This is a genomic window from Streptosporangium sp. NPDC002721, assembly GCF_042888905.1.
Lineage (GTDB): Bacteria > Actinomycetota > Actinomycetes > Streptosporangiales > Streptosporangiaceae > Streptosporangium.
In genome coordinates, this window is sequence record NZ_JBIAQI010000048.1 from 1 (window position 1) to 48,400 (window position 48,400).

Annotated in this window: 36 protein-coding genes, 2 pseudogenes and 1 riboswitch; of the genes and pseudogenes, 17 read left to right on the plus strand and 21 right to left on the minus strand. The window is 70.6% G+C overall.

Going from position 1 to position 48,400, the window contains the following annotated elements:
* The first annotated feature begins 353 nt into the window (after window positions 1-353).
* The 3 genes from ACFYWM_RS41760 to bla all read left to right on the plus strand — a co-directional run bounded on the left by ACFYWM_RS41760 (window position 354) and on the right by bla (window position 3,324).
* Entirely contained in the window at window positions 354-1,262 is a 909-nt protein-coding gene (locus tag ACFYWM_RS41760) for a LysR family transcriptional regulator (protein ID WP_389926475.1), read from the plus strand.
* Window positions 1,244-2,146, plus strand: a complete 903-nt coding sequence (locus ACFYWM_RS41765; RefSeq protein WP_389926567.1) for a serine hydrolase — start codon at window positions 1,244-1,246, stop codon at window positions 2,144-2,146. The genes ACFYWM_RS41760 and ACFYWM_RS41765 overlap by 19 nt, the downstream gene beginning before the upstream one ends.
* A gap of 206 nt (window positions 2,147-2,352) precedes the next feature.
* Entirely contained in the window at window positions 2,353-3,324 is a 972-nt protein-coding gene (bla, locus tag ACFYWM_RS41770) for a class A beta-lactamase (protein WP_389926478.1), read from the plus strand.
* Window positions 3,325-3,404: 80 nt separating this feature from the next.
* On the opposite strand, the gene ACFYWM_RS41775 is transcribed toward bla, so the two are convergent.
* Window positions 3,405-4,562: an LLM class flavin-dependent oxidoreductase gene (locus tag ACFYWM_RS41775; RefSeq protein WP_389926480.1), complete on the minus strand. Its 1,158-nt coding sequence runs from the start codon at window positions 4,560-4,562 to the stop codon at window positions 3,405-3,407.
* Between the two features lie 251 nt (window positions 4,563-4,813).
* On the opposite strand from ACFYWM_RS41775, the pseudogene ACFYWM_RS41780 reads away from it, so the two are divergent.
* The 3 genes and pseudogenes from ACFYWM_RS41780 to ACFYWM_RS41790 form a co-directional block, all read left to right on the plus strand.
* Window positions 4,814-6,379, plus strand: a pseudogene (locus ACFYWM_RS41780) (beta-L-arabinofuranosidase domain-containing protein); the annotation flags it as partial.
* Between the two features lie 547 nt (window positions 6,380-6,926).
* A complete protein-coding gene (locus ACFYWM_RS41785) occupies window positions 6,927-7,004 on the plus strand; it encodes an RICIN domain-containing protein (protein ID WP_389926570.1) in 78 nt (25 codons plus the stop codon).
* Between the two features lie 137 nt (window positions 7,005-7,141).
* Complete coding sequence (locus ACFYWM_RS41790; protein WP_389926483.1) at window positions 7,142-9,781, plus strand: ricin-type beta-trefoil lectin domain protein; 2,640 nt, start codon at window positions 7,142-7,144, stop codon at window positions 9,779-9,781.
* Between the two features lie 193 nt (window positions 9,782-9,974).
* Here the strand turns inward: ACFYWM_RS41790 and ACFYWM_RS41795 are convergent, their stop codons facing one another.
* Complete coding sequence (locus ACFYWM_RS41795; RefSeq protein WP_389926486.1) at window positions 9,975-10,304, minus strand: (2Fe-2S) ferredoxin domain-containing protein; 330 nt, start codon at window positions 10,302-10,304, stop codon at window positions 9,975-9,977.
* A gap of 116 nt (window positions 10,305-10,420) precedes the next feature.
* A riboswitch (cobalamin riboswitch) is annotated at window positions 10,421-10,549 on the minus strand.
* Window positions 10,550-11,072: 523 nt separating this feature from the next.
* On the opposite strand from ACFYWM_RS41795, the gene ACFYWM_RS41800 reads away from it, so the two are divergent.
* Together ACFYWM_RS41800 and ACFYWM_RS41805 are read left to right on the plus strand one after the other, a co-directional pair.
* Window positions 11,073-11,945: a bile acid:sodium symporter family protein gene (locus ACFYWM_RS41800; protein WP_389926489.1), complete on the plus strand. Its 873-nt coding sequence runs from the start codon at window positions 11,073-11,075 to the stop codon at window positions 11,943-11,945.
* Window positions 11,946-12,125: 180 nt separating this feature from the next.
* Complete coding sequence (locus ACFYWM_RS41805) at window positions 12,126-14,183, plus strand: beta-galactosidase (protein ID WP_389926491.1); 2,058 nt, start codon at window positions 12,126-12,128, stop codon at window positions 14,181-14,183.
* Window positions 14,184-14,249: 66 nt separating this feature from the next.
* Here ACFYWM_RS41805 and ACFYWM_RS41810 read toward each other — a convergent pair whose 3' ends face one another.
* The 3 genes from ACFYWM_RS41810 to ACFYWM_RS41820 are packed head-to-tail and all read right to left on the minus strand — an operon-like array spanning window position 14,250 to window position 17,501.
* Complete coding sequence (locus ACFYWM_RS41810; protein WP_389926494.1) at window positions 14,250-15,596, minus strand: ABC transporter substrate-binding protein; 1,347 nt, start codon at window positions 15,594-15,596, stop codon at window positions 14,250-14,252.
* A 49-nt stretch (window positions 15,597-15,645) separates the two neighbouring features.
* The gene (locus ACFYWM_RS41815) at window positions 15,646-16,581 is read right to left on the minus strand and encodes a carbohydrate ABC transporter permease (protein ID WP_389926497.1); all 936 of its coding nucleotides are present in this window, start codon (window positions 16,579-16,581) and stop codon (window positions 15,646-15,648) included.
* Window positions 16,578-17,501 (minus strand): carbohydrate ABC transporter permease, encoded by a 924-nt coding sequence (locus ACFYWM_RS41820; protein WP_389926500.1) that lies wholly within the window; start codon window positions 17,499-17,501, stop codon window positions 16,578-16,580. Before ACFYWM_RS41820 ends, ACFYWM_RS41815 begins: the two co-directional genes overlap by 4 nt.
* A gap of 221 nt (window positions 17,502-17,722) precedes the next feature.
* Here ACFYWM_RS41820 and ACFYWM_RS41825 point away from each other — a divergent pair, with 221 nt between their 5' ends.
* Window positions 17,723-18,817 (plus strand): LacI family DNA-binding transcriptional regulator, encoded by a 1,095-nt coding sequence (locus ACFYWM_RS41825; protein WP_389926503.1) that lies wholly within the window; start codon window positions 17,723-17,725, stop codon window positions 18,815-18,817.
* Between the two features lie 76 nt (window positions 18,818-18,893).
* Here the strand turns inward: ACFYWM_RS41825 and ACFYWM_RS41830 are convergent, their stop codons facing one another.
* On the minus strand, window positions 18,894-20,345 hold the full coding sequence (locus ACFYWM_RS41830) for a glycoside hydrolase family 43 protein (RefSeq protein ID WP_389926506.1): 1,452 nt from the start codon (window positions 20,343-20,345) through the stop codon (window positions 18,894-18,896).
* 725 nt (window positions 20,346-21,070) lie between these two features.
* Here ACFYWM_RS41830 and ACFYWM_RS41835 point away from each other — a divergent pair.
* A complete protein-coding gene (locus tag ACFYWM_RS41835; protein WP_389926509.1) occupies window positions 21,071-22,510 on the plus strand; it encodes an AbfB domain-containing protein in 1,440 nt (479 codons plus the stop codon).
* 232 nt (window positions 22,511-22,742) lie between these two features.
* Here ACFYWM_RS41835 and ACFYWM_RS41840 read toward each other — a convergent pair whose 3' ends face one another.
* The 4 genes from ACFYWM_RS41840 to ACFYWM_RS41855 all read right to left on the minus strand — a co-directional run bounded on the left by ACFYWM_RS41840 (window position 22,743) and on the right by ACFYWM_RS41855 (window position 26,747).
* Window positions 22,743-23,774: a LacI family DNA-binding transcriptional regulator gene (locus tag ACFYWM_RS41840; RefSeq protein ID WP_389926512.1), complete on the minus strand. Its 1,032-nt coding sequence runs from the start codon at window positions 23,772-23,774 to the stop codon at window positions 22,743-22,745.
* A 178-nt stretch (window positions 23,775-23,952) separates the two neighbouring features.
* Window positions 23,953-24,573 carry an L-threonylcarbamoyladenylate synthase gene (locus ACFYWM_RS41845; protein ID WP_389926516.1) on the minus strand — a complete coding sequence of 207 codons (621 nt, stop codon included), beginning with the start codon at window positions 24,571-24,573 and terminating at the stop codon, window positions 23,953-23,955.
* A gap of 247 nt (window positions 24,574-24,820) precedes the next feature.
* Complete coding sequence (locus ACFYWM_RS41850; protein WP_389926573.1) at window positions 24,821-25,777, minus strand: sporulation protein; 957 nt, start codon at window positions 25,775-25,777, stop codon at window positions 24,821-24,823.
* A gap of 139 nt (window positions 25,778-25,916) precedes the next feature.
* Window positions 25,917-26,747: an ion transporter gene (locus ACFYWM_RS41855; protein ID WP_389926519.1), complete on the minus strand. Its 831-nt coding sequence runs from the start codon at window positions 26,745-26,747 to the stop codon at window positions 25,917-25,919.
* Window positions 26,748-27,075: 328 nt separating this feature from the next.
* Here ACFYWM_RS41855 and ACFYWM_RS41860 point away from each other — a divergent pair, with 328 nt between their 5' ends.
* From ACFYWM_RS41860 to ACFYWM_RS41875, 4 genes are all read left to right on the plus strand, one after another.
* The gene (locus ACFYWM_RS41860; protein WP_389926522.1) at window positions 27,076-28,557 is read left to right on the plus strand and encodes a hemolysin family protein; all 1,482 of its coding nucleotides are present in this window, start codon (window positions 27,076-27,078) and stop codon (window positions 28,555-28,557) included.
* Window positions 28,554-29,570: a CNNM domain-containing protein gene (locus ACFYWM_RS41865; protein WP_389926524.1), complete on the plus strand. Its 1,017-nt coding sequence runs from the start codon at window positions 28,554-28,556 to the stop codon at window positions 29,568-29,570. Before ACFYWM_RS41860 ends, ACFYWM_RS41865 begins: the two co-directional genes overlap by 4 nt.
* Before the next feature lie 415 nt (window positions 29,571-29,985).
* Complete coding sequence (locus ACFYWM_RS41870; protein WP_389926527.1) at window positions 29,986-30,120, plus strand: hypothetical protein; 135 nt, start codon at window positions 29,986-29,988, stop codon at window positions 30,118-30,120.
* A gap of 264 nt (window positions 30,121-30,384) precedes the next feature.
* The gene (locus tag ACFYWM_RS41875; protein WP_389926530.1) at window positions 30,385-30,867 is read left to right on the plus strand and encodes a GNAT family N-acetyltransferase; all 483 of its coding nucleotides are present in this window, start codon (window positions 30,385-30,387) and stop codon (window positions 30,865-30,867) included.
* Between the two features lie 214 nt (window positions 30,868-31,081).
* Here ACFYWM_RS41875 and ACFYWM_RS41880 read toward each other — a convergent pair whose 3' ends face one another.
* The 3 genes from ACFYWM_RS41880 to ACFYWM_RS41890 all read right to left on the minus strand — a co-directional run bounded on the left by ACFYWM_RS41880 (window position 31,082) and on the right by ACFYWM_RS41890 (window position 33,619).
* A complete protein-coding gene (locus ACFYWM_RS41880) occupies window positions 31,082-31,846 on the minus strand; it encodes an SAM-dependent methyltransferase (protein ID WP_389926533.1) in 765 nt (254 codons plus the stop codon).
* 214 nt (window positions 31,847-32,060) lie between these two features.
* Complete coding sequence (locus tag ACFYWM_RS41885) at window positions 32,061-33,110, minus strand: CU044_5270 family protein (protein ID WP_389926536.1); 1,050 nt, start codon at window positions 33,108-33,110, stop codon at window positions 32,061-32,063.
* Entirely contained in the window at window positions 33,107-33,619 is a 513-nt protein-coding gene (locus tag ACFYWM_RS41890) for an RNA polymerase sigma factor (RefSeq protein ID WP_389926539.1), read from the minus strand. Before ACFYWM_RS41890 ends, ACFYWM_RS41885 begins: the two co-directional genes overlap by 4 nt.
* 274 nt (window positions 33,620-33,893) lie before the next feature.
* Between ACFYWM_RS41890 and ACFYWM_RS41895 the strand changes: the two genes are divergently transcribed.
* Window positions 33,894-34,358, plus strand: coding sequence for a nuclear transport factor 2 family protein (locus tag ACFYWM_RS41895; protein ID WP_389926541.1), 465 nt, complete (start codon window positions 33,894-33,896; stop codon window positions 34,356-34,358).
* Between the two features lie 94 nt (window positions 34,359-34,452).
* Here the strand turns inward: ACFYWM_RS41895 and ACFYWM_RS41900 are convergent, their stop codons facing one another.
* From ACFYWM_RS41900 to ACFYWM_RS41925, 6 genes and pseudogenes are all read right to left on the minus strand, one after another.
* Entirely contained in the window at window positions 34,453-35,355 is a 903-nt protein-coding gene (locus ACFYWM_RS41900) for a carbohydrate ABC transporter permease (RefSeq protein ID WP_389926544.1), read from the minus strand.
* Entirely contained in the window at window positions 35,352-36,254 is a 903-nt protein-coding gene (locus tag ACFYWM_RS41905; RefSeq protein ID WP_389926547.1) for a carbohydrate ABC transporter permease, read from the minus strand. The genes ACFYWM_RS41900 and ACFYWM_RS41905 overlap by 4 nt, the downstream gene beginning before the upstream one ends.
* Before the next feature lie 119 nt (window positions 36,255-36,373).
* Window positions 36,374-37,741 (minus strand): ABC transporter substrate-binding protein, encoded by a 1,368-nt coding sequence (locus tag ACFYWM_RS41910; RefSeq protein WP_389926550.1) that lies wholly within the window; start codon window positions 37,739-37,741, stop codon window positions 36,374-36,376.
* Between the two features lie 13 nt (window positions 37,742-37,754).
* On the minus strand, window positions 37,755-38,129 hold the full coding sequence (locus ACFYWM_RS41915) for a hypothetical protein (protein WP_389926576.1): 375 nt from the start codon (window positions 38,127-38,129) through the stop codon (window positions 37,755-37,757).
* Between the two features lie 6 nt (window positions 38,130-38,135).
* Window positions 38,136-38,291 (minus strand): annotated as a pseudogene (locus tag ACFYWM_RS41920) (hypothetical protein); the annotation flags it as partial.
* 15 nt (window positions 38,292-38,306) lie between these two features.
* Entirely contained in the window at window positions 38,307-39,650 is a 1,344-nt protein-coding gene (locus tag ACFYWM_RS41925) for a glycoside hydrolase family 127 protein (protein WP_389926553.1), read from the minus strand.
* 179 nt (window positions 39,651-39,829) lie between these two features.
* Between ACFYWM_RS41925 and ACFYWM_RS41930 the strand changes: the two genes are divergently transcribed.
* Window positions 39,830-40,861 carry a LacI family DNA-binding transcriptional regulator gene (locus ACFYWM_RS41930; protein ID WP_389926555.1) on the plus strand — a complete coding sequence of 344 codons (1,032 nt, stop codon included), beginning with the start codon at window positions 39,830-39,832 and terminating at the stop codon, window positions 40,859-40,861.
* Window positions 40,862-41,132: 271 nt separating this feature from the next.
* On the opposite strand, the gene ACFYWM_RS41935 is transcribed toward ACFYWM_RS41930, so the two are convergent.
* The gene (locus ACFYWM_RS41935; protein WP_389926558.1) at window positions 41,133-43,358 is read right to left on the minus strand and encodes a DUF6055 domain-containing protein; all 2,226 of its coding nucleotides are present in this window, start codon (window positions 43,356-43,358) and stop codon (window positions 41,133-41,135) included.
* A gap of 534 nt (window positions 43,359-43,892) precedes the next feature.
* On the opposite strand from ACFYWM_RS41935, the gene ACFYWM_RS41940 reads away from it, so the two are divergent.
* Window positions 43,893-47,930 (plus strand): Ig-like domain-containing protein, encoded by a 4,038-nt coding sequence (locus tag ACFYWM_RS41940; RefSeq protein ID WP_389926561.1) that lies wholly within the window; start codon window positions 43,893-43,895, stop codon window positions 47,928-47,930.
* Between the two features lie 65 nt (window positions 47,931-47,995).
* On the opposite strand, the gene ACFYWM_RS41945 is transcribed toward ACFYWM_RS41940, so the two are convergent.
* Window positions 47,996-48,400, minus strand: a 405-nt coding sequence (locus ACFYWM_RS41945) for a discoidin domain-containing protein (protein ID WP_389926564.1), incomplete at its 5' end; no start/stop codon positions are given.

Below are 48,400 nucleotides of genomic sequence, written 5' to 3' on the forward strand. Positions count from 1 at the left end.
GGCTCGACGAGGTCGGTGGGCTTGAGATTCAGCTCGTTGGTCGCCGACACGAAGCCAAGACCCGCACCCCCCACGGCCGGCAACGCGATCCCCGCCGCGAGCACGCCCGCCGCCACGCCCGCGACGGCGAGCCGTACGATCCCTGTCCCCCGACGTGACATCAGAGCCCGCCGAGCCCGCGGGCCAGGACAGGGGTGACCGGCGCCGGGGACGTGGCGCGCCGGAGAAGTCGTGTGGGCATGATCGGGCCTTCCCGTCGTGAACTGGGTACGACGGGAAGTCTCATGGCGGCCTTCGATGCTGTCAAAGACAGAAATGGCGGTCTTTATGCTGAAATAGCATATGCTCGCATCGTGGACGTCCTCGGAGCGTGGAGAGCGTTCCTCAACGTGAGCGAGCGAGGGAGCTTCACGGAGGGCGCGGCGGCCACGCGAGTGCCGCAGTCGGTCGCGAGCCGCCGGATCGCCGCCCTGGAGAGGCACCTCGGGGAGCGGTTGTTCGACCGGTCGTCACGCGGGGCGACGCTCACGCAGTTCGGCCGCGACCTGCTGCCCTCGGCGAAGCGGCTCGTGCGCCTGGCGGACGACATCGAGCACGAGGCGGAACGGGCCAAGCTCAATCCCCTCCGCCTCGCCGTTCCCGACATCTGCACCGCGTACGATCTGGCACGGCTCGACGCGGAGGCACGCAGGAACGGCATCTACCTCGACCTCCAAGCCGCCCCACCCGCCGAGAGGACGGAACTCGTCCGATCTCGCGAGGCCCGCGCCGCCCTCGCGGCGGTACCGCCGAGCGACGCGACCTGGTCCGTGCGGCTCGGGCTCGCCGGCGCCACGGACCTTCCCGCGGAGACCGTCTACGTCGAGACCCTCCGGGCCGGTCGGGCCGCGCGGGCGTCGCGAAGAAGCCGCGTCTGGATCCAGCCCGAGGACGACGTCCCCCACATCCGTGACCGGATGTTCCGGATTCGGGACGCCGTCGGCCTCCAGCCCGCGCAGGTCACCGTCTCGACCGCGCTCACCGCCGCCACCGCGGAGGTCCTCGGCTCGGCGGATCTCCTCCTGTGCTCGCCCAAGCAGTCCGAGGAGCTGGGGCTGCACTGGCGCCCCGTCGGCGAGATCGAACTCGTACGCGGCTTCGACGTATCCGCCGCCGTCAGGGACGACGCGGAGCGCATCCGGACCCGGCTGTGGCAGGCGATCGCCCGCTGCCTGGGCGCGCGCGACCGGCAAGGAGGGGCACCATCACGGTCGAGAAGCTGATCCGTGAACTCCGGCGAACGCTCGACGACGCCGGACTGAGCGGATCGTTCCTGGTCAGGGACCTGCGTTCCGGCGACGAGGTCGGTATCGAGCCGGACCTGGAGTTCCCGATCGCCTCGCTCGTCAAGGTCCCGCTCGCCGTCGCGACGCTGGAACGCATCCGCAGGGGCGAGCTCGACGGCTCCACGCAGATCCTCGTGCGACCGGGCCGGATCACCACTCCGGGACCGACCGGGCTGAGCAGGTTCCGGCACCCCGCCCGGATCGCCGTCGACGACCTGCTCTACCTCAGCACCGCCGTGAGCGACGGTACGGCGTCGGACGCGCTGTTCGCCCTCACCCCGCCCGCCGAGGTCTCGGAGATACTGCACGGGCTGGGAATCCACGGCATCGCGGTGCGCCACACCATCCAGGAGCTGGTCGAGACCCCGGCGGAACGCCTCTCCCCGGACGACGTCCATCTGGCCTACTTCCTCGCCAGCGAGGCGGGGACGGCCGGGCGGGGGCACCGCATCCCGCAACTCGACGTGACCCGCGCGAACTCGGGTTCCGCGCGAGCGCTCATGGAGCTCCTGCAGGCACTGTGGACACCGTCCCCGATCGACCCGGGTGTCAGCGAGCGCGTGCGGACCCTCATGGCCGACAACGTCCTGCGGCACCGGCTGGCGCCCGACTTCAGCTCCGACGCGTCGAAGTGGTCCTCGAAGACCGGGACGCTCCTCAACCTCCGCCACGAGATCGGCGTCGTCGAGCACGCCGACGGCCAGGTCTTCGGGGTCGCCGTCCTCACCGAGTCTCGCGTGCCGGCCATCAGCCAGCCGGGGGCCGAGGCGCTCATGGCGCAGGTCGCGCGCGCACTCCGCGATCGGCTGCGGCACCCGTGAACCCCCGCGCCGCCCGCGTCATCGCGAGGGGCGGCCGGGATCCCGTGTGACGGACCCGGCGGCCACCCGCCGGGAAGCCCGCAGGCCGGGCGTATGCCGGATCGGCATGGGGTCAGCCGTTCCTGTCTTTGACGGCATCGAACGCCGGCACGAGACTTCTCCTCGCACCTCATCCCCTAATTCACACGACAGGAAGGCGTCCACCCATGCCCACCCTGCCTCTCCGGCGCGCCGCGCTCTGGGCGCTGGCCTCCCTCGCGTTCGTCCCGCTGACGGGTGGCGTCGCGACCGGTCACGCGTCCACCGCCCCGCCCACCCCCTTGACCGCCACCCTGGCCACGCCGGAGACGGCGTCGGCACCGGCGCCGGGCCAGGTCCGGGCCGCGCGGGAACTGCGCGCGCTGGAGGCGTCCTTCAGGGGCCGGATCGGCGCGTACGCCGTCGACACCGCCACCGGGAAGACGATCGCCTACCGGTCGGGCGAGCGTTTCCCGATGCTGTCCACCTTCAAGGCGGTGGCGGCAGCGGCCGTGCTGCACAAAGCGCGCACCTCCAGTCCCGGGCTGATGGGCAAGGTCGTCCGCTGGAGCGCCGCCGACCTGAAGGGACACTCCCCGGTCACCGAGAAGCACGTGAGGGACGGGCTGAGCGTCGCGCGGCTGTGCGAGGCGGCCGTCACCCAGAGCGACAACACCGCGGCCAACCTGCTGCTGAAGCAGCTCGGCGGGCCCGCCGGCCTGACCGGATACTTCCGGACGCTGAAGGACCCGGTCTCCCGGCTGGACCGGTGGGAGACCGAGCTCAACGACTGGAACCCCAAGGAGCGGCGCGACACCACGACGCCCGCGTCCATGGGGCGCGTCCTGCGCGCGCTCACGGTGGGCGACGCCCTCGACGCCAGGGACAGGAAGCGGCTGAACGCCTGGCTGATCGCGAACACCACCGGGGACGCCCGTATCCGCGCGGGCCTGCCCAGAACCTGGACGATCGGCGACAAGACCGGCACGAACTCGAAGTACGGCAGCGGCAACGACATCGCGGTCATCTGGCCCGGCAAGGCCGCCGCCCCCATCGTCATGGCGATCTACACCAACCGCACGGCCGCGAACGGGACCGTCGACGACAAGGTGGTCGCCACCACCGCCACCGTCCTCGCCCGCGGCCTCGGCAGGCTCTGACGAGCCGGTGGCGCCGGGGGGACCGAAAACCGGGATCACGGCGCGTCACGCGGAGATCCCGAGGGAGCGGGTCTCCCCGATCACTTCGAAGGCAGGTCCCTGTCCCTGAGCCTGGGAAGCACCTCGGCACCCAGGCGGCGGATGTTCTCCAGGGTGCGGGCCTGCTCGCCCGCGCCCTCGACCATGAGGATCAGGTGTTCGAGCCCGGTCGCCTCCCAGGTGCGCCTGATCGTCTCCACGCAGCGGTCGGCGTCCCCCACCGGATGGACACCGGTCAGGAACTCGACGTACTCCCCCACGTCCCGTACGGGCCGCCGCCGCCCGTCCACCGGCACGTAACCGGCCAGTCCGGGCTCCAGCCACCGTGGCATCGCCGCCCTCAGCTCCCGCACCGCTCCCGCCGTGGAGTCGGCCACGTGCCCGACGACGGCCGCCATGTGCCCGCCCGCGCCCGGCACGGCCGGTGAGACCGTTCCCGGAACGGGCGGGCCCGGCGCCGCAACCGTCCCCGGAACCGGCGGGCGCGGCGGTGAGGCCGTTTCCTGAGCAGGCGGGCGCGGCGAGGTTCTTTCCCGGGCGGGCGAGCCCGGCGGCGCGACGCTTTCCGGAACGGGCGAGGCCGCCCGGTAGTCGGCGAGCATCGCGGCCTTGCCCTCGTCGTCGATGTGCATGCCGAGCAGCATCGGCAGCCCCCGAGCGGCCGCCAGCCGTACCGTCCCCGGCGAGGTGCACGCCACGACGGGCCGCATCGGCGCCGCCGGTACCATCGCGACCTCGCGGAAGGCGAAGAACTCCCCCTCGGCCGACACCGTGCGCTCCCCCAGGGCCCGGCACAGCAGGTCTAGCGACTCGGCGAAGCCGCGTTCGAAGCGCGCCAGGCCGGTGCCGAACACCTCCAGGTCCACCCAGGGCCCGCCCCTGCCGACCCCCAGCGTGAAACGCCCGCCGGACAGGTGGTGCAACATCGCCGCCTGCTCGGCCAGCGCCACCGGGTGCGCCGTGGACAGCACGCTCACCGCCGTCCCCACCCCGATCGCCCGTGTACGCCCCAGCGCCACCGCCGCCAGCGTCGCCGCCGAGGGGCACACCCCGTACGACATGAAGTGGTGCTCGGCGATCCACGCGTCGTCGAACCCCGACTCCTCCGCGACGACGATCGCCTCCACGCAGTCACGCAGCACCTGACCCGGTGGCCTGCCGGGGAAACCCGCCGCGACCAGGAAGATTCCGATCCGCATCCCGCTCATGATTCCCTACCCGCCGGGCGCGTGACAGGGGCCGTCCCGCGAGCACCGCCCGCCCTCCCGGCGGGTGGCCCGCCACCGGCGGACGTCCATGATTCCGAGATTGGGCTGATCGTATTCGATCAATTATTGACACGTAGATGTTTCAAAGTATTCACTTTTGATCACCCCCCCTGTGGGCGCACGCCACCCCGCCCCGTGGCGAGGCGCCCGCCGAACCACGTAGTAGGGAGACCGCCGTGGTCATGGAACGTCGAGATTTCCTGCGGAACACCATCGGAGCGGCGGGAGGGGCGGTCGTCCTCGGCTCCGTCGCGGCCCCGGTACCGGCCGGGGCCGGTGTCCTCGCCGACTCGGTGCGGGTGGTCAGGACCGTCACGACGTCCCAGGCGGGCGGCCTCTACACCCCCAACCGCTCCCCTCTGCAGGCCACGCCGTTCCTGAGGTTGCCCCCCGGGAGCATCACGCCCGCGGGGTGGATCAGGCACCAGCTCGACCTGCAGCTCAACGGGCTGAACGGCCGGATGCCCGAGGTGTCCGACTACCTCCGCTACGAGACCTGCGGCTGGGTCGACCCGGCGCGGGGCGCCTGGGAGGAGCTGCCGTACTGGCTGCGCGGCTTCGGTGACCTCGGCTACGTCACCGGCGACCAGCGCGTGCCGAACCTGACCCGCAGGTGGATCGACGGGATCATCGCGACCCAGCAGCCGGACGGCTGGTTCGGCCCCCGGGCGCTGCGCACCTCGCTGGAGGGCGGGCCGGACTTCTGGCCGCACATGCCGCTGCTCAACGTGCTGCGCTCGTTCCAGGAGCACACCGGCGACAGCCGCGTGATCCCCTTCATGACCAGGTACTTCCGGTTCCAGAACGGGCAGCCGCCCGTCGTCTTCAGCCGCAGCTGGGCCGCGCTGCGCTGGGGCGACAACATCGACAGCGTCTTCTGGCTGTACAACCGGACCGGCGAGGCGTGGCTGCTCGACCTGGTCAGGAAGATCCACTCGGGCTCGGCCGACTACACGGGGGGCATCCCCAACTGGCACAACGTCAATCTGGCGCAGGGGTTCCGCGAACCTGCGGAGTTCGGGCTGCTGGCCGGGGAGGCGAGGTTCCGCGCCGCGACCTACCGCAACCACGACACGATCATGGGAGCCTACGGGCAGTTCTCCGGCGGGGGCTTCGCCGGGGACGAGAACGTCCGCGCCGGTCACGACGACCCCCGCCAGGGCTTCGAGACCTGCGGGATCGTCGAGTTCATGCACAGCCACCAGATGCTGACGCACATCACCGGGGACCCGGTGTGGGCCGACCGGTGCGAGGAGCTGGCGTTCAACTCCCTGCCCGCCGCCCTGGACCCCGCCCACAAGGGCGTCCTCTACATCGTCACCGCCAACGGGGTCCAGCTCGACCGGCACGCCAAGACGCGGGGCCAGTTCCAGAACGACTGGGGCATGCAGGCCTACACGCCGGGCGTGCACAACTACCGGTGCTGCCCGCACAACTACGGCATGGGCTGGCCGTACTACGCCGAGGAGCTGTGGCTCGCCACCTTCGACAACGGGCTGTGCGCCTCGATGTACGGCCCGTCCTCGGTGCGGGCCAGGGTCGGGAACGGCACGAGCGTGACGATCGAGCAGAGCACCGGCTACCCCTTCGACGAGACGATCTCCCTGCGGGTCACCACACCGGCCCCCGCCGCCTTCCCGCTGTACCTGCGCGTCCCCGGCTGGTCGGGCGCGGTCGGCCTGCGGGTCAACGGCGCGGTGGTGCCGGTCCAGGCGGCCCCGCCCTGCTACGTCGTCCTCGACCGTACCTGGAACACCGGCGGACACCGTCACCCTCACCCTCCCGATGCGCGCGGCGGTGCGGGTCTGGACCGCCAACCACGGCTCGGTGTCCCTGAACCACGGCCCGCTGGCCTTCTCCCCGGACATCCGGGAGGACTGGCGGCGCTTCGCCGGCGCCGCCGACTGGCCGGAGTACGAGGTCTTCCCCCAGTCCCCCTGGAACTACGGGCTCGTCCTGCCCGCGAGCGACCCGGCCTCGGCCGTCACCGTGCGGAAGGCTCCCGTCCCGGCGGGCAATCCCTTCACCCGCGAGAACGCGCCGATCCGGCTCACGGTGCGGGCGCGGAGGATCCCGAACTGGAAGACCGACGGCGAGGGGGTGGTGACGCCCCTGCAGGACAGCCCCGTGCGCTCCGCCGAGCCGCTGGAGAGCGTCGCCCTGATCCCGATGGGAGCGGCCCGGCTGCGCGTCACCTCCTTCCCCAGGATCGGCGACGGACACGACCGGCATCCCGAGGGCGCGTGGTTCCGGATCCAGAACCGCAACAGCGGCAAGGTCCTCGGGGTGGACGGCATGTCCACCGCCGACAGCGCCCGCGTCGTCCAGTACACCGACAACGGCACCCCCGACCACCTGTGGCGATTCACCTGAGCCCGAGCCCGGCCCGAACCCGAGCCCAAGTCTGAGTCCAGGCCCGAGTCCAGGTCTGAGTCCAGGCCCGAGTCCAGGTCTGAGCCTCCGCCACCAGGTCCCGCGTCTCCGAACCCCCACCCCCCTGAGGAGATCCCATGCAACGAGTACGCCATCGGCGACGGCTGCTGCACGCCGTCGTCGCCTGTGTCGTCGGCCTCGCCATGCTCGTCGTCGGCGCGCCGCAGGCCGTCGCGGCCCCGGCCCAGCCGTCGCCGCTGACGACGCCGTGGACGGGCCAGGCGTTGAACGGCACGCCGCTGCCCGAGTACCCCCGCCCGCAGATGACCCGGCCGGACTGGCTGAACCTCAACGGGGAGTGGCAGCTGCGGCAGTCGGCCACGAACGACGCCCCCGCGTTCGGGCAGACGCTGCCGGAGCGCGTCAACGTGCCGTTCCCGGTGGAGTCTGCCCTGTCGGGCATCAAGCGGCCGGCGAACGACAACCGCTACTACCTGTTCTACCGCCGGACGTTCACCGTTCCGGCCGGCTGGAGCGGCCGCCGGGTGCAGCTGCACTTCGGCGCCGTGGACTGGCAGACGACCGTGTGGGTGAACGGCGTGCAGGTCGGCGGGCACACCGGCGGCTACGACCGGTTCGAGTTCGACATCACCCCGCAGCTCAACGGCGGGACGAACGAGCTGATCGTGCGGGTCTTCGACCCGTCGGACTCCGGGGTGAACGGGACCAACCCCGCCCGCGGCAAGCAGGTCCGCAACCCCGGCGGCATCATGTACACGCCGTCGTCGGGCATCTGGCAGACGGTGTGGCTGGAGCCGACCCCGACCTCGTCGATCTACAGCGTCGACTTCTACCCCAACCTCGCCAACAACACCCTGCGGGTGCGCGTGTTCACCCGCGGCGACGTGTCGGGGCACTCGGTGTACGCCGAGGCGCTGAACGGCTCGGCCGTCGTGGGCACCGCGACCGGCGGGTTCACCGACTTCAGCGTCCCCGTCCCCAACGCGCGGCGCTGGTCGCCCGACGACCCGTTCCTGTACAACCTGCGGATCTCCCTCCGTAACAACGCGAACGCGACCGTCGACCAGACGACGCACTACTTCGGCATGCGCGAGGTCGGCAAGGCCGTGGTCAACGGGCGGCTCGCGCTGACGCTCAACGGCCAGTTCGTCATGCAGAACGGCGTGCTGGACCAGGGCTTCTGGCCGGACGGCCTGTACACGGCGCCGACCGACGCCGCGCTCGCGAGCGACCTGCAGAAGACCAAGGACCTCGGCTTCAACATGGTCCGCAAGCACATCAAGGTGGAGCCGCAGCGGTGGTTCTACCACGCCGACCGCATCGGCCTGCTGGTCTGGCAGGACATGCCGAGCATGGGCGGGGGCAACGCCACCCACCACGCGCAGTGGGAGAGCGAGCTGAGGGAGATCGTCGACGAGCACCGCTCGTCGCCCTCGACCGTCGCCTACGTCCCGTTCAACGAGGGCTGGGGCGAGTGGAACCTGGCCGACACCACCCGGATCATCCAGAACGTCAAGAACCAGGACCCGACCAGGCTCGTCAACGGGCACAGCGGCTACAACTGCTGCGCCTCCAAGGGCGACCCGGGCAACGGCGACATCATGGACTGGCACATCTACGTCGGCCCCGACGCGCCGACACCGACGAGCACCCGGACCTCCGTGCTCGGCGAGTACGGCGGCCTGGGCGTGCGCGTCCCCGGCCACGAGTACAGCCCCAACGGCCAGTTCGGCGCGTACGAGATGCACCCGAACACGCAGTCGATCACCGACCGGTACGTGAGCCTCGTCACCCAGTCGGCGAACCTCATGCACGTCCGCGGGCTCAGCGCGCTCGTCTACACGCAGCCGTTCGACGTCGAGGGCGAGGTCAACGGTTTCTGGACCTATGACCGGCAGGTGGTGAAGTTCGACGCCGCCCGGGTCAGGGCGGCGAACCTCGGCATCATCGCGGCGTCGAAGCGGCTGAACACCGCCCCGCCCCCGCCCGGCCGGCCGATCGGCACCCCCGGGAACAAGTGCGTGGACGTGGCCGCCGACGACACCGGCGGCAACGGCTCGGCCGTGCAGGTGTGGGACTGCCAGATCCACGCCGCCGACCAGCACTGGACCCGGGACGGCAACGCGCTGCGCACGCTGAACCGGTGCCTGGACGCGACCGGCACGGCGAACGGGTCGCCGGTCCAGCTGTGGGACTGCAACGGCGGCGGCGCCCAGCAGTGGGTCGCCCAGCCCAACGGCTCCCTGCTCAACCCCCAGTCCGGCCGCTGCCTCAACTCCCCCAACGGCTCCTCGGCCAACGGGACCAGGCTCCAGCTGTGGGACTGCAACGGATCCGTGGCCCAGAACCTCCGGCTGGGCGGGGGCTCCGCCGGGGCCACGTTCGTCAACGGCCCCGGCGGCAAGTGCGTGGACGTGGCCGCCGACGACACCGGCGGCAACGGCGCCGCGGTGCAGCTGTGGGACTGCCAGCCCCACGCCGTCGACCAGCACTGGGCGTGGGACGGCAACGCCCTGCGCACGCTGAACCGGTGCATGGACGTGACCGGCAACGCGACGGCGAACGGGTCGCCGGTCCAGCTGTGGGACTGCAACGGCGGCGGCGCCCAGCAGTGGGTGCCCCAGTCCAACGGCTCCCTGCTCAACCCGCAGTCCGGCCGCTGCCTCGACTCGCCGAACGGCTCCACGGCCAACGCCTCGAGACTGCGGCTGTGGGACTGCAACGGCAGCGTGGCACAGACGTTCCGGAAGCAGTGACGTACTCCTCCTGAGGCACTCCCCCTGAGGTGCTTCCCCTGAGGCGTTCCCCTTGAGGGAGGGCTCCTTGAGGGACAACCCCTTGAGGGCTCCCCGCCCCGACGTGTTCCCCACACCGACGGGCGGGGATTCCCTTTCGTGCCGCGAAGCCCCACCGAGGGCGACGACCCTACGAACGGCCCTATGAACGGCCCTACGAACGGCTCTTCGTGAAGACGTGGAGGGCGAGGATGTCGGGGATCGGGGCGAGGCCGGGGCCCCCGGCCCGGATCCAGGCGGCGATGTCCTCGACGGCGTCGGGCTGGTTCACCAGGCCGAGCCACACCGGCCGCCCGCCCGCGGCGCGTCCGGCCGGTGAGGGCCGCACGACGACCACGTTGGCCTGCTCGCACACGTCCAGGCAGTCGCTGACGCGAACCTCGGCGATCTCCGACGGGCGGCGGAGCTGCTCGTCGTGGTCGAGGGCGGGAACCTTGCGGGTGCTGCCGCAGCAGCAGTCCCGGCAGACGGTGAGCCTGCTCATGCGCGTGTGAGTCCCTTTCCGAGGCGATCCAGGGGGTCGGGTCCCAGCCCGAACCGCATGACGACCGCCGTCCTCTCATGGGGAGATCCGCCCCGTTTGCCGAGGGGCGACAGCGTGAGTCTCCTGGCTCTCGGGTCGATGCTCCTCCCGGCCTTCCCGCCCGTCATCCGGGCAGTGGCTTGTTCGGGATTCGCTCGCCGATCACAGTGGCGGGACCGCGCCGGATTCACACCGGCTTCCTCGTTCCGCCGTCGCCTTCGCCGCCCATGGTCGCACAGCCACCGCCGACGACAGGACCCGGCCCCGCGCTGCCGACGCTGCCCTACCCGACGCTGCCCGACGCTGCCCGGCCCGGTCCTGCGCTCCCCGGCCCGGCGCGACGTGACGGCACAACATGACGGCACAACGTGACGGCGCGGGCCGATCGCGGACCGGCCGGGCCGATCGTGTCCCGCACACCGCGACGCCCCGGACGGACCAGGGGCCGCGACGATCCCGGTGACCGGAAAGGTCCGGCTCCCTACCTGGCGTGATCGCGAAATGTACGTGATCATTGGACCCACCATGCAGCGCCGTGCTCTCGTCCGTACCACCGCCGCGGGATCGGGTGCCGTCGCCTTCCCCGCCTCCCGGCGGCGTCGCGGACGCCGCGCCGGCGCCGTCCGCGACGACCGGGCACCGCCACCCTGACCCCGCCCCGCCCATCGGGACGAGCACCCCCACATCCCCGCACCCGCCCCCCATCCGAGGAAAGAGGACACACCCCCCATGGCCCTCGCCGGTGTCTTCCTGCCCATCGCTCTCGCGATCATCATGTTCGGCCTCGGCCTGAGCCTGACGATCGCCGACTTCCGCCGCGTCGTCGCCTATCCCAAGGCCACCCTGGTCGCGCTCGTCTGCCAGGTCCTGCTGCTGCCCGCGATCTGCTTCGGCCTGGTGCTCGCCTTCGGGCTGCCGCCCGCGCTCGCCGTGGGCATGATGCTGCTGGCCGCCTCCCCGGGCGGGACCACCGCCAACCTCTACAGCCACCTGTTCGGCGGCGACGTCGCGCTCAACGTGACGCTCACCGCGATCAACTCCGTGCTGGCCGTCGTCACGCTGCCGCTGGTCACCAACCTGTCGTTGGGCTACTTCGCCGCCGACTCGGCCGCGCTGGGCCTGCAGTTCGACAAGACCGTCCAGGTGGTCGCGATCGTGCTCGTCCCCGTCGCGATCGGCATGGCGGTCCGGGCGTGGCTGCCGCGCTTCGCCGACCGGATGAACACGCCCGTGAAGATCGCCTCCGCCGTCATCCTGGTCCTGGTGATCCTCGGCGCCCTGCTGCAGGAGCTGGACAACCTGAGCGGCTACATCCGCTCGGTCGGCGCGATCACCCTGGTGTTCAGCGTGATCAGCCTGGCCATCGGCTACTGGGTACCGCGCCTGGCCGGGATCGAGCGCGGCCAGGCCGTCGCCTCGTGCATGGAGATCGGCATCCACAACGCCACGCTGTCCATCGCGGTCGCGCTCACGCTGCTGAACAACACCCAGATGGCCGTGCCCGCCGCCACCTACGGTGTGCTGATGTTCTTCACCGCCGCGGCGGCCGGGTTCCTCCTCAGGTCCCGTGCGGCGAAGCTCACCCCCGACGCGGCCCGGTGAGACCTGTACTCCCCGGCTGAACTCCGCTTCTTCGAACGGGCGGCCGGGCCCTGGTGGTGACCGCCACGGGACACGGCCGCCCGGTTCACGACGACCTCCGTGGCGGGACGGCCCGGGCTACCTTATGTTTACGTAAACATAAACCTGACGATCTCCCTGTGACGACAGGCAGGAGTGGTAGTGACAGTTGATCACGGACCCCGCTGGCTCCGCTGGCCCTCGGAGACCTCGCGGCGCCGCCTGGCCTTCGGCGCGGACTACAACCCCGAACAGTGGCCCCGGGAGGTGTGGCAGGACGACGTCCGGGCGATGCGCCGGGCCGGGGTGAACATCGTCTCGCTGGCGATCTTCTCCTGGGCACGGCTCCAGCCGGGCGCCGGCCGGTGGACCTTCGAGTGGCTGGACGAGGTGATGGACCTCCTGCACGAGCACGGCGTCGCCGTGGACCTGGCGACCGCCACCGCCTCCCCGCCGCCGTGGCTGACCGCCGCGCACCCGGAGATCCTTCCCGTCGACCACGAGGGCCGCACGCTGTGGCCGGGCGCGCGCCAGCACTGGCGCCCGACGTCGCCGGTCTTCCGCGAGCACGCCCTGCGCCTGGTGGAGGCCATGGCGACGCGGTACGGCAGCCATCCGGCCCTCGCGGCGTGGCACGTCTCCAACGAGCTCGGCTGCCACAACGTCTACGACTTCTCCGAGGACGCCGCCACGGCGTTCCGCGCCTGGCTGCGTGACCGGTACGGCACCCTGGAGGAGCTGAACCGGGCGTGGGCGACGGCGTTCTGGTCCCAGAACTACGGCGACTGGGCGGAGATCCTGCCGCCGCGCCTCGCCGCCTCCTACCCCAACCCCACCCAGCAGCTCGACTTCAAGCGGTTCTCCTCCGACGCCCTGAAGGACCACCTGCGGGCGGAACGCGCCGTGCTGGCCGGGCTGACGCCCGAGATCCCGGTCACCACCAACTTCATGGTCATGGGCGAGACCAAGGGCATGGACTACGCCGGCTGGGCGGGCGAGGTCGACTTCGTCTCCAACGACCACTACCTGCTCACCGGCCCGCAGGCCCGGGACGAGCTGTCGTTCTCGGCCAACCTGACCGGCCGGATCGCCAGGGGCGAGCCCTGGTTCCTGATGGAGCACTCCACGAGCGCGGTGAACTGGCAGCCGGTCAACCTGGCCAAGAAGCCCGGCGGCATGGCCCGCGACTCGCTGACCCACGTGGCGTACGGGGCGGACGCCGTGTGCTTCTTCCAGTGGCGGCAGTCGGCGGGAGGGGCCGAGAAGTACCACTCGGCGATGGTCCCGCACGCCGGGACGGACAGCGAGACCTTCCGCTCGGTCGCGGACCTCGGCGCGACCCTGGAGCGGCTCGCGCCGGTCGCCGGGACGCGCCGCCGCCGCGCCGCCGCCGCGATCGTGTTCGACTGGGACTCCTGGTGGGCGAGCGAGCTGGACTCCCACCCCACCTCACGGCTGCGCTACCGGCAGGAGGCGCTGGACTGGTACTCGGCGTTCGCGGCGGCCGGGGTGCGGGTCGACGTCGTCACCGCCGCCGACGCGTTCTCGCACTACGACCTGCTCGTCGCGCCGATCCTGCACGTCGTCCCGCGAGGGCTCGCCGACCGCCTGAGTGAGTACGTCACCGGCGGCGGCCATCTCGTCGCCACCTACTTCTCCGGCATCGTGGACGAGCACGACCACGTGTGGCTCGGCGGCTACCCCGGCGCGCTGCGCGAACTGCTCGGCATCCGGATCGAGGAGTTCGGGCCGCTGCTGGACGGCGACCGGGTAGACCTCGACCTCGGCGTCTCCGGCACGCTGTGGAGCGACCGGATCGACGTCGTCGCGCCGGACGTCGAGGTCGTCGCCCGCTACACCTCCGGCGATCACGCGGGCCGGCCCGCCGTCACCACCCGCCCGGCCGGGACCGGTTCGGCGTCCTACGTCTCGACCAGGCTCGGACCCGAGGGCCTGGGCCCGGTGCTCTCGCGGTTCCTGGCGACCGCCGGGGTGCGCGGCGAGCTCCCGGACGCCGTCGCCGGGGCGGTGGAGCTGACGATCCGCACCGGCGACGACGCCGACTACTGGTTCCTCATCAACCGCACCGACGAGGAGGTCACCGTGGAAGGCGTCGCGGGCGAGGTCCTCCGGGCGCCATGCCTGGCCGCGGGCCTCACCCTCGCCCCCCGCCAGGTGTGCGTCCTGCGCCGCCCGCACGAGGAGCCGCCCGCCCCCTGACGGCCGGACCCCCGCACGGAGTCCTGCCGCCGACCGGCTCGGCGGCAGGACAGGGGGACGGCGAGGTCACTGGACGGTGAAGCCCTGTTCCCTGCCGTAGGTGACGGAGGCGTCCTGCCAGGCCTTCAGGCCCTCCTGCAGGGTGACGCCGCTGATGTAGGCCTTGCCCGCGGTGTCGTTGAAGATCCTGTTGGCGTAGACCTGGTAGGGCAGGTAGGACCAGCCGTCGACGACCTGGCCCGCCGACTCGGCGAGGATCTGGTTGACCGGCTGGTCGCCGAAGTAGGGGAACTTCTTGTCCTGGAAGGTCTTGGAGGCGAGCTCGGCGGTGGTCGCGGGGAACGCGCCCCCGTCCAGCCGGGTCTGCACGCCCTCGTCGACTCCGGCGTACTTCAGGAAGGCGTAGGCGAGCGCCTTGTTGGCGCTCGCCTCGGGGATGGCCAGCGAGCTGCCGCCGCTCTCGGAGGTGGCCTTGCCCCCGCTCTCCCACTGCGGCATGGGGGCGACCCGCCACTTGCCGAACCCGGCCTTGACGCCGGTCTCCAGGTTGGCGGGCATCCAGGCGCCGATCACGAGCGAGGCGATGGTGCCGTCGCCCAGGCCCTTGTACCAGGCGTCGGTCCACCCGTTGACCGGCGCGAGAAGCTTGTCGCTGACGAGCGTCTGCCAGGCCGAGGTGAACTTCTGCGTACCGGCGTCGGCGAAGTTCACGCTCACCGTGGTGCCCTCGACCTTGTACGGCTTGCCGCCCGCCTGCCAGATCATGCTGGTGACGAACCCGGGGTCGCCGGTGTCGCTGGTGATGTACGCCTTGGGGTCGGCGGCGTTCAGCTTCCTGGCCGCCTCGATGTACTCCTCCCAGGTGGCCGGGACCTCGATCTTGTGCTTGTCGAAGACCTCCTTGTTGTAGAACAGGGCCATCGGCCCGGAGTCCATCGGCATGCCGTAGATCCCGCCGCCGGAGCGGACGGAGTTCCAGGGGCCGGGGGTGAAGGTGCCCTCCAGCTTGTCGGCGCCGAAACCCGTCAGGTTCGCGACCGACTTGGCGAGCACGAACTGCGGCAGGGCGAAGTACTCGATCTGCGCGATGTCGGGTACGCCGGACCCGGCCTTGATCACGTTCTGCAGGGCGGTGTAGTGGTCGTTGCCGGTGCCCGCGTTGACCAGGTTCACCTTCACCTTCGGATACTTGGCCTGGAAGTCGGTGACCACCTGCTTCAGGGTCGGCTCCCAGGCCCAGATCGTGATGCTGCCACCGGCGTCCAGCGCGGCCTGGAGGTCCGTGGCCGACGCGCTCTGGGCAGGCGCGGCGGCCCCGGAGCCGCCGTCACCGGAGGGGGCGCAGGCGGTGGTCACCAGCGATACCGACAGTGCGGCGCCCAGCATGAGGGCGAGGCGGCGGGTTATCGTCATTGATGTCCCTTTCATGGTTGTACCTGGGGACGGCCGGGCCCGGCCTCGGTCACTCCTTGACGCTTCCGGCGGCGAGACCCGACTGCCAGTACCGCTGGAGCAGCAGGAACGCCGCGATCAGCGGGACGATGGTGAGCAGCGAACCGGTGATCACGAGGTGGAAGACCGTCTCGCCCCCGATGGTGGACGCCTGGGAGTTCCACTCCTTCAGGCCCAGGGTGAGCGGATACCAGTCCGGATCCTTCAGCATGATCAGCGGCAGGAAGTAGTTGTTCCACGTCGCGACGACCGTGAACAGCAGGACCGTGACGATCCCGGGCGCGAGCAGCGGCAGGCCGATGCGGAGGAACGCCTGGAACTCCCGCGCCCCGTCCACCCGCGCCGATTCGAGGATCTCGTCCGGGACGGCGTCGGCGGCGTACGTCCACATGAGGTAGAGGCCGAACGGCGAGACCAGCGACGGGATGATGATCGCCCACGGGGTGTTGGTGAGGCCCATGCCGGAGAACATCAGGAACGTCGGGACGGCCAGCGCGGTGCCGGGCACCGCCACCGCGCCGATGACGACGGCGAACACGGCCCTCTTGCCGGGGAAGTCGAACTTCGCGAGCCCGTACCCGCCGATCGTGGCCAGCAGCGTCGCGCCGCCCGCGCCCGCGACCACGTAGAGCAGGGTGTTGAGCAGCCAGCGGGTGAAGATGCCGTCGCCGTAGGTGAAGGTGTCTGCGATGTTGCGGAACAGCGCGAAGTCGGAGTGGAACCACAGGCCGAACGAGTCGAACAGCCCCTCCTGCGTCTTGGAGGCGTTGATCAGCAGCCAGACCAGCGGGAGCAGCGTGTAGACCAGCATGATCGACGTCAGGACGGTCAGCGTGAGGCTGCGCCGCCTCCGCCGGGGAGGGTTCCGGCGACCGCGCCGGATCACCAGCGGACCGGACGAGGCCCGCGCGCGGGGCTTCCTGCCGGTCGTGGGGGTGGCGGTCATGCTCGGTCCCCGTTCCTCATGCCGCGGAGCTGGACGACGTAGGCGATGATCATCGTGATCACGCCCATGACGATGGCGACGGTCGCCGAGTAGTTGAACTGCTGGCCGTCGAAGGAGAGCGAGTACGCGTAGAGGTTCGGCGTCAGGTAGGTCGTGATCACGTTCGGCGCCAGGGTCTTGAGGATGCTGGGCTCGTTGAAGAGCTGGAAACTGCCGATGATCGAGAAGATCGTCGCGATCAGCAGCGCCCCGCGCAGCGCGGAAAGCTTGATCGCGTAGATGATCCGGACCTGGCCGGCCCCGTCGATCTCCGCGGCCTCGTACAGGGACGGGTTCACCACGCGGAGGGCGGAGTACAGGATCAGCATGTTGTAGCCGACGAACTCCCACGTCACGATGTTGCCGATCGAGGCGAGGATCAGCTCGGACGACAACGGGTCCGGCAGCGACAGCCCGAACGTCTCGTTCAGGTTGCCGACGAGGCCGAAGCGGGTGCCGTACATGAAGCCCCACATCAGCGTCGCGACCACGGCGGGCACGGCGTAGGGCAGGAAGACCGAGATGCGGAAGAAGCTCGTCCCGTACAGCCGGCCGCTGTCGATCGCGAGGGCCACCAGGAGCGACAGGAACAGCATGATCGGGACCTGCACGACCAGGAAGAGCGACACGTTGCCGAACGCGGACCAGAAGCGCGGGTCGCCGAGGGCGGCGAGGTAGTTGTCGGCGCCGACGAAGGCGGTCCCGCCGACCAGCCGGGTGCGGAACAGGCTCAGATAGATCGAGTACGCGATCGGCGCCAGGAAGACGAGCGCGAACACCGCCATGAACGGCGCGACGAACCGCCAGCCCGCCCACGACCGTCTCCCCCGGGGCCTCACGCCCCGGCCGACCGGCGCTCCCACCTGTGGTGTTGCGACCACCGGATCACTCCTTCCCAACCGCTCCGTGCGATGTTTACGTAAACATCACCTCCAGAGGAAAGCGCCACCCAGCACGACACAGGGTAATAAGCGGTAATCTGCTAGTAATGATTACGTAAACGTCCGTGCGGTATCGTGACACCGGTCACACAGGTCGTCAAGGTATCCCCGGCGCCAACGGCCATCCGAGGGCATCCAAGGGCATCCGAAGGGCGGAAACGATGAACGGCGGTGGCCGACAGCAGCCGGGCGTGCCCTCCGGCGGCGGCGCGCAGCGCGGCGGGTGGGGCGTCCCCGGCGGGCGCCGCAAGCAGCGCGTCTCCATGGCCGACGTCGCCACGCTGGCGGGCGTCTCGTCCCAGACCGTCTCCCGGGTCTCCAACGGCCACCCCGGGGTGGTCGACTCGACCCGCGAGCACGTGCTCGCGGCGATGCGCGAGCTGGGCTACCGGCCCAACAGCGCGGCCCGCGCGCTGCGCTACGGCCAGTTCAACACCATCGGCGTCATCCTCTTCAGCCTCGCCTCCACCGGCAACAGCCGCACCGTGGAGGCGATCGCCACCCACGCCGCCACCGAGGGGTACGCCATCACGCTGATCCCCGTCGACGTGCCGACCCAGGACAACGTGCTGGGCGCGTTCACCCGCATCGGCGAGCTGGCCGTGGACGCGTTCATCGTCATCATCGACATGCACCTGCTCGACGCGGGCACCATGCCCCTGCCACCCGGCGTCCCCGTCGTCATCGTCGTCGACTCCGACGCCGGCGACCGCCACAGCGTCGTCGACACCGACCAGGGCGACGGGGCCCGGCGGGCCGTCCACCACCTGCTCGACCTGGGGCACCGGACCGTCTGGCACGTGACGGGCCCTCGGACGTCCTACGTCAGCCAGCGCCGCACCCAGGCCTGGCGCGCCACCCTGGAGGAGGCCGGACGGCCGGTACCCACGCCCCTGTACGGCGACTGGTCGGCCGCATCCGGCTACGTCGCCGGTCTTGCGCTCGCGGAGGAGCCCGGGTGCACGGCGGTGTTCGTCTCCAACGACGAGATGGCCCTCGGGCTGCTGCGCGCCCTGCACGAGCGCGGCCGGACGGTCCCGGACGAGATCAGCGTGGTCGGTTTCGACGACATCCCCGACTCCGCCTTCTTCATCCCGCCCCTCACGACCGTCCACCAGGACTTCGCGGAGGTGGGCAGGAGGTGCGTGGAGCGGGTCCTGCTCCAGATCCGCGAGAACCAGGCCTCCCTGCCGGGCGCCGACCTCGTCCCGACCCGCCTGGTGGTACGGAACAGCACGGCCTCCCCCGGCAGGTGACCGGGGGAGAGACCGGCGGATCACGACGCCACGCGCAAGGCGGCCGGGGGCCGACCGATCACGACGGCCACGACGGTCACGACGTCACGCGGAAGGTGGCGTCGCCGCGCCCCTGGGCGTCGGTGATCGGATCGAGCCGGAGCAGGTAGTTGTAGTGCCGGATATGGCGGTCGGGATAGTTGTAGGACTGGAAGGACGTCCACGACGAGTCGGCGAGCCCGGCGACCCGGCGGAAGGTGGCGTCCGCCGCGAAGGTGGCGGTGCCGTCGTCCTGCGCCAGCACGAAGTCGAAGCCGTAGTGCCGCAGGTAGTACCCCGGGTAGTTCACCGACGCGAAGGACACGTAGCCGTTGCCGTTCGCCAGGCCCGGCACCAGCCGGAACTGCGCGTCCTGGGCGGGGCTGACGTTCGCGTCGATGCGCACGTCGAGGTCCGCGTGCCGCACGTACCTGGTCTGGTTGTTGTACGACTGGATGCGGTTGACCGGCACCGAGGCGCCCCAGCGGCCGAGGACGCGGTTCTCCTCGGCGGCGGTCAGGTTGAGGATGGAGCCGTGGCGCTTGCGGTTGACGCCCACGCCGTAGTCGGAACGCGTCTGGAAGTTGCGCGTGCTGCCCAGGTTGGTGGAGGTGATGGGCATGTAGCCCCGGCCGGTGGCGTACTGGTCCAGCCACAGGGCCCACTCGTTGCGGTCGTTGAACTGCGCCCACATCGGGCCCTCCACGACGTTGCCGCCGCCCGTGCCGTTGGAGATCCCCATGTGCGACAGGTTCCCCAGCGTCGTCCAGGATCCCAGGATCGAGTTGCTCGCCTCGATCGTGATGTGGCCGTCCGCCGAGGCCCGGTAGTAGCGGTAGCCGCCGACGGAGCCTGGCACGTCGACGATCTGCGTGTCGATGAGGCCCTGGCTGCCGCCGCGCTCGATGTAGAGCTGCGGCGCGGTGAAGCTGCGGAAGTCGCTGGTGCGCACGTACCAGATGCGGTGCTTGGTCACGCCGTTGCGGGGCGAGTTCGTCGCCCAGTACAGGACGTAGTCGCCGGTCGCGGGGTTGTACAGGGCCTCGGGCGCCCAGGCGTTGCCGGCACCGGGGATGGCGCCCGCGACGTTGATCAGCCGCGGGGCCGACCAGTTCACCAGGTCGCTCGACTCCCACACGACGAGTGAGGTGCTGCCCCGGTTCGCGGCGTCGCTCCACGACGTGCCGGCGGCGATGCGCAGGTCCGTCGCGACGATCCAGTACCGGTCACCGGCGGGAGAGCGGACGAGGGCGGGGTCGCGGACCCCCCGCGTGCCGACCGTGGAGCGCAGGACCACCGCGCCGTTGTTCAGGTCGTTCCAGCGCAGCCCGTCGTCGCTGTGGGCGAGATAGATCTGCTCGCCGCTCGCCGTCTCCCCGGTGAAGTGCGCCATCAGGTACCCGGTGAAGGGGTCGAGGGCGGCCGCGCCCGCCGGGACGGCCGGCGACCACGACACGAACATCAGGCAGGCGGCGAGCACCGCGCCCATCCGGGACAGGGCTCTTGACATGTGTTCCTCCTCAGGGAGCGGCCACGGCCTCGGGGAGCGGGCACGGCGGAGCGGGTGGCGCCGTCGGCGGCGAACCCCGTCCGGCCGGCGGCGCTCCCCGGCGCCGCCGTTCACCGTCACCGGGGCGGGCGCGCCCGCGGGACACGTCGCCTCCGCTTACCGAGCCGCTGGTGTTAGCGTTAACACTTCGCGTCGCAGATAACTACTTTTTACGCATTTATGTGGTCGCCGGCGCGCTGGAACACACGGCATGTAACCGTGGCGGACAGAGGTTACATCGGCGTCACATCAGTGTGATCGCTAACATCTGGCCGGTCAATACCCTCCTGACACACGACCGGCGAAAGGCCGTCGCCGGACGCCCGGAGAGCGGCCGTTTCCTTTTCAAAAGCTCAGGTCAGGGGCAGCACACCGGCACGCGAAAGGCGCGCACCCCCGGTTCTCCCGGTGACGCGGGTATTGACATCCTTGCTGTGAGCGTTAACACTCTGCGAAACGCGCCAGAAACATGTACGCGATCCGATCGCCACCGCCCCGTCGGCGACGTGGGGATACGGCCACAGTCCAGGACCTGCCGAGGTCTCACGACGAAAGATGTTAGCGCTAACCACACCTCACCCCACGGCGGCGGGATCTGACCACGGACCCCCGCCGGCTCCCCCGGACGGCTCCCCCGCCGGCTCCCCGAAGGGCCTCCCCCCTCCCCTCGTAGAAGGGTGCCTGTCGTGTCCCTGCCCGTGCCCCTGCCTGTGCCCCCGCCCGTGTTCCCGCCCGTGTTCCCGCGCCGGACGGTTCTCGCGGTCGTCGCGTTGCTGACGACCGCGCTGAGCTGCCTCGTCGCCCTCACCACCGAACGGCCCGCGTCGGCGGCGACGTACTCGGCGTACGTGATGGGCTACTTCAAGGAGTCGCCGAACCAGTCCGGCGACAGCTACGCCCTCCACCTGGCGGTGAGCTCCGACGGCCTCAACTGGACGCCACTGAACCAGAACAACCCGGTCGCCACGCCGACCGCCGGCATGCAGGGCCTGCGCGACCCCTACATCCTGCGCAAGCAGGACGGCACGTTCACGGTCCTGGCCACCGACCTGAAGGGGCGCGTGTTCAACCTCAACAACCAGTACATCCACGTGTGGGACTCGGCGAACCTGACCGGCTTCACCAACTACCGCCGGGTGCGCCTGCACACCATGAACACCCACTCCTGGGCACCGGAGGCGTTCTGGGTCCCGTCGCGCAACCAGTACGCGGTCATCTACTCGGCGCACAACGGCACCCGCGACGTGTTCATGGTCAACTACACCAGCGACTTCGTGAACATGGGCACGCCCCAGGTGTTCTTCGACCCGGGCTTCAGCGTGCTCGACGGTGACGTGCTCGTCGACGGGAACAACTTCTACCTGACGTACAAGAACCTGAACGACAACAACCTCTACGTGGCCCGGTCGACCACGGGGGCGCCGAACAGCTTCACCACCCTGACCGGCGGGCTGCGGCAGGGCGGCGCGATCGAGGCGCCGATCCTGGTCAAGTCGAACACGAGCAACACGTTCTGGCTGTGGGGCGACTCGTTCTCACCGGCCAACGCGGTCTTCTACGCCTGGCAGTCGGCCAACGTCAACGGCAACGCCTGGTCGGCGATCGGCCAGCGCACCTACACCGCGCCGATCAACGCCAAGCACGCCACCATCACCCCGATCACCGAGGCCGAGCGGGCCGCGCTGGTCAGCCGCTGGGGAGCGCCTCAGTGGAACCGGCTCAAGTCGTACAACCTCCCAGACCGGTACGTACGGCACGCGAACAACATCGCGCGGATCGACCCCTTCCCGATGGATCCGACGGCCGACCAGCAGTGGCGGCTGGTGCCCGGCCTGGCCGACCCGGCCGGGGTGTCGTTCGAGTCGGTGAACCTCCCCGGCCGCTACCTGCGGCATTCGAACTACGCCGTGAGGCTCGACCCGAACGACAACACCCCGGCGTTCCGGGCCGACGCCACGTTCCACCGGACCGCGGGCCTGGCCGACGGCGCGTGGGCGTCGTTCCGGTCGTACAACTTCCCGGACCGCTATCTCCGGCACTCCGGCTACGAGCTGCGCATCGACCAGCTCGGCTCCGGCTCCGCCCTGAGCGCCAGGCAGGACGCCACCTTCCAGGTCACCCACTGAGAAGGCGTCCGTGCTCACCCCCCACCCGCTCCGGCGCTCGCAACTGCGGCACGGGCACGGGCTTCCACTGGTCGCGCACCGCCACATGACGTCGTTGCCCCGGCCCGGCCCGGCGTCGGCCGGACCGGGGCGGCGTTCGCCAGGCCGAGTCGGCGTTCACCGGGTCGGAACAGCGTTCACCAGACCGGGACAGCTTTCGCCGGGCCGAGTAGGGAGACGGGTGCCGGTCGCGTCAGCCCGGCGCGGCGCCGGTGCTCTCCCTCACGATGAGCTCGGGTTCCACCAGCCGCCTGGTCTGGCTCGGCCTGCCCGCCATCTGGTCGAGCAGCAGGTGGAAGGCGTGGCCGCCGACCTCCTCGAAATCCTGCCGGACCGTGGTGAGCGGGGGCCAGAAGTAGGCGGACTCCGGCACGTCGTCGAAGCCCACCACGCTGACGTCCTCGGGAACGCGCCGCCCGGCCTCGCGCAGCGCTCTGAGCACGCCCAGGGCCATCTGGTCGTTGCCCACGAAGATGGCCGTGACCTCGGGGTCGCGTGCGAGGCGGTGGCCGAGCTGGTAGCCGGAGCGCGAGCTCCAGTCTCCGCGCAGCACCTCGGGAACCCGGTGCCGCCCGGCCTCCAGCACCTCGCGCCAGCCCTCGACCCGGGCGTTGGCGTCGATCCAGTTGGCCGGGCCCGCGACGTGCCACACCGTCTCGTGGCCGAGGCTGAGCAGGTGCCTGGTCGCCCGCGTCGCCCCCGCCCGCTGGTCGACCATGACGACGGGAACGGAGAGGCCGACCCCGGCGTCGACCGCGACCACCGGAATCTTCGACGACAGGTGGCGCAGGCCGTCGGCCGCCGACTCGTGCGGCGCGACGATGATGACGCCGTCCACCGACTGCGACTGCAGCTGGCGAAGGCTCTCCTCGATCGAGCGGCGGTTGAGCATGCTCAGGCTGGCGATGCTCACGGCGTAGTCGTTGAGCCTGGCGGCCCGTTCGATGCTGTAGAGGGTCGAGGCCGGGCCGTACAGGGTGGTGTCGATGCTGACCACGCCCAGCACCCCGGACCGTCCCGTGGCGAGCTGCCGGGCGGCGGCGTTGGGCCGGTAGTCAAGCTCCTGCACCGCGGCCAGCACGCGCGCCCGGGTCTCGGTGTGCACCCTCTCGGGCGCGTTCAGCGCCCGGGAGACGGTCATCGCCGACACTCCGGCGAGCGCGGCGACGTCTTCCAGAACCGCGGGTCTGGAGCGCGGCGGACCGTCGTTCGATTTCGCCTTCAAAGCAGCTCACCCCCTATGCGATAACGCTAACAGGAGTTGCGAGCTCGCTCCGCTCCGTCGGGCGCCGTTCGTGTCCGGCTCAGGCCACGAGAGCGTCCTTCCCGGCGCGGGAGCACGAGTCCGGTCCACCGTGAGGACGGCCTCCCGGTGGACCGTGAAGGAGTGCTGCCGACGCTTTCTACTCGAAAAGGGACGGGTCTCCGGTGCCCCGGCGGATGATCTCGGGCTCGTCCTGCGAGAGGTCGACGACCGTCGTCGGGACGGCGCCACACTCGCCCGCGTCGATGACGGCGTCCACCGCGTGGTCGAGCCTCTCCTTGATCTCCCAGCCCTGCGTCATGGGCTCGGCCTCGTCGGGCAGCAGCAGGGTGCTCGACACCAGCGGCTCGCCGAGCTCGGCCAGCAGCGCCTGCGTGACGGCGTGATCGGGGATCCGGACGCCGACCGTCTTCTTCCGGGGGTGCAGCAACCGCCGCGGCACCTCCTTGGTCGCGGGCAGGATGAACGTGTAACCGCCGGGGGTCGCCGCCTTGAGCGAGCGGAAGAGCGCATTGCTTACATGTACGAACTGGCCGAACTGCGCGAAGTCACTGCAGACCAGGGTGAAATGGTGGTCGCTGCCGAGGTCGCGAATCTCCCTGATCCGGTCGATGCCCTCCTTGTTGCCCAGCCTGCACCCCAGCGCGTAACCCGAGTCCGTCGGGTACGCGATCAGCCCGTCCGCACGCAGGATCTCGGCCACCTGGCTGATGAGCCGGGGCTGGGGACTGCTCGGATGCACATCAAGGTATTTCGCCATCCCCCGAGCTTAGAAGCGAATACCGGCTCGCGTGACACGCGGCTCTCAGGACGGTTGGCGGGTGCCGGGCCTTCGTCGAGACCGTGCCGGGTGTTCGGCACCACCACGACCACCATGACCACAACGACGACCACGACCACCGCCACAACCAGACCATGACGACGGCCCGCCCCGCGGCGCACGCGGGGCGGGCCGTCACCGTCGCGGCCGGGGTGAGATCAACGGGCCGACCTCACCCCGGCCCCACTCATCCCTCGTCCTCGCCCTCGTCCTCGAAGATCTCGTCGACGACCTCGGCGGCGACGAAGCCGCCGGCCACACCGGCGGCCCCGGCGGCCGCGACGCCGCCCCAGCCGGACCCGCCGCCGTGGCCGTGGTGACCACCGTGATGACCGCCGCCCTGGTGGGCGTAGGGGTCGTGACCACCGGGGTGGAAGCCGCCGGAGCCGTACTGGGACAGGGCGGCCAGCCAGGTGTTGATCTCGGAGACCCAGTCGCGGTGCGGGGCCTGGTCGTGGCTGGTCTGCCAGCGGCCGAAGGTGTCGGTGCTCGAGCCGTAGCGGCCGCTGCGCTTGTCGGCCTCCGCGATGATGTCCAGGCCCGCGGGACCGGCGACGAAGGTGAGCTCGACCTCGTTGATCTGCCCGGAGTACTGGGGAGGCGGGTAGAACTCGATCTCCTGGTAGAACGGCAGCTGCTGGTTGACGCCGTGGAGGTGGCCGTACTCCAGGTCGGCGCTCTTGAAGTGGAAGCCGAGCCGCACGAAGGCGTCCAGCACGGCCTGCTGGGAGGCGAGCGGTGCGATCTCGACCGGGTCCATGTCGCCCTTGTCGACGGCCTTGGCGATCGCCAGCTCGGTGCGCACTCCCATGACCATGCCGTGCAGGCGCCGACCCGTCACCTCGGTGACCGGGGCCTCCCACGGGACGGGGAACTGGAACGGCACCACCTTGTCCTCGCCGGTGCGCAGCTGGAAGGGCCCGCTGACCTGCGTGCGGAAGAACTCCACCAGGCCGGTCTGCTCACCCTCGCCGTGCTCGGACTCCATCCTGGTGACCAGGCCGAGGGCGATGTACTCGATGTCGGCGTCGAAGTCGCCGCCCTTGACGCGCACCTCACCCCGCAGGAACTCACCGGGCCGCGCCCGCGGCGCGGCCAGAACGGTATCCACCGAGGGCGCTCCGACCCCGAAGGCCCCCAACATCCGTTTGAAGATCACGGTTTCCTCTCCTGCCTCATGTGTCGTGCGGTGATCGAGAGGAAAACGATCACCGCACGGCCGGGGTTCCCGAATCCCTATACCGGATCGGCAGGTAAAAAGTGCCCCTCACCTGGGGCTGGGCTCAGGTGCGCAACTTTGTCGGCGTATGGCTGTCATGGCCGTCGTGCTCGCCGTCCCGGGGGGCCCGCATCGCCTCGATCTTGGCGTTCAACCGGGCGAGTTCCTCCAGCACGGCGGTGAGCTGGTTCTCGGTCCGCTGCTCCTCGGCGGAGGTGTTGTTGTCGTCCATCGCGTTGACCACCACGGCGATGAACAGGTTGAGCACCACGAAGGAGGACATCAGGATGTAGCCGACGAAGAAGACCCACGCCCAGGGCTTCTCGCCCATCACCTGCTCGGCGATGTCGGGCCAGGACTCGCCCGTCATGATCTGGAACAGGCTGAACAGCGAGGTGGGCAGCTCGTCGAAGTAGTCGGGGGCGACCTCGCCGAACAGCTGGGTGGCCAGGACGGCGGAGATGTACATCACCAGGACGAGCAGGCCGATGATGGAGGCCATACCCGGCATCGCGGCCAGCAGGGCGTTGACGACCTTGCGCATGCTGGGAACGGCCGAGACCAGCCGCAGCGCGCGCAGGATCCGCAGCGCCCGTAGCACCGAGGCCGGGCCCGAGGCGGGGAGCAGCGCGACGGTCACGATGACGGCGTCGAACCAGTTCCACGGATCCTTGAAGAAAGCGCCCCGGTAGGCGTACAGGCGGGCGAGGAGTTCGACGACGAAGATTCCCAGCACGATCCGGTCGACGGCGTGCAGCAGGCCGCCGATCCGCTCCATGAGGTAGGAGGAGGTCTCACAGCCGATCGTGACGGCGTTGAAGACGATGACGGCGATGATGAACCGCTGGAAGACGGGGGTTTCGAGGAAAGAACGCACCCGTTCTCGTTCTGGCACGTGGTCAGCTCCTACAGGGGTGGTAAGACTGCGACAACGATGATCGTAAACACGTTCCGGGAGAGACTCGCGAGACGGACGGGGTATGACCTGCCTCACAACCGGCACTCGGCCGACAAGTGGGACGTTGTCGGGGGCAGGCGGATTGTCAGCACCGGTTTGTCCTACGAGGTCCGATAACGTCAACACCCCGGCCGACGGTGTCCGGGTTCACAAAGACGGCTCACCGGAGCCGGGGGAAGGGCAAGGTGGTGGCGTCCGTGTCGTCGGACCCAGGCCATAGCACAGGCCACCGCGGAGACCGCCGACCACAGGACGGGAGCTCGCGGTGAACATCGCGCTCGGCCTGCTGGCCGTCCTGGTGCTGACCCTGGCGACCGGCTACTTCGTCGCCCAGGAGTTCGCCTACGTCACCGCCGACCGGCTGGCCCTGTCCCAGCAGGCCGCCGCCGGGGACAGGAAGGCGGCCAAGGCCGTCAAGGTCATGGAGCGGCTGTCGTTCATGCTCTCGGGCGCCCAGCTCGGCATCACCGTCACCGCGCTGGTCGTCGGCTTCATCGCCAAGCCCGCGCTGGCCGAGCTGGTGGCTCCCGCACTGCGCGCCACGGGCCTGGGCGACGGCGCGGTCGACGTCGTGGCCCTGGTGATCGGGTTCGTCATCGCCACGGTCGTCCAGATGGTGCTGGGCGAGCTCGCGCCCAAGAACCTCGCGCTGGCCAGGCCCGAGCCGCTGGCCCGCGCGCTGGCCTCCTCCACCCTGCTCTACATGACGATCGCCGGGCCGATCATCAGGCTGTTCGACTCGGCGGCCAACAGGTTGCTGCGGGCGGTCGGCATCGAGCCGGTCGAGGAGCTGCACCACGGCGCCACCCTGGAGGAGCTCGGGCACATCATCGGCGAGTCCGAGGCCCACGGCCACCTGCCCGGCGAGCAGGCCGACCTGCTGGAGCGGGCACTGGCCTTCTCCGACCACACCGCCGAGGAGGTCATGGTCGCGCGCGCGAACGTCATCGCCGTCAGCGGCTCCGCGCTGGTCCCGGAGCTGGACGAGATCATCGCCCGCCACGGCCACACCCACTACCCGGTGCTCGGCGGCGACGGCGTGGACGACCTGGTCGGCATGGTGAGCCTGCGCGAGCTGGCCGTCCTGTCACCGGAACGGGCCGCGGGCACGCGGGTCGCCGACATCGCCCGCGAGGTGCTGGTGGTGCCGTTCTCGACCTCGCTGCCGGACCTGGTGGCGCAGATGCACGCGCGCGGGCAGGAGGTCGCCTGCGTGCTGGACGAGCACGGCGGCCTGAGCGGGCTCGTCACCTGGGAGGACGTCGCCGAGGAGCTGGTCGGCGAGATCGCCGACGAGAACGACCTCGACATCCCCGCCGTGATCCACACCGGTGACGACTGGGAGGTCGAGGCGGAGCTGCGCATCGACGAGATCGCCCTGGAGACCGGCCTGGAGCTTCCCGACGAGGACGACTACGACACCGTCGGCGGCCTGGTCCTGGACCGCCTGGGCCGTTTCGCCGTCCCCGGCGACGTGGTCACCGCCGAGCTGGTGCCCTCCATGGCCGACGACGCGCCCACCCACGTCGAGATCGAGGTGCTGACCCTGGACAGGCACGTTCCCGAGCGGGTACGGCTGCACCCGCTGCGCCACCTCGACCCGACCGGCGAGCGGTCCCGCGAGCAGAACCCCGACCCGGACGACGAGCAACCCCGCGAGCAGGACCTCGACCGGACCGGCGAGCAACCCCGCGAGCGGGCCGCCGACCCGGACGGCGAGCAACCCCGCGAGAGTGAGGAAAAGTGAACCTGCCCCTGGGCCTGACCCTCACCGTCGTCCTGCTGGTCGGCAACGGCTTCTTCGTCGCCTCCGAGTTCGCGCTGGTCGCCGCGAAACGGCACCGGCTGGAGAAGACCGCCGCGCACGGCAGCCGTGCCGCCGCCGCCGCGGTCAAGGGCATCCGCGAGCTGTCACTCATGCTCGCCGGAGCGCAGCTGGGCATCACGTTGTGCTCGCTGGGCCTCGGCGTGGTCTCCGAGCCGCTGATCGCGGGCACCCTGGCCCCGCTGTTCCACACCCTGGGCCTGCCCGAGGCCGCCGCGCACGCGGTCGCCTTCGTGATCGCGCTGTCCATCGTGACGTTCCTGCACATGGTCATCGGCGAGATGGCTCCCAAGTCGTGGGCCATCGCCCACCCCGAGCGCTCGGCCACCATCCTGGCGCTGCCGTTCCGCGGCTTCACCGTGGCGGTACGACCGATCCTGACCGCGCTCAACGGCGTCAGCAACCTGCTGCTGCGCATGGTGCGGGTCCAGCCGCGCGACGAGATCTCCAACCCGCGCACCCCCGCCCAGCTGCAGCGCCTGGTGGAGGAGTCGCGGCGCCTGGGCCTCATCGAGACCACCGACCACGCCGTGCTCACCCAGATCCTGCGCGCCCCGGCCGCCGGGATCGCCGCGCTGGTCGCCCCCGCCGACGGCATCGTCGCGGTCGCGGCGGACGCCTCCTGCCAGGAGGTGATCGACGCCTGTGCCCGCACCGGCCGCACCCGCCTGATCGTCCGGGACGGGTCCGGGACTCCGGCCGGTGTCGTGCACGTGCGCGACGCCTACCTCGCCCGCCGTCGCGGGGCCGGCTCACGCGCGGGCGACCTCGCCTACCGCCTGCCCGAGCTGGCCTCCACGACCTCGGTGTCGGAGGCCGTGGCCGCGCTGCGCGCCGCCCACAGCCAGCTGGCGGTCGTCCGTACCCCCGACGGCGCCCTCGCCGGTCTGATCAGCCTGGACGACCTGCTGAGCACGCTGCTCATCCCCGCCTGAGGGAAGCCTTGGCGGGAAAACGGCTCAGAGACCCGGGCCGGTCTCCTGAGCCGCCGCTGAAAGCACCCGCTCTCAGCGGCGGCGGTCCTCAGATCGCCAGCAGCAGGTCGTAGCCGTTGAGCAGCCACAGCGCCGCCCACAGCACGACAGCGGGCACGCGTCTTCCCCCGCGGCCCGATCCACCCCCCGTACGTCCGGTCATGATGTCCTCCCCGCGACCACGACCACACTCGACACGACACCTGCCACTCTGCCCTCCGCGTCCCGGTCGCGGGGGAACGCGGGCGAACCCGTGGGAACCCGGGGAACCCGTGGGAACCCGGGGAACCCGGGGAACACCGCCCGTGGTTCTCTTTCCCGGTGACCCGCGTTTCTCCCCCTGGGAAGGCGGGCGACGGGCTGTTAGCGTGTGCTGGTGAACCAGCGCGAGAACCTCCGGTGGGCCAGGCTCACCGCGGCCGTGCAACTCGCCCTGACGGCGGTCATGATCGCTTTCCTGCTCGCGATGGTCGCCTTCGTCACCCTGTTGATGACCGCCGGACCCGACTGACCCCGCTGCCCGCGAACGCTCCCGCCCCCTGCCCGCGCCGGGCCACGTGCGGCCCCGCCTCATGTCCGGCCTTCGCCGGGCCCGGTGCGCGGACTGTCGGCCGTCACCCGGCGGGACGCTATCGTGGTGCCATGGAGTGCTTCGCCGCCTGGCGCACGCGTAACTGAGGGCCTGCTCGCCGCCGACACCGGGCCGTGAGCGGGCCGACCGATGCCCCCTTTTCTCTTTCGGGTGTCAAACCCTCGGTTCGAAAGGCACACTTCCATGCTCATCCGCCCGTTCGTCCACCACGACCTGGCGCGGCTCACCGCGCTGACCATCGAGACGTTCCGGCCGTTCTACGAGGACCACTTCCGTCCCCTGGTGGGTGAGGTCGTCTTCGCCAACCAGCACGGCAACTGGCGCGACGACTATCGCGAGCAGGTCGCCGAGCTCCACGACCCGGAGCGGCACAGGTACGTCGCGGTCGCCGAGACCGGGGACACCATCGCCGGTTACGTGGCCTGGAGCGTCGATCCGGCCCGCAGGAACGGAACCGTCACGCATCTCGCCGTCTCGGCCGAGCACCGCCGGCACCGCGCGGGCACCGCGCTGTGCGAGCACGCCTTCGACGGGATGCGGGCCCTCGGAGCCGAGGTGGTCGAGGTCGGCACCGGAGGCGACCCCTTCCACGCGCCCGCCAGGGCTCTCTACGAGCGGCTCGGGTGCACCCCGCTCCCGGTCGCCGTCTACTACCGGAGGCTCTGACCGAACCCCTCTCCGGGACGGGCGCCCTCGGCTCTCGTCCCGGAGAGGGCGGGCACTTCATGGTCCGGCGCCCGGCCCCTCTCCCGGAGAGGGGCCGGGCGCCTCCTGCGGCCGTTCACCTCACGAGCGGCCACCTCTCACGGTGTTCACCCCTTGTAAGTGGTCGCCTCTTGCGAGCGGTCACCTCTTGCGGGCGGTCACCTCTCACGAGCGGTCACCTCTTGCGGGCGGTCATCAGGGTGAAGCCGAGGTGCTCGCCGCCGTCCGCGACGAGCATGTCGATCACGGGCTGGTGCGAGGCGCGGTTCTCCGGGTCGTGGTCGGCGCAGGCCCTCGCCCACAGGAGCCAGTCCTGCCAGCCGCCCTCCTGCAACCGGGCGGAGGTGACCTCCACCAGCTCGGTGATCTCCCACTGGAAACGCCACCACTCCGGCGTGTGCCAGGCGATGGCCTCCCAGCCGACCACCTCCTTGATGTGCGCGGGGATCGCCCCGAGCTCGCGGACCTCGCGCGTCATCCCGGGGGTGGCCATCCCGAGCAGTCCTCCGGGACGGAGGAACCGCACCAGGTAGGGCAGGTAGCTGTCGGCCGTGCCGAAGTACTCGAAGGCGTCGACGCTCACGATGGCGTCGAAACTCTCCTTCTCGAACGGGAGGGCGTGGGCCTCGGCGCGCACCGCCTCCACCTGGTCGCCCACACCGGCCTGGGCGAAGACCTCCGCCGCCTCCTCCGCGCCGACCCACCAGTCGGCCGCGACGACCTGGACGCCGTACTCGCGGGCCAGGAAGACCGACGTCGCGCCCTTGCCGGAGCCGAGGTCCAGCACCCGCGCGCCGGGCCTCAGGTCGAGGTCGCGGACCAGGTCCTCCAGCATCCACAGCGGGTGGGGGCCCATGTCGAGCCGGAGGAGCCAGGCCGGATCGTAGGCCGACGAGAGCGGGTAGCGGTCGGGGCGCACGAGCGTGTCGAACGAGGTCACGGGACCAGACCCAACCTCATCCCGTTTCCCGCGCGCAACCGGATTTCCCGGCCGGTGGGTCCTCATCCGCACCGGCCGGGCCTCTTCCGGAGTGGTCGGACACGAACGGCCCCGGGGCCAGCCGCCCAGGCCTCGGCACCCCACCGGCCGTCGGTCGCGCGTGATCGGGAACCGCGCGGGGTGCCCACGCCCCGCGCGACCGGACCGGCGGTCCTCAGTCGGCCGAGGGCGGGGACGGCCTGGTGTCGGTCCAGCCGGACTCCAGCACCACCTCAACCCGGTCGCCCTTCTGCGGCATGCCGATCACGTCGAAGGTCAGCACCTTGGAGGTGTCGGGGTCGATGACCAGCCTGCCCACGGTGGGCCGGCCCTCCTGGATCGGGAAGGTCACGGCGACCCCCGGCCGCCCCCGCGGGTCGGTGGCCGGGCCCTCGACCCGTACCCGGGGCAGCGTCGCCAGCGCCTGGTAGGCGGCGGCGCGCACCCGCGGGGAGGCGGGCAGTTCGTACAGGAGCGCGGCCAGGGTGCTCGGCAGGCCGTACTCCACCGAACCGGCGAAGTCCTTGTCCACGGTGATCGCCTCGGCGGCCCGCCTCTTCAGCTCCTCGGGGTCGGCGGGCAGCGCCTCGATCTCCTTCAGGGTCAAGGGCATGGCACTCCAGTAGAGCCGCTGCTTCCCCCTGAGCCGGGTGAGCCTGCCCTCACCGGGTGAGGTGGAGATGACGTGACCCTCCTCTCCCGTCGGCCACTCGGTCGGCGAGCCGTCCCGGCGCCACGCCTCCGTGTCCAGCGGGCGTGCGGCCAGTTCCCGGTAGCCGTCCCAGCCTCGGCCGTCCTTGGCCAACCATGTCTCCACGAGGTTGGAGGTCTCCAGACGGTAGGTGCTGCCCTCCTTGCCGAACGGCCGGGCCCACCGCATCGTGTACTGCCGCTTCAGGCGCCAGTAGGCCCCCTCGGGCGCGCTCTCGGCCTTGGCGGCGGCGGCCAGCAGGATCGAGGCGCCCGGCAGGGAGGTGTCGCCGGTCGTGGCAGCAGGAGAGGGCGGCGGGGCGGGGACGGCCTGGCCGAGGAAGACCACCGTCGTGGTCGCGGCCGCGACCAGCCCGGCGGCACCGGCCCACCACGGCAGGTGCCGCCAGGCCGTCCGGTACGGGCGTGCCCGGGTCGCCATGATCGCCTCACGCAGTTCGCGCGCGCCAGGCCCCTGATCCGGCGCGTGCGGCGCCGGGTCGATGGCCCTCACCAGGTCGTCGATGTCACTCATGCTTCTCTCCTCGCGATCGTCAAGGACGTCCGCCCCTCCAGCGCCGCCGCAAGCCGCTTGCGCGCCCGGTGCAGCCGGGTCCGGGCGGCGATGGCCGTACATCCCACGACTCTGGCGATCCGCTCGCTGGTCAGTCCCTCCCAGCAGGCCAGCGCCAGGACCTCGCGGTCACGTTCGGGCAACGCGTCGAAGGCGGCGCGGACGTGGTCCAGCTCGACCGGCCTGACCGGGCGGTCGGCGGCCAGTTCCCCGCGCAGCCGTTCGGCGAGCACAGCCCTGCGGGAGGCGCCGCGCTGCTGGTTGGCCAGCACGCGGCGGGCCACCCCGTACAGCCACAGCAACGCCTCCTCCCCCTCGGGTACGTCGCCGATGCGCCGCCAGGCGGTGAGGAACGTCTCGGAGATGACGTCGGTCGCGTCGTCGGGCGACCCGGCGCGGCGGGCGGCGTACTGGTGTATCGCCGGGTAGTACGCGTCATAGACCGCCTCGAAGCGATCTCGGTGTGTCACTGGATCTCCTTGCCGAAGGGTGCCGGACATCTAGTACATGTCCGGCCCTTTTTGGAATGTTGCAGATCGCTGTGAGCGGTTCGCGCCGCCTGTCTCAACCGGCCGCGGCACGGAAGCGCCGGGGGCGGCTCTCGTCCGCCTCGGTTGACAAGCTTTCCGTACGATGTACGGTAGATCGTACGGTTTACAGCGCGCCACCGGGCGGTGTTCCGTGCCGTCACGGTGGCGGAACGAGGGGCCGGTGGGACGCGTCATCGACGAAGGGGCGGAAAGCGTGTCAGAAGTCCAGGGATTCCCGTCCGGCGGAGCCTTCACGCCGACGGCGGAGGACAGGGCGAGCGTCGAGGCGTGGTTCGCCGAGTACGACGCCCACAGCGCGAAGGTCGACGTCGAGCGCATGGCGGACATGGCGATGTTCCCGCTCAACGTGGTGACCGACGGCCCCGACGGCGACGGCCTGGCCGACCGGTGGACGAGGGAGCGGTTCACGAGCACGATGGCCGCGGTGATGGGGGGCGGGGAGCCGGGCGACCTCACGATGGAGTCGGTCCGCACGTCCCACTTCCTGACCGCGAACCTGGTCGTCGTGGTCACCGACGCGACGATGACCGTCGGCGGCGAGGCCTACGACATGCGTTACGCGGACCTGCTGGTGAGGTCGGGCGGCCGGTGGGTCTTCCAGACCATGGTGCAGGGAGGGTGGGCCGACGCCTGGAAGGAGGGCGCGCCGGGCACCTGACCGGCGGGGGACGGAGGGGGCCGCCCCCTCCGCCCCCTCCGCCCCCTCCGTCCCCGAAAGCCCCCGAAAGCCTCCGAAGGCCTCCGAAGGAGCCTCAGTTCTTGATGCCGGTGAGGGTGACGCCCTCGATGAAGTAGCGCTGCAGGAAGAAGAAGAGCGCGATGATCGGGGCGATGACGGCGGCGGAGGCCGCCATGAGGTATCCCCACTGGGTGATGTACATGCTCTGGAAGGAGGCCAGGCCGAGGGAGAGGGTGTAGTTCTCCTCGTTCTGGAGGTAGAGCAAAGGGCCGAGGAAGTCGTTCCAGGTGCCGATGAAGGTGAAGATGGTGACCACGACGATCGCGGGTCTCGACAGCGGCATGACGATCGTCCAGAACACCCTCCAGGGCGAGGCCCCGTCGATGTAGGCGGCCTCGTCCAGCTCGAAGGGGATGGTCAGGAAGAACTGCCTGAGCAGGAACACGTTGAACACCCCGCCGCCCGCCCCAGCGAACCAGCTCGGCACGGTGAGGGGCAGGATCGTGTCGAGCGCGCCGAGCTCCTGCCACATCACGAAGGTGGGGATGAGGGTGACCGCGTAGGGCAGCATCACGCTGCTGAGCAGGACCGCGAACACGACGTCGCGCCCGCGCCAGCGGAGCCTGGAGAAGCTGAAGGCGGCGATCGAGCAGGTGAGCACGGTGCCGAGGACGCTGACCACGGCGATGACGACGGTGTTGAGGAGATAGCGGCCGAAGGGCTGGGCGGTGAGCGCGCCGCCGAAGTTGCCCCACTCGAAGGGGTCGGGGATCCACTCGGGCGGCGCGACGAACATCTGGCCGTCCTGCATGAGGGCGCTGCGGACCAGCCAGACGAACGGCAGCAGGGTCGGGACGGCACCGGCGAGCAGGGCCAGGTAGACGAGCGCCTTGCCGTACCTCCTGGGTTTGCGCAGCCCGGCGGTGGGCGCCACTTTCCCGACGCGGGGCTTGTCCGGGGCGGTCAGCGTGGTCATCGGGCACCGGCCATCTCGTAGTAGACCCATCGGCGGGCGTTACGGAACAGCAGGAAGGTGACCACCATGATGATCATGAACAGCACCCACGCCAGGGCGCTGGCGTAGCCCATCTCGCTCTCGGTGAACGCCTTGCGGAACAGGTAGTAGACGAAGAAGAGGGTGGAGTGGTTGGGGCCGCCCTCGGTCATCACGTAGGCCTGGTTGAAGACCTGGAAGGTGCCGACGACGCCGACCACGAGGTTGTAGAAGATGGTCGGCGTCATCATCGGCAGCGTCACGTGCCAGAAGCGGCGCAGCGGCCCGCCGCCGTCGATGGACACCGCCTCGTACAGGTGCCTGGGCACGCCCTGGAGCCCGGCCAGGAAGATCACCATGGTGTTCCCGAAGCCCCAGGTGCTCATGATGATCAGCGAGGGGATGGCGGTGTTCTCGTCGTAGATCCACTGGGAGCCGGGCAGGCCGGCCTGGCGGAGCAGCGAGTTGAGCAGCCCGAAGTCCGGGTTGAAGATCCAGATCCAGAGGACCACGTTGGCGATCGCGGGGACCAGCGTCGGCAGGTAGAAGATCGTCCGCCACAGCGACAGGCCCCGTACCCGCTGGTTGAGCAGCATGGCCACCGCGAAGCTGACGATCAGGACGAGCGGGACGGCGCCGAGGGTGTAGTAGGTGGTGGCGCTCAGCGACTTCCAGAACAGCTCGTCGTCGAGCATCGCGGTGTAGTTGTCCGCTCCGACGAAGGAGGGGGTGCCGCCGATCTGCCAGTCGGTGAGGCTGAAGAACAGCGACGCGACCATCGGACCGGCGGTGAAGACGACGAAACCGAGGACCGCCGGGACCGCCATCAGCAGTCCCCAGCGCCGTTCGAGCCTGCGCTGACCGGAGAGCCGGGGCTTCACCCGTTCAGGCGTGCGGCGACCGGGGAGCCGGGGCTTAACCCGTTCAGGCGTACGGCGGCCGGGGAGCCGGGGCTTCACCGGGCCCGAGGGCCGTCCGGACCCGCCGGGGAGCCGGGCCATCACAGGGCCTGGGTGTGGTGCCACCCCTGGAGCATGCCGGTGATCTTCGGGGCGACCTCCTTGAGCACCTCGCCCGCCGGGCGCTTGCCGGACTCGATCTCCTGCAGGGCGGGGGTGAGCACGTCGCTGGAGATCGCCGACAGGTTCTTGACCCGGTTGCGGATGTCGGGCACCCCGTGCTCGCGCGTGTAGTCGACGACCGCGGTCCTGAACTCCGGCGGGTGCGCGTCGTTCCTGGTCCAGGCATCGATGGCCGCCTGGTCCTCGTAGTACTTCCTCTCCTGCGGCATCCACAGGCCCTGCTTGAACAGGTCGACGTAGCGCGGGTCGTTGTGGAAGGCGAACAGCTCCACCGCCTCCCGCTCGTGCTTGGTTCCCGCGAAGATGGCCGAGGCGCCCGCGACCTGGGTAGTGGTGAACGGCTCCCCGTACTTCGGGAGCACGCCGATGCCGTAGTCGACCTTGCTCTCGTTCATGTCGAGCAGGCTCCAGTGGCCGTCGACGACCATCGCGACGCGCTTGGTCTTCAGCAGGATGTTGGTGCCGGGCACGTCGTCGCCGGTCGCGGCGAGCTGGCCGGGGCCGGGCGCGACGCGGTGCTTGTAGACGAGGTCCTGCAGGTTCTGGAACACCTCGATGGCCTCGGGGCTGTCGAGGGTGCACCTGGTGCCCGCCTCGTCGGCGAAGTCGGCGCCGTTGCTGCGCAGGAAGGGGTACCAGGCGGCGCTGTAGGTGATGCTGCTGGAGATGCCGAACTGCTTGATCTGCTTGGGGTCGAAACCGGCCTCGTCGGGGTGCCTACCGCCCTGGTCGACGGTGAGCTTGTAGGCGTTCCGCACCATCTCGTCCCACGACCACGCCTCGGCCGCCCGCACCGGCGGGGTCACCCCGGCCTCCGCGGCGGCCGACCTGCTGAACCACAGCAGCTCGACCTCGTTCGCCGTGGCCAGCCCGTGCAACCTGTCCCGGCCGTACCAGAGGTAGGCGTCGGGCAGGTATCCGGCCAGCTGGGGATACTTCTTCAGGTACGGGAAGAGGTTGACCAGCTTGCCCTGCTCGGCGAGGCGGAAGGACATCGACATCGGCACGTACCCGGCGTCGGGCACCCGGCCGCCGGCGATCAGGGTGTTGAGCTTCACGTCGTACTCGTCGGGGGTGTAGAGCGGGTCGACCCGCACCCCGGGGTGCTGCTTCTCGTAGGCCTTGAGCATCTTGTCGACGGCCTGCTTCTCGAAGGTCGAGCCCCAGTACATGAACTGCAGCCGGACCTTCCCCGCCGAACTCCCGCCGCCGTCGCCGCCGCAGGCCCCGGCGGCCGCCGCGAGGGCGGCCAGGCCGCCCATCCTGAACAGCTCTCGTCTTCTCATGGTCGTCGTTCCTTTACGCGAGGGGGAGCCAGACCCGCATCGCGCCGCCGTCACGGTTGTCCCACTGGAAGTAGGGGACGGCGGTGGCGGTCACGTGCGTGCTGGTCGCGAGGTGGTCTGGGGGGGTGGTCACGTACGGCAGGCCGCCGGCGGGCTGGGTGACCGCGAGGGCGTCGGCCTCGATGAGGACGGTCCTGCCGACGCCGGGCAGGTCGTCCTTGTCGAGCACGCGCAGCTCGGTCCGCGGGCTCAGCGCGAGCTCCTCGACGTCGACACCCTGGTCGACCTGCTCGAAGCAGTAGACGAGCGGCCCCCGCTCGACGGCGACGCTCCCCCGCACCGCGTCGATCCGCCGGTGCGGGTGGACCAGGCGGGGCGTCAGGTCCAGGCCGAGCTCGACCGTGTCGCCGGGACGCCAGGGGCGCTCCAGGGTGACGTACCCGTCGCCGTCCGGGGCGGCGGGCAGCCCGTCCACGACGGTGGCGGTGCTCCACGCGGGGACGCGCAGGCGAAGCGCCCACTCCCGCTCCGGTGCCCGCTCGACGGTGAGGACGACCCTGCCGTCCTACGGGAAGTCGGTGGCGACCGACAGCTCGAACCCGCCGGAGCGGATGGTCCCCGGCACGTACTGGTGCACGACGAGCTCCCGGTCGCCGCTCGTGGCGACGTAGTGGCCCAGGGAGGAGATCGTGCGCATGATGTTGGGCGGGCAGCAGGCGCAGGCGAACCAGTCGCGCCGCCGCCCGAGGTAGGCGTCCTCGACCAGGTCGTTCCTGCGCTGGAGCGGGTTGACGTAGAAGAACCGGACGCCGTCGGCCGAGGTGGAGGCGGCCAGCGCGTTGTGGAGGACGCGTTCGATCAGGTCGGCGTAGCGTCCCTCTCCGGTGGCCAGCAGCAGCCGCCAGTTCCAGTGGACGCTCGCGATCGCCGCGCAGCTCTCGTTGTAGGCGCGGTCCGGCGGCAGCTCGTAGCGCTCGCCGAACGCCTCGCCGTCGTGGCGGGAGCCCACGCCGCCGGTGAGGTAGGTCTTGGTGGCGACCATGTCCTCCCAGCGCCGCACCGAGCACTCCAGCAGCGACTCGTCGCCCGTCTCCAGGTAGACGTCGACGATCCCGGCCTCCAGGTAGAGCTGGCGCACGGCGTGCCCCACCGGGGTGTCGGCCTCCCTGACCGGCAGGTGGTCCTGGGCGTACAGGGGGCCCATGCCGCTGTCCTTGATCAGCCCCTTGCCCCGGTTGTCGATCAGCTTCCCGGCCAGCTCCAGGTAGGAGCGCTCCCCCGTCAACCGGTAGAGCTCCACCAGCGCGGACTCGACCTCGGCGTGCCCGTCGATGCCGTCGTGGCCACCCCGCAGGAACACCTCGACCAGGTGGTCGGCGAACCTCCGGGCGACGGCGACCAGCTCCTCGCCCACCCCGACGCGGGCCGCGGCCACCGCGGCCTGGAACAGGTGGCCCGCGCAGTACATCTCGTGGCTGTATTCGAGCTCGGCGTAGATTTTGTCCGGTTTGACCACCTGGTAGTGGGAGTTGAGGTAGCCGTCGGCGCGCTGCGCGGCGGCGAGCACCCGCGCCGCCTCGTCGACGAACTCCTCGTACCCGGCGGCGGGCGCCCTGCCGTGCTCCCAGGCCACCGCCTCCAGCTGCTTGTAGAGGTCGGAGTCCTGGAAGCGGTAGCCCTGGAACTCCCCTTCCTCCTCACCGGCGGCACGCCTGAGGTTGGGCAGGCTGCCCGCCCGCTCCATCTGGACCAGCCCGAGCGGGATGCTCGCCGCGCGGTTGACCTCCTGCCAGCGGCCCAGCGGACCACCGGTGATCACCACCTCGCCGACCCCCAGCGGGCGCCGCACCGCCCTGGATCCCGGTGTCGGTACGGCGGGGCCGCGGACCTGTTCGTGGAAGGCACCCATCGAGCTCCTCACGCCGAGCGGGAAACGGAGAACCGCAAACGGAAAACTGCCGGAAAACAGAGAATAGGTTTTCTCAAGCCGAAGGTAAGGTGTGACACAACACGGGTCAAGGGTTAACGTCTCCCCTGTTGAAGAGTGGTTGGCATCCGGGATACGGTCCGAGCCAAGGAGGAAAACGGTTGTCCAATCCCGCCGGTGGGCTCGGGAAGGCGGTCACGATCAGGGAGGTCGCGGCGGCCGCGGGCGTGTCGATCGGGACCGCGTCCAAGGCGCTCAACGGCCGCGGCAGGATGCGCGACGAGACGAGGGCCCGGGTGACGGCCGCGGCCGAGCTGCTCGGCTTCCACCCCAACACCCTCGCCCAGGGCCTGCTGGCCGGCCGCACCTACACCGTGGGCCTGGTCACCGGCGACAGCTTCGGCCGCTTCGGCATCCCGGTCATGCTCGGCGCGGAGGACGCGCTGGGGGCGGGCCAGATCTCCGTCTTCATGTGTGACACCCGCGACGACCCCATCCGCGAGCGGCACTACATCCAGCGGCTCCTCGCGCGCCGGGTCGAGGGCCTCATCGTGACCGGACGGCGCACCGAGTCCCGCCGGAGCATCGGCACCGACCTGCCGGTGCCGGTGGTGTACGCGATGACCCGCTCCACCGAGCCCGCCGACATCTCGGTCATCCCCGACGACCTCGGCGGCGGCGTGCTGGCCGCGAGGCATCTCCTCGCCACCGGCCGCGTCCGCATCGGCCACGTCACCGGGCCCGAGCGGTTCGAGGCGGCCAGGCTCCGCGCGGCGGGGCTGTCGCGGGCGCTCGGCGAGGCGGGCGTCGAGCCCGCCGGCGCGCCGCTGTTCGGGGACTGGTCGGAGGAGTGGGGGCGGCAGGGCGCCGACATCCTCCTTCGCGCCCAGCCCGGACTCGACGCGATCTTCTGCGGCAGCGACCAGATCGCGCGCGGCGCCGCCGAGACCCTGCGCGAGCGCGGCCGCCTCATCCCCGCCGACGTCGCGCTGGTGGGCTTCGACAACTGGGAGCCGATGGCGCTGGGCAGCAGGCCGCCCCTGACGACCGTGGACATGTGCCTGGGCGAGATCGGCCGGGTCGCGGCCGGGCACCTGCTGGACGCGATCGCCGGGTCACCGCCGCCGGGCGGGGTGCGGACGGTCCCGTGCGAGCTGGTCCCGCGCGAGTCGACCGGGGTCACCCCCACCTGAGACGACGCCCGCGCGCCTCGACCGGGGTCACCCTCACCTGAGACGACGCCCGCGCGCCTCGACCGGGGCCCCGCGCGGCACGCCGGTCCTGGCCGGCGTGCCACGCGGGCGCGGAAGGCGATCCGGGCGGACCTCGCGTCCGCGCGGGCGCGACAGCGATCCCGGTGGATCCGCCGCGTCCGCGCGGGTGCGGCGGGCGATCCGGACGCCCCCGCCGAGAGGCGATCCGGGTGGCCCCTCCGCGCCCGCGCGGCCGGCGATCAGGCTTCGGTCATCCGAGGGCCTTCACTTCGAGGAGCCCGACCGAGCCCTGGCCGCTCTGCAGCACGACGCGCAGCCTGGTGGTGCTCACCTGCGTGAAGGTCGCCGTGTTGTAGCCGTTGGCGGCGGTCGGATAGGTAGTGGCGATGTCGGCGTAGGCGCTGCCGGTCCATCTCTGGAGCTTCCAGGAGGCGGGCACGCGCACGCCTCCGCCGTCGTCGAAGAAGTACACCTGGGCCGACTTCAGCGTCTGCGCCGACGACCAGGTCAGCTCCGCCCACTGCTCGCCGGTGTTCGGCCAGGTGCCCCAGCGGGGGTTGGCCGTGTCGTTCGAGCTCGGCGGGTCGATGCCGTCGTTGATCGCCGCCACGCTCTCCCACGGGGAGGTGTAGGAGGCGGTGGCGGTCGCCGTCCGCGCCAGGTTCACCGGCGTCGGGTCGGGGTCGGGGTCGCCGCCGCCGCCGAAGGCCAGGTCGGCGTCGGTGAAGACGGGGTGGGGCGGGTTGACGTCCGTCTCGCCGCCCCTTCCGTCGCAGCCCCGGTCGGGGCTGAACATCAGGTACGTGCCCGAACCGCACGCGATGCCGGGCTCGGCGTCGCCGCCCACGACCACCGAACCGCTCAGGTTCGCACCGCCCTGGACCAGGGCGTTGTTCTTGACGACCGCTTTGCCGGTGACGGTCGCGCCGCTGTTCACCCAGGCCAGGTCCTCGATGCGGGCGTTGGCCGACACCGTGCTGTTGCCGTAGACGGCGGCACGCGGGCCGACGTAGGCGCTCGCGGGGACGTTGGCCCGGTTGTCGACCCAGCCGCCGCCGTTGGAGTGCCAGCGGCCGTTGCCCGGCGCGGCCGGGCGGACGTAACCGGGCTCGTGGCCGGAGGGGGTCGCGCCCTGGAGGCGGAACTCGTACGGGTAGCGGTAGTTGCGGGGGTAGCCGTCGAGGAACGCGTACTTGTGCACGGTCCCGGGGGCCCCGGTGACCACCAGGTAGACGTCCTTCTCGCCGGCCTGCGTCTGGAAGGTCACCTCGCCGTTGGAAGAGCTGTGGATCGGGCCGTACCGGGGGGTTCCGTTCCGCACCGCGACGAACCCGTACGACCAGCCCGACTGCGCGGCCGTGTTGACGTGGCCCCTGAACCGCAGCCGGATCAGCGCGCCGTCACTGCTGGGGACGAGCTTGATCTTGTTGTAGCCGTAGTCCGAGGGGGCCAGCGCGTCCGAGATGCGGTAGTGCTGGGAGACCTTCTCCACCGGGACACCGTTGTAGGCGGTGATGAACGGGTAGAGGCTGTTGACGAACGGCATGAAGTCGGCGCGGTTGGCGTAGTCCCAGGTGACGTTGCGCTGGGCGTACTCCCCCATGCGGCGGTTCAGCTCGGCCTGGGTGATGCCGCTGATGCGCCGGTAGACCTCCAGCGGGTGCTCGTCGCTCCGCGCCTCGTTCCAGATCCGGTTGAACATGGCCAGGCCGTCGCGCTCCTTGATGTACTGCAGGAGCATCCAGGCGCCGTAGTGGTGACGGCTGCTGCTGTAGGCGAGGTTCTCGGTGCGGATGAACCGGGTCAGGTCGCCGGCGGCCGTCCTGGGGTAGACCTGCATGGCCATGAACTCGGCGCTGGCCTCCCAGAACGTGCCCGAGCCCGGGTGGGTGAACCCGTACCCCGACCTGCCGAGGAAGGTGTAGTTCTGGAAGACGTGGGCCAGCTCGTGCGCCAGACCCCACGAGCCGGGCGCCGCGGCACCGGGCGCGATGTTGATGACGCCGACCCTGCCGTCGGTCGAGCCGCCGGTGGCCCAGGCGTCCAGCGGCGCGTTGGACCAGGTGCGGGTGATGATGACGATGATCTTGTGCTGGGCGAGCAGCCCGGTCTCCGGCGTGAACCTCATCGTGTTCACGTAGAAGGAGTACAGGCTCTCCAGCTGGGAGAGCACGTTGTCGGGGTCGAAGCGGTACTGCGAGGGCGCGTTCTTCGGATCGGTGCCGGACCGATCCCCCCACAGCAGGATGAAGTTGGCCGACTCCTTCGTCCGGGAGGAGACCCACGGCACCTCGCCCGTGCTGGTCCAGCGGGCGGGGATCCAGACCGTCTTGGCCATCGCCGACGAAGCCGACGACGACGCGGAGGTGGACGATGCGGAGGTGGAGGCGGAGGCCGAGGCCGAGGCCGCCGGCAGCGGGGTCAGGATGAGCGAGATCAGCGCACCGAGGGCGATGATCAACCGTTTAGTACCCATATCGATCCTTCAGGTGATGCCACCGGTCACGGAACGTCCAGGCGTCGAAGTCCGTGATGGGGTTCGCGGGGTCCCATCACGAGGAACCCGACGGCACCGGCCGACGAGCGGCCGTGGAAGCCATCGAGGGCTGCGAGCAATCATTTGCTTGTTTTGTTAACGTTAACAACTCCCACGAGACCGCGCGGCCCTGAGATCGGGAGAGTCAGTGCCCGAGTGTCCGCGACGTGATGACCGCTGTCAAGATCTGTCAGCTCTCGCGGTCTTCACCCTGGGAGACGCCGATGAAACTTTCATCGCCCGGCGGGCGGCCGGGTCGGCCCCCCTCCCGCCGCTGATCGAAATCGTTTTCTTTTCTTGTCCGGAGAAGGCGCGGCGACATCCATTGACATGTACCCCTGCTTCTTCTACGTTTCCGAAAACCTTTTAGTTCGCAGGGCCGCTCGACGGCATGGAACGCCCACGCCCACGCCCACCAGGCGGCGTCCGGGCGAGGAACGCGACGCCCGCGCCGCGGATCAGGGAGGAAATCCCGTGCGTACGCACCTGTCCTGGTTAGCGGTATTAGCGCTGACCTCCGGCCTGCTCGCGGCGTCGCCACCCGCCGCCGCCTCGCCGCCCACCCCCTCGCCACCCGCCGCGGTCCGGGACGGCCTCGGCCTGCCGGTGTTCACCGGCGCCGACTCCGTTCCCGACGAGCCCGTGGCCTACGACAGCCGCGACATGCTCAAGAAGATCTTCAAGAAGGAGAGGGGCGGGGACTCCTACTGGATCGACCGCATGCTCGCCCGTCCCGGCGACGACCCGGCGGGGCCGTGGCTGATGACCCGCGGCCGGGCCGTGTTCATGAAGGAGCACGACCCGTCGGTCATCGGGTTCGGCGGCGGCGTCGCCTACTGGGAGAGCGTCGACAACCGCGACGCCTACACCGTCTCCCTGGGCGGCGGGCTGACCGAGGTCGTGGCCGACCGGCTGCAGACGCCCAGCCACTGGAGCGGCCGCTACACCGGTGACGGGATGGCCGTGAGCGTGCGGAAGTTCATCACCCACGAGAACGTCGCGGTCACCACCCTGGACGTCACCAACACCGGCACGGCCCGGCGCGAGGTGGACGTGACGGTCGCCTCGCCGTACGCGAGGAACGCCGACGGGGACCGGGAGCTGACCGGGGTGGTGAGCGCGAAGAACCGGCTCACCACGGTCTTCCCCCGGCTCAGCGGCGACGGGCTCAAGGTCTCCGGCGGGGCGCTGAGGGGCTCGCTCGCCGTCGCGCCCGGCGCGACCGTGCGCACCAAGGTGCAGATGGGCTTCGTCACCGAGGAGCTGCCCGGCTCGCGCCGGGAGTACGACGCCTACCGGGAACTCTCCCCCCGCAGGGCGCTGCTGCGGCAGCTGGAGGACTACAACGCCTGGTGGGCGGAGAACCTGCCCTACGTCGACGTGCCCGACGAGAACATCAAGAAGTTCGTCTACTACCGCTGGTGGCTGATGAGGTTCAACTTCCTCGACGCCGACATCCCGGGCAACGACTTCCAGTTCCCGACGTCGGTGGAGGGCGCGCTCGGCTACAACAACGCGATCGTGCTGACGGTGCCGATGTTCGTCCAGGACCTGAAGTACCTCCGCGACCCGATCTACTCCTACGGGCCGTGGGTGTCGGCCGGGGAGTCGTCACGCAACTCGAAGTACACCGACAACCCGGGCGATCCGGAGAACTGGAGCAACAGCTACACGCAGTACATCTCGGCGTCGGCGCTGGAGAGCTACCAGATCCACGGCGGCCAGCCCGCCATCCTGCGCAACCTCGCCAGGTACGCGGAGAAGGACGTCCACGGGCAGCTCGCCGCCTACGACTCCAACGGCAACGGCGTCATCGAGTACGACTGGGAGGCGATGACCGGCAACGACGCCGACGCGGTCTCCTTCCACTACCACGACCGGGCCAACGAGCGACTTGAGGGCGCCTACGTCTACGCCAACGCCCAGGCCGCGGCGCAGGCGTACCAGCTGATCGGCGACGAGGCCAAGGCCGCCGGGATGCGTACCGTCGCCGAGAAGGTGAAGAGCGCCGTGCTGACCATGTGGGACGCCGACGCCAAGGTCTTCAAGCACCGCGACCTGCAGACGGGCGCCCTGATCCCGTGGAAGGAGTCCAACAACTACATCCCGTTCAGCACCGGGCTGGTCCCCGCCGACGATCCGAAATACCGGGAGGCGTTCCGCCTGTGGGCCGACCCGGCGGAGTATCCGATCTTCCCCGCCTACACCGCCAACCAGAAGGACAAGGCGGAGGCCGCCGCGGCCGGCAAGCCGGGGTCGAACAACTTCTCCCAGATCAACTCGACCCGCAACTTCTCGCTGTTCTCCAAGGCGCTGCGCCAGTACGCCTCGCCGCACATCACCGCGGAGCAGTACAAGCAGCTGCTGTACTGGAACGCCTGGTCGCAGTTCGTCGGCGGCGACACCCGCTATCCCGACGCCAACGAGTTCTGGGCCAACTGGGACCCGGCCACCAAGACCATCGGCTACCGCTCGTGGATCCACCACACGATCCTCGGCAGCAGCAACTGGACGGTCATCGAGGACGTGATGGGCCTGCGCCCGCGCTCGGACCACAAGGTCGAGCTCTGGCCGGTGGACATCGGCTGGGACCACTTCACCGTCAACAACGTGAAATATCGTGACAGCGACCTGACGATCGTCTGGGACAGGCCCGGTGACGGCACCAGCCACTACCGGGGCGTCCCCGAAGGTTATTCGATCTTCATCGACGGTAAGCGCGAGGTGACCCTCGCCGGGCTCGACCACGCCGTCTGGGACCCGGCGACCGGCACCGTCGAGGGCGGCACGGTCCTGCACGCGGAGAAGGCCCGCCTGAAGGCGCCCGCCGAGGTCGTCCTGAAGGACGCGCGGGTCGAGGACCTGTTCCGCAAGGCCGGGGTCGACCTGGAGGAACCGGCCCCCAACCTCGTCACGGGCGCGACGGCGGCGTCGCACGGGACGCCCGGCGGCGCGGCCGACGGGTTCACGATCAACGAGCCGCACTGGAGCACCAGGGGATCCGGCCGGCCGCAGGACTGGCTGGAGGTCGACCTCGGCTCCGAACGGCCCGTCGACCGGGTGAACCTGTACTTCCTCAACGACCGGGCAGCCGGCGGCCACAGCGAACCGGCCCTCTACTCGCTGCAGCATTTGGACGGCACGACCTGGAAGGACGTCCCCCGGCAGGTCAGGGAGCCCACCTACCCCCGGGCCAACCTCAACGAGGTGCGCTTCCCCTCCCTGAAGGCGCGGAAGCTGCGGGTGCTGGTCACGCACCGGCCCGGCCACTCCACCGGTCTCAAGGAGGTCCAGGCCCACTCGACCGGCGAGCGGGCGCCCTCGGTGCGCGACAGGGCTCCGTACGTGCTGGTCGTACCCGATCCGACCGTCAACCGGCCGGGCCAGGCGCGCCTGACCGCGGTCGTGAAGGACGACGGCCTGCCCTCCGGCGCGCTCACCGCGCGGTGGAGCATGGTCGACGGCCCGGGTGAGGCGTTCTTCTCCGACCCCGAGGGCCAGACGGGCACCACCGTCTCCTTCAGCGAGGCGGGGACCTACCGGGTGCGGCTGACCGCCTCCGACGGGGCCGCGACCACCGCCTCCACCGTGACCCTCGACGTGGGCGAGCAGGGCGCGCAGGCGAACGTGGCGCAGAGCGCGACGCCCACCGCGTCCTACACCTCCCCGTGGGAGAGGATCGCCGCCGTCAACGACGGCCTCGAACCCCGCTCCTCCAACGACGCCACGAACCCGCGCTGGGGCACCTGGCCGCAGCAGGGCACGCAGTGGGCGCAGTTCGACTGGCCCTCGCCGGTGCGGGTGAACAAGTCCGACGTCTACTTCTTCGACGACGGCGGCGGCGTGCGCGTCCCGTCGTCGTGGAGGATCCAGTACTGGGACGGCGACTCCTTCGAGGACGTCGGGGGCGCCGGCGCCTACCCGGTCGCGGCCGACGCCTACAACACCGTCTCCTTCGACACGGTGACCACCTCGCGGCTGCGCGTGCAACTGGAGGCGGGCCAGGGCTCGCTCGGGCTGCTGGAGTGGAAGGTGTACGCGGTGCCGCCGGACGGCGTCCGGCCGGTGCACGTGCCGACCCTCGCGGGCACGCTCCCGGTGCTGCCCGCCACGGTGGACACCTTTTACTCCGACGGGACCCGCGCGCGGGCCTCCGCGATCTGGCAGCCCGTCACTCCCGAGCAGGTACGGACCGGCGGGACCTCCTTCACCGTCACCGGCCTGGTCGAGGGCGTGCGGGAGACGGTCAGGGCCACCGTCCACGTACGGGCGAGCGCGGCGGTGACGATCACCTCGATCGCCGAGGAGGCCGTCACCACCGGGACGGGCAGGGCCCCCTCGCTGCCCGCCACCGTGGTGGCCACCTTCAACGACGGTTCCAGGGACAGCTCGACGGCCGTGACGTGGGACGCGGTGGACCCCGCCGAGTACGCCCGGCCCGGCACCTTCACCGTCACCGGCCGGGTGACCGGCACGACGGTCACCGCCAGGGCGGTGGTGACCGTCACCTGAGGGATCCGATGACGAGGAGCCCGGACCGGCCGTGCCGGTCCGGGCTCACGACTGTTCGGGCCGGGCTAGCTTCCGTAGGCCTTGACTTCGAGGAGGCCGACGGAGCTGGTTCCGGTGGCGGTGAGCAGGACGCGCAGGCGGGTGGTGGAGAGGTTGGGGAAGGTGACGGTGTTGTACTGGTTCTTGGTCACGCCGTAGGAACTCGCTCCGGGGACGTCGGTGTAGGCGGTGCCGTTCCAGTATTGGAGTTTCCAGGAGGCGGGCATGTCGATGCCGTCCTCGTCGTCGAAGAAGTAGACGTCGGCGCGGTTCAACGTCCTGGCCGAGGACCAGGTGAGGTCGGCCCATTGCTGGCCGGTCTGTGGCCAGGTGCCCCAGCGGGGGTTGACGGTGTCGTTGGAGGAGGGTGGGTCGATGCCGTCGTTGAGGGCGGCGACGCTCTCCCAGGCGGAGGTGTACGACGCCGACGC

What these genes read in the sequence shown, in the direction of transcription:
- ACFYWM_RS41900 (WP_389926544.1), bottom strand. Translation starts at nt 35,355, where the DNA reads ATGACCACGCTGACCGCCCCGGACAAGCCCCGCGTCGGGAAAGTGGCG.
- ACFYWM_RS41875 (WP_389926530.1), top strand. Translation starts at nt 30,385, where the DNA reads ATGCTCATCCGCCCGTTCGTCCACCACGACCTGGCGCGGCTCACCGCG.
- ACFYWM_RS41785 (WP_389926570.1), top strand. Translation starts at nt 6,927, where the DNA reads ATGTCCACCGCCGACAGCGCCCGCGTCGTCCAGTACACCGACAACGGC.
- ACFYWM_RS41845 (WP_389926516.1), bottom strand. Translation starts at nt 24,573, where the DNA reads ATGGCGAAATACCTTGATGTGCATCCGAGCAGTCCCCAGCCCCGGCTC.
- ACFYWM_RS41850 (WP_389926573.1), bottom strand. Translation starts at nt 25,777, where the DNA reads ATGTTGGGGGCCTTCGGGGTCGGAGCGCCCTCGGTGGATACCGTTCTG.
- ACFYWM_RS41885 (WP_389926536.1), bottom strand. Translation starts at nt 33,110, where the DNA reads ATGAGTGACATCGACGACCTGGTGAGGGCCATCGACCCGGCGCCGCAC.
- ACFYWM_RS41815 (WP_389926497.1), bottom strand. Translation starts at nt 16,581, where the DNA reads ATGACCGCCACCCCCACGACCGGCAGGAAGCCCCGCGCGCGGGCCTCG.
- ACFYWM_RS41775 (WP_389926480.1), bottom strand. Translation starts at nt 4,562, where the DNA reads ATGCGGATCGGAATCTTCCTGGTCGCGGCGGGTTTCCCCGGCAGGCCA.
- ACFYWM_RS41810 (WP_389926494.1), bottom strand. Translation starts at nt 15,596, where the DNA reads ATGACGATAACCCGCCGCCTCGCCCTCATGCTGGGCGCCGCACTGTCG.
- ACFYWM_RS41910 (WP_389926550.1), bottom strand. Translation starts at nt 37,741, where the DNA reads ATGAGAAGACGAGAGCTGTTCAGGATGGGCGGCCTGGCCGCCCTCGCG.
- ACFYWM_RS41935 (WP_389926558.1), bottom strand. Translation starts at nt 43,358, where the DNA reads ATGGGTACTAAACGGTTGATCATCGCCCTCGGTGCGCTGATCTCGCTC.
- ACFYWM_RS41795 (WP_389926486.1), bottom strand. Translation starts at nt 10,304, where the DNA reads ATGAGCAGGCTCACCGTCTGCCGGGACTGCTGCTGCGGCAGCACCCGC.
- ACFYWM_RS41830 (WP_389926506.1), bottom strand. Translation starts at nt 20,345, where the DNA reads ATGTCAAGAGCCCTGTCCCGGATGGGCGCGGTGCTCGCCGCCTGCCTG.
- ACFYWM_RS41790 (WP_389926483.1), top strand. Translation starts at nt 7,142, where the DNA reads ATGCAACGAGTACGCCATCGGCGACGGCTGCTGCACGCCGTCGTCGCC.
- ACFYWM_RS41800 (WP_389926489.1), top strand. Translation starts at nt 11,073, where the DNA reads ATGGCCCTCGCCGGTGTCTTCCTGCCCATCGCTCTCGCGATCATCATG.
- bla (WP_389926478.1), top strand. Translation starts at nt 2,353, where the DNA reads ATGCCCACCCTGCCTCTCCGGCGCGCCGCGCTCTGGGCGCTGGCCTCC.
- ACFYWM_RS41825 (WP_389926503.1), top strand. Translation starts at nt 17,723, where the DNA reads ATGAACGGCGGTGGCCGACAGCAGCCGGGCGTGCCCTCCGGCGGCGGC.
- ACFYWM_RS41925 (WP_389926553.1), bottom strand. Translation starts at nt 39,650, where the DNA reads ATGGGTGCCTTCCACGAACAGGTCCGCGGCCCCGCCGTACCGACACCG.